Origin of the sequence: Streptomyces sp. NPDC006544 (genome assembly GCF_040611715.1) — a bacterium.
GTDB lineage: Bacteria > Actinomycetota > Actinomycetes > Streptomycetales > Streptomycetaceae > Streptomyces.
Window position 1 is genome coordinate 55,883 of the sequence record NZ_JBEXOV010000004.1, and the last position, 44,993, is coordinate 100,875.

The following is a 44,993-nucleotide window of genomic DNA, read 5'->3' on the forward strand; positions in this document are numbered from 1 at the left end:
CACCTTCCCCAACCGTGCTGACGGGACGCGGTCCTGGCCGTGTGTCAGTGGGGTGCCGGAGGGGGTGCGGCGCGCGCATGCACGATCTTGCGGCCGATTCAAGGCCGGCCCCGGAACTCCCGGGCGTCTTCGCCAAGGCGCCTTGCCAGGCCCTCGCCCGGCTTCTAAGAATGGCGGCTCCTCCGGCGCCCTCGCGGTCCGGCGCCGGAAGCTTTGCGATCACCGAGTGAGGTCACGCATGAGGAAGCACCGTAAGAAGACACACAGGAAAATAGCCGTCGCCGTCGGTGCCCTGGCGATCGTGGGCGTGCCCACCGCCGCCATGGCGTGCCTGGGCCCGCAGGACAGCGGCCCCGCCCGAGCCGCCGAAACCCGGCACGAGGGCCGGTACTGGCAGGGCGCGCCCACCGGCGGCCCCGGCTCGCAATCGCCGGTGGAGACCCCGGCGCAGACCGACGACGCCCCCGACGCGGCCCCGGTCGAACCCGCGGAACCGCCCGCGCAGCCGGTCGCCGGGACCACGCCGCCGGCGATGCCCCAAGAGCCCCAGGAGCCTCAGGAGCCGCAGCCGGCGGAGCCGCCCGCCGGGCCTGCCGCCTCGACCGGGCCTGCCGCTCCGGAGGCCTCCCAGGCGCCTACCGGAGCCCAGGCCGAGGTCCTCGCCCTCGTCAACACGGAGCGCGCCGCCGCCGGGTGCCCGGCGCTCACCGTCAACGCGAAGCTGACGAAGGCCGCCCAGGACCACAGCGCGGACATGGCCGCTCACAGCAACATGTCCCACACCGGCTCCGACGGCTCCGACCCGGGCCAGCGCATCACCCGCGCCGGGTACGAGTGGCGGACGTACGGCGAGAACGTCGCCTACGGCTACAGCACGCCCGCGAAGGTCATGGAGGGCTGGATGAACAGTCCCGGCCACAAGCGGAACATACTCGACTGCTCCTACAAGGAGATCGGCATCGGCCTCGCGCAACCGGGCCAGTACTGGACGCAGGACTTCGGCGCGACGGGCTGACCCCGCCGCACCGGCAGAGGGCGTACGACGGGGCGGGGCGGCCGGTTTCCGGTCGTCCCGCCCCGTCGTCCGTACGTCGCCTGCCCGCCTGCCCGCCTGCCCGCCTGCCCGCCTGCCCGCCTGCCCTCCCGCCTGCCCGGCCGACGCGCCGTCCGGCGGCGCCGCACCCCCGGGCGGGGCGGTCCCGCGCGTCCGTCTCAGGGTGCCAGGAACGCCGTGAGCGCTGCCGCGACCGCCTCGGGATCCTCCAGCTGGGGGCAGTGACCGACGGCCGGGGGGCCCGTGAGCTCCACGACCTGGGCCCGCGGCACCCGCTCCCGGATGCGGGGAAGGACATGGGCCCCGCTGATCGGGTCGGCGGGCCCCCACACGAACAGCGCGGGCCCGCCGAAGTCCTCCAGGGCCGAGGTCCAGCGCGCGGCGTGCCGACGGCGCTCGTCGATGTAGCGCAGCAGGCGCGGGGCGAGGAGGTGGCCGCCGGCGCGTGACGCGGCCGCCCACAGGTCGCGCACGTCCTCGTCGTGGACCGGCCGTCCGCATACGGCGCGCAGGGACGCCGCGAACCGCCGCTCCGTGGTGAGGGGCGCCAGCAGCGGCCCCAGCGGGCCGTGCAGCAGCCGCTGGATCCGCACGGGACGGTGCAGATCGGGGTAGAGGCCGCCGTTGAGCCACCCCATGCGCGTGATCCGCGCCGGGTTCCGGGCCAGCAGCTCCTGTCCCACGCTCACCCCGTAGTCGTGCGCTACCAGGGCGGTGTCGCCGGTCCCGTGCCGGCGCCACACCTCCTCGACCAGCGAGGCCTGTTCGAGCACCGAGTAGCGGTGGCGGCGGGGCTTGTCGCTCTCCCCGAAGCCGAGCAGGTCCAGCGTGGTGACCCGCAGGCCGGCCGCGCCGAGCGCCGGCACGACGGCGGCCCAGTCGTGGGAGGAGGTCGGGAAGCCGTGGAGGAGGGTGACGGGCGCGCCGCCGGCGGGCCCGTCCCGGCGGACGAAGACCGAGTGACCGCCGATCCGCAGGGCCGTGCCGCCCTCGGTCCAGTGCCGCAGCGGCGGCAGGACGCGCCCGCCGCTCATGCCGGTTCCTCCTCGGCGTGCAGATGACCCAGCCCGTACAGGAGCGTGCGCAGGCCGAATTCGAACTCGGCCTCGGAGTCGAGCGAGTTGAGCAACCCGGCATGGCGGTGGACCACCGGGTGGGTGCGGGGGGAGAGGGAGGTGAACAGCTCGGCCATCGCGGCCCGCTGACCGGCGGTCCGTGCCGCGCCACCGGAGTCGAGCACGGCGGCGCCGATCACGAAGTGGGTGACCGTCAGGTAGACGTGGACGGCCGATCGCGGCGACCACCCGTGGGCGAGGAGCTGGGCGAGGGCGTGCTCGCGCGCTCGCAGGGCGTTGGGCCCCAGCAACTGGCCGGTGGTGAGCAGGGGTACGACCGCCGGGTGCGCCGCGAGGACGCGGCGGAACTCCCGGGCCCCGCCGTCCAGGCCGGCCCGCCAGTCCCCGTCGAGCTCGGGCAGGCGGATCTCACCCAGCATGTGGTCGACGGTGGCGATCAGCAGCTCCTCCCGGCTGGCGACGTGCCGGTAGAGCGACGTGTGGCGCACGCGGAGGTGGTCGCCGAGCCGGCGCATCGTGAGCGCGTCCAGGCCCTCGCCGTCGGCGAGTTCGAGCGCGCCCGCCGTGATCCGGCCGAGCGTCAGGCCGCCCTGACGTGGCCTGCGCCGGTCCCGTTCGGCGTACCGGGCCTGCCACCAGGCGGGCGACCCGGGCTCGGCGGCTTCGACTTCCGCGCCGGCCGCGGCTTCGGTGCCGGCTTCCGTGTGGGGGTGGGGTGTCATGAGTTCCGCCTACTCGAAGAGGTCGGGTTCCGTGCGGACGATCTCGTCCCAGAGGGGCTGGAAGGAGAACCAGCCGGCGAGGGCGAAGCCCGTCTGGTCGCGGGTGTGCCGTGCGGCCTCGGGATCGATCAGGTGCGGAGTGCCCGCCGCCTCCGCCATCAGCTGTGCCTGGGCGCTGCGTTCCATGGAGAGGAACCACCAGGCCGCCTCGTCGACCGATTCGCCGACGGTGAAGATGCCGTGGTTCTGGTGGATGACGGCCTTGTGGGGCCCCAGCCCCGCGGCGAGCTGCCGGCCGGCCTCCTCGTCGACCACCACGGCGCCGGCGCCGTCCCGGTGGACGGCGTGCTGCTCGTACAGGGCGCACGCGTCCTGTGTGATCGGGTCCAGCAGGCGCCCCAGGCTCGAGAAGGCCTTCCCGTGCACCGCGTGGGCGTGGCAGGCGGCGACCACGTCGGGGCGGGCGGCGTGGATGGCCGAATGGATCACGAATCCGGCCCGGTTGACCGGCCGCCTGCCGTGGCGTACGTGTCCTTCGTGGTCGACGAGGATCAGGTCGGAGACCCGGACGTGCCGGAAGGACATGCCGAAGGGATTGACCCAGAACATGTCCGGGTGCTCGGGGTCCCGCACGGTGATGTGTCCCGCGACCCCTTCGGAGAAGCCGAGCCGGCCGAAGAGGCGGCAGGCGCCGGCGAGGCGCTGCTTGCGGTGCTCGCGCTCCTGCGCGCCGTCGGTGAAGACGGGCGGCAGGGGCAGCTCGAGGTTCTCCTGCCGCGGAAGGAAAGCGCTGCCCCGCAGCCCTTCGCCGTGCGCGCCCCCGGAAGCGGCTCCCGTCGCCGGATCCGTCCTCGGGTCCGTCCTCGGGTCCGTCCTCGGGTCCGTCCCGTGGTGCCCCTGCGTACTCGTGTCCATGCCCCCGCCTCACTCCCCTATGCGTCCGATGGACTCATATGATGGGTCCATCGGACGCATAGGGCAAGGACCCGGTCGTCCGGAGCTCTGGGCCCGGGGTGCCGGATCGGCCGAGGGCGCGCAGAGTGAGTCCGAGGACGCACGGCCGCCGCCGCCGGGGTCGCGGTGACACACGCGGAGCCGGGGCCGTGCCGGTACAGCGCTCAGGCGCGCGGACGAGTGAGGATGCCCGATGGCCCAGCCCGCCCAGTCTCCCGAGCCACCCGCCGACCACGTCATCGTCCTGTTCGGAGCCACCGGAGACCTGGCCCGGCGCAAGCTGCTGCCCGGGCTCTTCCACCTGGCCCGGGCGGGGCTGATGCCGTCGCGCTACCGCATCGTCGGGACCGCGCCGGCCACGGAGGCCCTCACCGACGAGCAGTTCCGGACCCACGCCCGGCAGGCCGTGGCCGAGTTCGGCTGCTCGCCACCGGAGGGCCCGGCCTGGGAGGCGTTCGCGGCCGGCCTTTCCTTCGGCGCGGCCGACACGGGGGCGGCGGACCCCCTGATCGCAGCGGTGGGCGAGGCGGAGACGGCTCTCGGGGGCCGGCCGCGCCGGCTCTTCCACCTCGCGGTGCCCCCCGTCGCCTTCACCTCGATGATCGAGCTGCTCGGCGCAACGGGACTCGCGGGCGACGGCCGGGTCATCGTCGAGAAGCCCTTCGGCACCGACCTCGCGTCCGCTCGCCAGCTCAACGCCGCCATCCACGCCGTCTTCGACGAGTCCCGGGTGTTCAGGATCGACCATTTCCTCGGGAAGGAATCCGTCGACAACGTCCTGGCGCTCCGCTTCGCCAACGGGTTCTTCGAGCCGCTGTGGAACCGCGATCACATCACCCACGTACAGATCGACGTGCCCGAGCACATCGACATCCAGGGCCGCGCCCGCTTCTTCGAAGGCACCGGAACCTTCCGCGACATGGTCGTCACGCACCTGTTCCAACTGCTCGGGTTCATCGCGATGGAACCGCCGGTCGCGCTGGAGGCGGGCTCGCTCCGCGACGAGCAGGTCAAGGTGTTCCACAGCATGCGCGCGCTCGACCCGGCGCACGTCGTTCGCGGCCAGTACACCGGCTACCGCGAGGAGCAGGGGGTGGATCCGGCGTCGGACACCGAGACGTTCGTGGCGCTACGGGTCGAGATCGACAACTGGCGCTGGGCGGGCGTGCCGTTCCACCTGCGCACGGGCAAGGCCCTGGCCGAGGGCCGGCACGTGGTCACGCTCGGCCTGCGCGAGCCGGCCCTGCGGATGTTCCCGCTGGACGCGCGGGCCGCCGCGGACGGCCGGAGCAACGAGCTCGTCATCGACTTCGACGACCCCGGCTCCGTCAGTGCCCGCTTCCTGGTCAAGGAGCCGGGGCCGTCGATGAGGTTGGCCGAAGGCGACATGGTCTTCAACTACCGCACCTCGTTCGCCGCACAGAACTTCCTGGAGGGGTACGAGCACCTCCTGCTGGAGGCCATGCGAGGCAACCAGTCCCTCTTCACGCGCTCCGACGGCGTCGAACGGCTCTGGGAGGTGGCGGCCCCGCTGCTCGACGCCCCACCACCGGTGCGGCCGTACGCCCCCGGCAGCTGGGGACCGGACGCCGTCGACGCCCTCGTCGCGCCGTACCGCTGGCATCTGCCCGACGGGGGGCCGGCCCCTTCATAGGCCGGTTCTCACGGTTCTGCGCGGGGGCCCGCCCCTTCACGGCCCGGCCGCCCGACGGGAGCCGCATCGGTCACGGCAGAAGGGCCCGTTCCGTGAACGGGCCCTTCTGTCGCGCGGTTCTACGGCTCAGTGCTCGTCGCGCTTCTTGCGGAGCGACTCCGAGGCGTCGGACACGGCTTCCTTCGCCTTGCCCTTGGCCTGGTCCATCTTGCCTTCGGCCTTCATCCGGTCGTTGCCGGTCGCCTTGCCGACCGCTTCCTTCGCCTTGCCCTTGATCTTGTCCATGCCACCCTGGTCAGCCATGTCTGCCTCTCACGTGGGGGAACCAACGACCCTGCCAATCTAGGAGGCAACGGGAGATTCCGCCCGTCGGGACGGGAGCGCGACCGTCCGAGCCGGTGGGCATACGGGTCGGTCCCGTTGTCCCGCTCCGGCTCGCGCCGTACCGGTCACCCGTTCGGATGCGGGCCGTGCGGGCGCCTCCGGCACACGGCCGCCGACCGGACCCGGGCCGGCGTGGCGGGGGTGGGCGCCGCCCGGGTTAGTCTGTGCGGGTGGAGGCGAGCGACCGGCGAGGAAACGACGAAACCAGCGCCGAGCGGCCCGCGGCCGCCGACGCGCGCCTCATGGAAATGGCCCGCCACCTGCGGCGGGTCAACGGAGAGATGAACGCGCTGGTCCATCGCTTCGCCGGTGAGCACGGCCTGCACGCCACCGACGTCCAGGCCCTCGGCGCCATCCTCGACGCTCAGGCCCCCCTGACCCCGGGACGGCTCGGCCAGCACCTCGGCCTCACCTCCGGGTCCGTCACCGCGTGCCTGGACCGGCTGGAGAAGGCGGGACACGTACGCCGCGTCCGCGACTCCGCGGACCGGCGCGTCGTGCACCTCTACTACGAGCCCACCGCCCGCAAGGTCGCCTCCGAGCACTTCCGTTTCCTGGCCCGGGCCACCCAGCGCGCCCTGGAAGGGGCCGGCGAGGACGACGCGGCAGCCGCGCTGCGTTTCCTGGCCCTGCTCGGCAAGGAGTTCTCCGCGGACGGATGACCGGCGCCGCCCCGGCCGGCCGGGGGAGCGCCGTCAGCGCGCCGTCTGCGCCGTCCGGCTCAGCCGCCCCGGCCACCAGGCCTTCGGTCCGATGTCCAGGACCAGCGCCGGCACCAGCAGGGAGCGCACCAGCAGCGTGTCCATCAGGACGCCGAAGGCCACGATGAAGGCGATCTGCACCAGGAACGCCAACGGAATGACGCCGAGGGCCGCGAAGGTGGCCGCGAGCACGACACCCGCCGAGGTGATGACGCCGCCGGTCGCCGTCAGACCCCGCGTCACCCCTTCCCGGACGCCGTGGCGCAGCGACTCCTCCCGTACCCGCGACATCAGGAAGATGTTGTAGTCGACGCCCAGGGCCACCAGGAACACGAATCCGTAGAGCGGGACCGAGGAGTCCGTACCGCTGAACCCGAAGACGTGCCGGAACACCAGCGCCGAAACCCCCAGCGTCGCGAAGAAGTTGAGGGCGACCGTGGCGACCAGCAGCAGTGGCATCACGAGCGAGCGCAGCAGCCCGACGAGGATGATCAGGATGATGGCCAGGACGACCGGCACGATGAGCGCACGGTCCCGCTCGGCGGTCCGCTGCGTGTCGTAGGCCTGGGCGGTGTAGCCGCCCACCAAGGCCTCGGCCTCCGGCACCGCGTGGACCGCCGTGCGCAGCCGTGCCACGGTCGCCTTGGCCGCCGCCGTGTCGGCCGGATCCTTCAGGGTGGCGTCGATCCGCACCCGCCCGTCCACGACCAGGGGGGTGCCGGGGGCCGAGCCCCTCGCGCCGGCCACCGAGACGGAGGCGACGCCCTCGGTCCTGCCGACGGCCGCGCGGACGCGCTCCAGCCGGTCCGCGTCCGCGATGACCACGGCGGGGTTGCCCGAGCCGCCGGGGAAGTGGCGGCTCAGCTCCTTCTGCCCCGCCACCGAAGGGGCCTCGTTGACGAAGATCTCGTCGAGGGGCACACCGCCCGAGTGGAGGGTGGGCGCGAAGGCCGAGCAGGCGAGCAGCGCGGCCAGCGCCAGTCCCCACACCTTGCGCGGGGCCCGCTCGACGAGCGCGGCGGTCCGCGCCCAGACTCCCCGCGAGACGTCCTTCGTACGTACCTTGGCCGGCCAGTAGGCCGCCCGGCCCAGCAGGACCAGCGCGGCGGGCAGGAAGGTCAGCGCGCTGACGAGGGCGCAGACGATGCCGATCGCGCCGACCGGACCCAGCGCGCGGTTGTTGGTCAGGTCGCTGAGGAAGAGGGCCAGCAGTCCCAGCGCCACGGTTCCGGCGCTGGCGGTGATCGGTCCCGCCGACCGGCGCAGCGCGGCCCGCATCGCCCGGAACCGGTCGCCTCCGTGGGCTTCCCCCGCGCGACCCAGCTCCTCGCGGAAGCGCGCGGTCAGGAGCAGGGCGTAGTCGGTCGCGGCCCCGATCACCAGGATCGAGAGGATCCCCTGCACCTGCCCGTCCACGCGGACGAGGCCGGCGTCCGCCAGCGCGTAGACGACGGCGCAGGCCGCCCCGAGGGCGAACACCGAACCGAGGATGATCAACAGGGGAAGCAGCACGCTCCGGTAGACGAGCAGCAGGATGACGAGCACGGTGGCCAGCGCCACCCCGACGAGCAGGCCGTCGATCCCGGCGAACGCGTCGGACAGGTCCGCCTGCGTGGCGGCCGGCCCGGTCACCTGGACCCGGGTCCCGTCGGCTCCGGAGGCCGCGTCGCGGATCCGGTCCAGCGCCGCCGGCAGTTCGTCCGCGAGGTCCGGGCGCAGCGGCACGACGGCCTGCAGCGCCCTGCCGTCCTCGGACCGCAGCACGGGAGAAGCGGCGCCGGCGGATTCGGGCCGTTCCTTCAGCGGGACGAGGGACGCTGCCGCCCCTTCCTCCTGCGCCGCGGTGAGCGGACCGGATCCGACGCCCGTCCAGACCACGATCGCGGGGAGGATCTCCTCCCCGCGGAAGGCCTTCTGCGCCTGGGCCACCTTCGTGGACTCGGCGCTCCTCGGCAGGAAGGAGGCCTGGTCGTTGGTCGCGACCTCGCCGAGCTTGCCGGCGTAGGGGCCCAGTACGCCGCCGACGCCGAGCCAGGCGACGAGCAGGAGGACCGGCACGAGCCAACGGGCGAGCCGGGGTGTGGGGGACATGGTGCTCCTGGTGCTGAATATATCGATGGGCAAGTATCTCGATGGTCAAGATATGTGGGGCCGGGCCGTCCGTCACCACCGTCTTTCCGCACCTGCCGTTTCCACCCCTTCCCCCGCAGGGACCCTCGGTGTCTCTTCAGGGCGCGGGCAGCCCTCGGATGCACGGCGCTCCGGGCCGGATCACGGCCGTGGCGCGGGGCGACCGGGGGCGGCGCGCCCCACCGGGAGTCGGCGGAGCCCGACGTAACGTGGAACGTCCGAGCACGACCCGGCCCGGCGAGGAGTGGACGGCAGCCATGCGGACGACGGGCAGGCGCGACGAGGTCGCGGGCGGGAGCGGTCCCGGGGCGGACGGGGGTGCGCAAGCCGACGTCGTGGTCGTCGGCGCGGGCGTCGCCGGCCTCGCCTGCACCAAGGACCTCGTCGCCGCCGGACTGAGGGTCCGACTGCTGGAGTCCGATGACACCGTGGGCGGCCGGATGCGGACCGACCACGTCGCGGGGTTCACCACCGACCGGGGCTTCCAGGTGTTCAACACCTCCTACCCCCAGGTCAAACGCCGTATCGACCTCCGCGCGCTGCGACTGCGGGCCTTCACCCCCGGTCTGCTGGTGCACACCGACGGCAGGCTGCGCCGGATCACCGATCCCACGCGCCGCCCCGGCCCGAGCCGCGACATGCTGCCCGGCGGGCTGTTCTCGGCCCGCGACCTCGCGGCCCTGGGCCTGCTCTCCGCCCGTGACATGTTCGGGCCGGCCGTCCGCCCGCGCACCCGGCCCGACACCACCACCCGGACCGCCCTGGCCGCCGCGGGCTTCTCGACCCGGGCCGTGGAGACCTTCTTCCGGCCCTTCCTGTCGGGGATCTTCCTGGAGGACCAACTCGACACCTCGGCGCGCTACTTCCACCTGATCTGGCGCAGCATGCTGCGCGGCACGCTGTGCCTGCCCGCGCACGGGATCGGCGCCGTCCCCGAGCAGCTCGCCTCGGGCCTTCCCCGCGGCGTCCTCAGCACCGGCAGCCCGGTCACCTCGCTGACCACCGGCGGCGTGGCGCTCAAGGGCGCCGGGGAGCTGACCGCGCGCGCGGTCGTCGTGGCCACCGGGTCGGCGGCCGCGGCACGGCTCCTCCCCGGGCTCGACCCCGATCGCTCCATGCGTACCGTCACCACCCTCTACCACGCGGTGGAGCGCTCGCCCCTCACGGAACCGACACTCGTGATCGACGCCCGGCGCCGCTTCCTGAACACCTGCGTGCTCACCGAACTCCACCGCGGGTACGCCGCGGACGGCCGCTCGCTCGTGTCGACCTCCGTACTCGGCGCGCCCGGCCCGGCGGAGGAGGCAGCGGTCCTCGCCGCGCTCGGCGAGGTGTACGGCGCGGACACCTCGAACTGGCAGCCCGTCCACCGCGTCACCGTCCGCGACGCGCTTCCCGCCATGCTCCCGTCGCGGGCGCTGTCCCGGACCACCCGGTTCGCCCCGGGCCGCTACGTCTGCGGGGACCACCGGGCGACGGGCTCGCTGCAGGGCGCCCTCGCCTCCGGGACCCGGGCGGCGCGAGAGGTACTCGCCGATCTGCGGCCCGAGGAGGCCCGGGTGCCGGGGGCGACCCGGGCGCAAGGCCCTCCGATGTGACGAGTGACGAGTGGCTGATCGCGCACGAGGCCGCCCGAAGGCAGGCGCGCAGGCACGGCTGGGGATGACCGTGCGGACGCCGACCGGCCCGGAACCGCGGACGGACGGTCCGCGGGGTAGCGGTCGGACCACGCGTGGCACCGGGTGGTGGCCCGTGCGGCGGGCGGCGTGCGGCCCGCGCCATGCACGCACCCCGCCCGGCAGGGGGCCTCGTGCGGGGCCCGGCGGACCCCCGTTGATCTTTAGGCTTGGAACTCGCTATCTGAAACCGAGCGGCGACCCGTAGTAATGGCTTCGCGGCCTGACCGGCCGTACACGACCACAAGGAGCCGTCACATGACTCGCTTTCGCACCACGTGCATGGCCCTCGCCGGCGCAGCGGCGATGTTCGCCCTGACCGCCGCGCCCGCGCACGCCGCTCCCGGCGACGTGACCACCTCGTGCGCGAGCGTCGTCACCCCGACCGGCTTCGTCGACGTCAGCTGGGGCAACAGCATCAGCTGCGGCACACAGAGCTTCAGCCCGAACATCAAGCAGATAAAGCAGCTCACGGGGCTGCCCGTCGGCACCGTGGTCCAGGCCTGCGGTTCCACGTACCAGCCCTTCGGCTGGGTCCAGACCGCCTCGTACTACAGCAGCAGCTGCGTCTACACGTCCAACCCCAGCTTCAACAACAACGCCTGGACGCTCAAGCGCGTTTCCTGATCCGTCCGCTCGGCCGCCCCTCCGGGTGGCCGAGCGGGTCGACGGGGTCGACCGGGTGGGACCGGGGCGGGCCGGATGTCGACGACGGGGCGTCGCTGCCGCCGCGTCGGGCGAGCGGTGATACTGGGGTTCGCGTACGGGAGGCCCCGGGCCGCCCGCAGCGGCAGCGCGCTTTTCCGATGACTGCGAGGGGAGCCGTCCATGACCACGGCGAAGGACCTGTTCATCATCGCCATGGACCCGCAGGCCGCCCGTTCCGTCGGGCAGGGGGACCTGTCGCTCGCCCTCGCGGGCGCCGAGCTGATCGACCTGCTCGGTACGCGGGCCGTCGCCCTGGACGGCGACCGCATCGTGCCGGGCACGCAGCCGGCGCAGGACGACCACCTCCTCGACGAGGCGGCGGCGGCGCTCACCCGCCAGCCGCCGTACGAGCGGGTGGAGGACTGGCTGTGGCGCCGGGGCCGCGACCTCTCGGCCGCCTACCAGCGCGCCCTCGAGGAGGACGGCCAGCTGACGAGCGAACGACGCGGCCGGCTGCCCTTCGGGGCCTCACGCATGGAACTGGTCGACTCGCCCGCCCGCCGACAGGCGCTCAGCCGCCTGGAAGCGGACGAGCCCGTGATCGGCGCGCTCACCGCCGCCGTGGGCATCGAACGCGGCCGGCCCGCGGACGCGCCGGACCCCGACGGCGACCCGTCCCCGGACGACAAGGCGGTGACGACGGTGCTGGCCGTGGTCAACGACGCCGTGATGGAACTGGAAGCCGTACGCCAGAGGCGGTCCATCGAGAAGGCCGCGTTCTCCAACGTCTGGCGCGGGCCGTGACCCGCCGGCCCCGACCCGCGCTGCCGTAACGGCCCCGCCCCGCCGCGCGCGAGCACCCCGTACCCGCCCGAAAGGGTGAATCAGCCCTGAAAAAGGGCGCGGAGCGGCGCCGCACACCGCACTGTGCAGCGAGGCGGATACCGCGCAGGGGGATGCGGCAGGGGCGGGAAGCGGGGTGGGGTCGGATGGACGCGGGTCGACCTGAGGGGCGGCGGCGGGCTTCGTTGCGGGACCGGGCCGGCTATCGGTTCGACCGGACGCTGGCCCGCAGCACCGGGACCCTGATGGGCTGGCTGGTGATCACCTGCCTGGCCGTCGTCGTCCCCGTGAGCACCGTGCTCGTCTGGACGGACCCCGGCTCGCCGCGGTCGCTGTCGGGCCGGCTCACGGCCGCCTGGCGGACCAGCGCCGAGACGCTGCGCCTGGGCGCCGTGACCGGAACGCCGCTGCGCATGGCGCTCGCGGCACTGCTCGGGCTGGTGGCCCTGCTGTGCGTGTCGACGCTGGTCGGGGTGATCACCACGGGACTGGCCGACCGGATGGCCGAGTTGAGCCGCGGTCGGTCGACCGTCCTGGAGCAGGGGCACGTCGTGGTGCTCGGCTGGTCGGACCAGGCGGGCACGGTGGTGAGCGAGCTGGCCGCGGCCCAGGCCCCTGACCGGCCCCGGGCCATCGTGCTGCTCGCCGATCAGGACAAGACCGAGATGGAGCGGGCACTCACCGCGCGGATGGGTCCGCGCACCGGACGTGGCGGACGGACCCGTGTCATCTGCCGGAGCGGGCCCGCGAGTGATCCCGGTGTACTCGCCCTGGTCAGCCCGCAGACGGCGAGCACGGTACTGGTGCTGTCCTCGGGGGAACCGGACGCGGACGCGGAGGTGCTGCGGATCCTGCTGGCGCTGCGCGCGGTCCTCGGCACGGGCGCGGACGGGCCGCCGGTGCTGGCCGCGGTCCGCGAGGACCGGTACCACGCACCGGCGCGGATCGCCGCCGGCCCGCGCGGTACGGTCCTGCGGACCGACACCGTCACGGCCCGCCTGATCGCCCAGTGCGTGGGCCGCCCCGGCCTCTCCCTCGTCCTGCGGGACCTGCTCGACTTCGCCGGGGACGAGTTCCACGTCGTCGACGCGACCCGGTTCCACGGCGGCCCCTTCGGCGCGGCGTTGCTGGGCTACGCGGACTCCTGCGTGGTCGGGCTGCTCACCCCGGAGGGCCGTACGGTGCTGAGCCCGTCGGCCGGGGCCCTCGTCGAGCCGGGGAGCCGCCTGATCGTCCTGTCCCGTGACGAGGACTCGGCGCGGCCGGAGGACTGCGAACACCTCGTCGATCCGTCGGCGGTCAGCACGGCCCCGCCGCCGCCCGAGGAGGCGTCGCGGCTGCTGCTGCTCGGATGGAACCGGCGTGCTCCCCTCGTGGTCGGGCAGCTGCGCCGGACGGCCCGGCCGGGTTCGGTGCTCGACGTGGTCACGGATCTCACCGTGCCCGGCCCCAGGGCGCCGGAGCCGCCGCCGTCCCCGGAGCGGGAGCCGGGTCACGCGACGGCGCGGGAACCGGGACACGAAACGACGCGGGAACCGGGACACGAAACGACGCGGGAACCGGGACACGAAACGACGCGGGAACCGGGACACGAAACGACGTGGGAGCCGGGACATGAAACGACGTGGGAGCCGGGTCACGGCCCGGCGGCCGGTGCGACGGCTGCGCCGCCCCTGGCCGTGCGCTTCCGGTCCGCGCCCCTGTCACGCCCCGAGACGCTGCTGGGCCTCGACCTCTCCCGGTACGACGGCCTGGTCGTCCTCGGCCCCGAACCGGGCGCGGGTCCCGACCGCCCCGACGACTGGACGCTCGTCACCCTGCTGGGACTGCGCCTGCTGGAAGAGCGCACCGCCCGGAAGCTGCGCGTGGTCACCGAACTCACCGACGACCGCAACCGGCCCCTGGCGCCCGTGGACCCCGGCTCCGACGTCATCGTCAGCGGCAACCTGACCGGACTGCTCATGGCGCAGATCGCCCAGAACCGGCACCTCGCGCCCGTGTTCGACGAGCTGTTCTCCGCCGAGGGCAGCACGGTGCGGCTGTGTCCGGCGGGGGCGTACGTACGCCCGGGCAGCGAGGCGAGCTTCGCCACCGTCGTCGCCGCGGCCCGCGCGCGCGGGGAATGCGCCATCGGGTACCGGCTGCACGAGCGGCGCACCGTGTCACCGGACCACGGTCTGCGGCTCAACCCCCACAAGGCCGACCGTCACCTCTGGAGTTCCGAGGACGAGGTGATCGTGGTGTCGGCCGACCCCGCCGGGCACGGCGACCCCGTACGGGGCCGTTCCCGACCGGTCTCGGCGGGTTAGGGCCCTTGGGGGGCACACGGGGACACCGGACGGGTCGCCTGGACGGTGTCGATCTGCCCCCTGCACGCCCACCGGAGCGACTGCGAACACGCGCCCCCGTCACGCCATTTCGGGGATCGGGCGATGCGCCCACGGACCGCTCTGTACGGTGATTCCGGCTGCACAGCGGAGCGGTGCGAGCACCCTGCGCTCCCAAGAGCCCTCCCGTCCTGGTGAGTTCGTCTGAGTTCGTCTGAGTCCGGCCGAGTCCGACCAAGGAGACGACATGAGCACCCACACTCCTCCCGCTCCCTATCCGAGCCTGCTGCGCTGGTTCGGTGGAGACGCGCCGGATACGGACAAGATCGTCGTCGAGCTCGTGGCGATGACGAGGAACGACCACTACGCGCGTCTGCTGTCGGTCCTGGAACTCCTCGACGAGCAGGCGGCCTTCGGCGCGGCCCTGCAGGTGTCCTTCCCGCAGCTCGACGTCCGCTCGCCCGTGTTCCCGGCGCCCGCGCAGCCCTTGCCGAAGCTGGTCCGCCAGACGCTGCGGTCGGCGGGCGCGCACTGCCTCACGTCCATCGCCCTCGGCGAGCCCCGGGACGCCTTCAGTCCCCTCTTCTTCGCGGAGCAGGCCGGCGAACTCCGGTACAAGAAGGCAGTCGTCCACGGGACGGTCCAGGGGCAAGGCGCCCGGTTCCGCGTCGGCGCCCACGGGCGGCTCTACGTCGCGAGTGCCGACCACCCCCTGAAGTGCTGGATACAGAAGGGGGGCGTCGACGCGACGGCCCAGCACATCGTCGGCGTCGTGCCCGGCGGGCAGGCCGGCGGATACACCGCTCTGAGCGCGCTGGGCAGCAGCACCTGGGAGCACACCTTCGACGGAGACCTCACCCGGCCGGAGGGCCTGATCAACGTGATCGCGGCCAGCCAGGCCTTCGGGGCCGTCACGTGGGACGCCTCGTACTGCACCGCCGGCTGGGTCGACTCGCTGATGCCGACCCTCAGCACGCGCGGCACCATCCCCGTTCCCGGAGGGTCGACCAAGATCGGCCAGAACGTCCACTCGTCGACCGTGGTCGGCAGCGCGTGGCTGCCCGGCCTCGACGACGTCGACTGCAAGCAGGACGCGTTCCCCGCCGGCTGGACGGCCGGAGTGAGGGCCTCGCTCTGCCCCAGGGCCGCGGGCCACGCCGACCTCGCGACCATCACGAGGTTCTGCGGGATCTTGAAGCTCGCCGGATTCCGGCAGGAGAAGGACGCGGACCTGGAGGCGCGGATCCGCTACCTCCTCACCCACCACCCCGCCGACAAGGCGACCCTGCGCAAACTCCCCAACATCAACAAGTACTACGGGAAGCTCTTCTGATCCCTCGGCGAGGACCGGCGCTCAGTCGACCTGGAGTTCGCCCATCCGGCTCCAGCCGGCCGCGCCTTCGATGGTCGTGCTGACGATCTCGGGCGTACGGGTGACCAGTGGGCGCATGGTGTCCAGGGCGGCGCGGAAGTGCGCGGAGGTGACGTGCGCCTCCGCGGCGTCGTCCTGGAACGCCTCGACCAGGACGTAGGTGTCCGGCTCCTCCAGGCTGCGGGACCACTCGAACCACAGGTTGCCGGGTTCGGCCCGGGTGGCGCGGGTGAAGGCCGCGACCTTCTCGGGCCACTGGTCGACGTACTCGCGCTTGACGGGGAACTTCACCACAATGAAGATCATTCACTCATTGTAGACACGGGCCGCGGACACGAGCTCCCGGTCCTCGGCGAGGACACCGGCGATGCCCCGCGCGAGACAGGGGATCCGGTGCGCCGGGATCCCGGCGACGTTGAACCGCCCCGAGGCGGTCCCGTAGACGGCGAACCGGCTGCGCAGCCCGTGCATCTGTTCCGGCGTGAGCGGCAGCATCGAGAACATCCCCTTCTGCCGTGCCAGGACGTCCGCCTGAGCGCCCCAGCCCAGGGCGTTCAGGTGCGCGCTCAGCTCGCTCCGGTTGGCAGTGATCCGCTCCCGCATGACGTCCAGCTCGGCCCGCCAGGCGGCCCGCAGCCCGTCGTCCTCGAGGATGGCGGTCACCACCGCGGCGCCGTGCTCCGGCGGCATCGAGTACAGCGTCCGGGCGGCGTTCTGCAGTGCCGTCTCGGCGTGCCGCAGTGACCGGCGGGACGCGCCGAGCACCACGGCGCAGCCCGTCCGGTCGCTGTAGAGGCCGAAGTTCTTCGAGCAGCTGATGGCGAGGAGCATCTCCGGTACCCGCTCCGCGAGCATCCGCGTCGCCGCCAGGTCCGCTTCCAGGCCGTCGCCGAGCCCGTGGTAGGCGAGGTCGACGAACGGAACCCAGCCGGCCCGCCCGGCGAGCGCGGCCAGCGCCTCCCAGGTCGCCGTGTCCGGATCGACTCCGGTGGGGTTGTGGCAGCACCCCTGGAGCAGCACGACGTCGTCACGGCCGGCGGCCCCGAGGTCGTGCAGCATGCCCGCGGTGTCGGCCCGGCCGTGCCCGTCGATCCACCGGTACGTGCGCACCTTCAGGCCGGCGGCCTCCAGGATGGGCTGGTGGTTGACGTAGGCGGGGTCGCTGATCCACACCGTGGTGCCGGGGCGGGTCCGGCAGATCAGATCGGCCAGCAGTCGCAGCGCGCCGCTGCCCGCGACGGTCTGGACCGCCACGGCCCGGTCCGCCGCGCCGCCGGAGCCCAGGACCATCGACAGCATCGCGCGGTTGAAGGCGGTGTTGCCGGAGAGCCCGCGGTACTCCTTGGACTCGGAGCGTTCCGCCAGGCGTATCTCGGCCTCGCGGACGGCGGCCATGACCGGAGTGCCGCCCGTGTGGTCGCGGTAGACGCCGAGGACGAGGTTCAGGCGTTCGGCCCGGCCGTCGGCCTCGAACGCGGCGGTCAGGTCCCAGAGCGGGTCCACGGGCGGCGGAAGGAGGAGCTCAAGCATGTGCGGGACCCTTGGGGAGCGGAGGGGCGTGGTGGCCGGCCCGGGGACCGGAGAGGGGCCGGGAGGACCGCGGCCGGGGGCGCCGGTTGGCGAGGACGACGCCGGCGGTGATGAGGGGCACGCCGACGAGCACGCCGAGCGTCGGGGACTCGTCGAGCAGGGGGACGGCGAGCAGGACGACGGCGACGGGGCTGAGGCTCCCGATCACGGAGCTGCGTTCCGCACCGAGCCTGCGGATGGCGAACGCGTACAGCAGTCCGGCGCACAGGCCCACCCCGAGGCCCTGCACCAGCAGGAACAACAGGATGTCGGAGCCGGCGGCGGACGCCAGGCCGGTGGGGAGCACGCCGGTCAGCACCAGGAGCGCAATCACCGCGAAGGAGGGCAGGCACAGCAGCCCGATCGATCCGACCGGGTCCAGGTCGACCTCCTTCAGGCCGACGGTGTAGAGGGCCCACAGCCCGCTGGCGACGAGGAGGATGCCGGCGCCGGCCAGGGCGTCCGTGTCCAGCGGGACGACGTGGTGCCACACCAGTGCGACCACGCCCACGGCGATCAGACCGAGCCCGGCCGCCTGCGTCCCCCGGGGCGCGCCGCGGCCGCCGGCGATCATGAGCGCGCAGACGAAGAGCGGGACCATCCCGGGGATGAGCGATCCGACGAACGCCGCCGAGGTCAGGGAGCCGCCGTACATCGCGGCGAGGAAGAACGGGATGCCCGCGCCGCAGACGATCTTGGCGGCGGTGGCCGGGCGCACTGCGGCGATGCGCCGGCGGCGGCGCCACAGTGCGGGCGCGAGGACCAGGACCGGGACCCCGAAGCGCAGCAGGGCGGCGTCGGCGGGCCGGAGGGAGGAGGCGCTCAAGGCCCGGGCGCTGAGCGCGAAGGCCGCCCAGATGGCCACGGTCACGAGCAGCGCCGGCATCCCCAGCGCCTGGGGGGAGAGCCGGCCGAGGCCTGCCGCCCCGGTCCGCGGGGGGCTCGCCGGGGCCCCGTCCCGCGGGGGGCTCGTCGCGGGCCCGGTGTTCGTCGTGACCAAGAGGTCCTCCAGCTCAGGGGCCGGATCCGGCCAGGGGCAACGCTAGGGCTTCGTCCGGGGCAGGCGATTGCCAGTTCTGCCCTTCAGGCATAGCTTTGAGGCAGAATCTGCCAAGAATGACCGTCAAGCGGTCGCCGACCGCCGAGGAGTGACCGTGGACGCGGTCGATCTGCACATCATCCGGGCCCTGCAGGCCGACGGAAGGCTGTCCAACCAGGACCTCGCCGACCGGGTCAGGCTCTCCCCGTCGCCCTGCCTGCGCCGGGTGAGGCGGCTGGAGGAAGCGGGTCTCATCCGCGGCTACACGGCGATGGTCGACCAGGTCGGCTTCGGACTCCCCATCACCGTCTTCGTACGGATCCGCCTGGAGCGCCACACGGGGGAGGCGGTCAGGGTGTTCGAGGAGCACGTCGCGCTCATCGAGCACATCCAGGACTGCTACCTGATGGCGGGAAGCAGCGACTACCTCCTCCGGGTCGTCATCGAAAGCCTCCAGGCGTACGAGGCCCTGGTGCGCGACCGGATCCACGCCATTCCCGGGATCGCCTCGATCGAATCGAGTTTCGCGTACGGCAGCGTGAAGCAGTCCAGGATCTACCCGGCTCCCGCTTAAGCCGTCTCTTCCGGGTCCCGCCGTGTCTCGCCGGGTCTCGCCGGGTCTCGCCGGGCCCGCAAGATCCGCAAGAGACGACCCGAGGCCCCGTTCAGTGTTCCGCCGGGTCCGGCAGCGGCTGCTCGGACCAGATGATCTTCCCGTCGGCCGTGTAACGGGTGCCCCACCGGCGGCTGAGCTGAGCCACCAGGAAGAGCCCGCGCCCTCCCTCGTCCGTGGTCGCGGCGTACCGAAGGTGGGGCGAGGTGCTGCTCCCGTCGGAGACCTCGCAGGTCAGCAGCTTGTCGTCGTTCAGCAGCCGGACGCGCACCGGTGCGCTGCCGTGCCGGATGGCGTTCGTGACCAGCTCGCTGAGGACGAGCTCCGTGCCGAAGGCGAGCTCGGACAGGCCCCACTCCTCCAGTTTCGCCACGGCGCGGGCCCGCACCTGCCCGACGGCGCTCGGCTCGAACGGCACGTCCCAGTCGGCGATGCGGTCCGCGCCCAGCGCCCGCGTCCGCGCGACGAGGACGGCCACGTCGTCCCGGGGGTGCACCGGCAGCAGCCCTTTCAGGATCGCCCGACAGGTCTCCTGCGGCCCCCGGTCGGCGTGGGAGAGGGCCGAACGGAGCAGCTCGAGGCCCTCGTCGATGTCCCGGCCCGGGTCCTCGATCAGGCCGTCGGTGTACAGCACCAGCTGCGAGCCCTCGCTCAGGTCCAGCTCGGCCGACTCGAAGGGGAAGCCGCCCAGCCCCAGTGGCGCACCGGGAGGCAGGTCGGGGATCTCGGTCGAGCCGTCCGGGCGCACCACGAAGGGGGGCACGTGCCCCGCGCGGGCCACCGTGCACCGCTGGGTCACCGCGTCGTACACGGCGTACAGGCAGGTCGCTCCGAGCAGTCCGCCGCCGTCGGCGCCGCTCTCCCTGCTCTGGTCGATGTACTGGACGAGGTCGTCGAGACGGGCCAGAAGCTCGTCGGGGGGCAGGTCCAGGGACGAGAAGTTGAGCACGGCCGTGCGCAGCTGGCCCATGGTGGCCGCGGCGTGCAGTCCGTGGCCCACGACGTCGCCCACGACCAGCGCGACACGGCTGCCGGGCAGCGGGATCACGTCGAACCAGTCGCCGCCGACCCCGGCATGGGCGGGCAGGTAGTAGTGAGCCACCTCCACCGCGCTCTGCTCGGGCAGGTCGCGCGGCAGCAGGCTGTGCTGGAGCGCCACGGCCAGGGCGTGCTCGCGGGTGTAGCGGCGGGCGTTGTCGATCGTGACGCCCGCCCGGGCCACGAGCTCCTCGGCGAGCGAGAGGTCCTCCTCGTTGAAGGGCTCCGGTTTCTCCGAGCGCCAGAAGTTGGCCACGCCGAGGACGACGCCACGGGCCGTGAGGGGAGCGGTGATCAGGGAGTGGATCCCGAAGTCGATGATCTCCTGAGCCCGCGGCGGGTCCTGGGCGTGCCAGCCGGGTGCGTCGGTGAGGGCGGCGACCACCTCGGCCCGCCCGCTGCTGAGGCCGCGCGCCTGCGGGGTGGACGGCACGAAGTCGATCAGACGGCCGCGCGGGTAGAGCGGCGCTCCGTCGCGGATGCCGCTGACCCCGGTACGGCGCAGCTCCGCGTCCGGGGTGGGCTCGTCCCCGTGGAGCACGGGCTCGGCCAGGTCCACGGTCACGAAGTCCGCGAAGCGCGGTACGGCGACGTCGGCGAGCTCCTGGGCCGTCCGCTCCACGTCGAGGGTGGTGCCGACGCCGACGCCGGCGTCGTACAGCAGCTTCAGTCGCCTGCGGGCCGCGTCGGCGCGGGTACTGAGGACGCGCATGTCGGTGGTGTCGCGGATGGTGACGGCAGCCCCCTCGGGACCGCCGCCGGCCCGCGTGGGCCGCTGGTTGAACACCAGCAGCCGGTCCCCGGCCTCGTGCACCTCGTCGGTGGCCTCCCGGCCGGACATCAGGAGGTCGCTCACGTGCTGGTCGAGGCCGGGCAGCTCCCGTACGAGGGCCCCTTCGGCATCCGTGGGAAGCCGGAGCAGCCGCTTCGCCTCGTCGTTCGCCAGCAGCAGCCGGCCCGCGCCGTCGGTGATCAGCACCCCCTCGCGGACGGCGTGCAGCACCGCGTCGTGGTGCTCGTACATCCGTGTCATCTCGAGCGGGCCGAGCCCGTGCGTCTGGCGCCGCAGGCGCCTGCTGATCAGTGCCGCGCCGGCTGTGGCCAGTGCGAGGCCGGCCGCGCTCACCCCGAGGATCACCGGGAGCTGCCGGTCGACCACCCCGGCGACGTTCTTCACGGTGAGGCCGGCGGACACCAGTCCCACGACCCGGCCGTCGTCGGAGAAGACCGGCACCACGGCCTGGATCTCGTTGCCGAGCGGACCGTGCACGCTCTCCGTGTACACCTGGCCGGCCAGGGAGGGCGCGATCGTGCCGACGAACCGTTTCCCGATGCGGTCGGGCAGGGGATGGGTGTAGCGGATCCCCTCGGTGTCCATCACCACGATGAAGTCCACCCCGGCGGCCTTGCGGGTCGCCTCGGTGACCGGCTGGAGGAGCGCGGAGGGATCGGGGGAACGGAGGGCCGCGGGCAGCCCGATCGAGTGCGCGAAGGTCTGGGCGACCGCCACGGACCGGGTACGGGCCTCGCGGTCGACGTCGTGGCGGGACTGGAGCACGAGCGCCAGCACCGCTCCGGCGGCGAGCAGCACCACGATCGCCACCTGGAGGACGAATACCTGCCGGGCGACGCTTCGCGGGCGGTTCCCGTTCAGTGACCGCACCGACGTCCCCGGTACGGGTTGCAAGGATGGGTCACGAAATCAGTTGTAGCACTGTCGGCCGCTCGCGGTATGCCGGAAGGACCTCCCACGCCGCCGAACTGGAGCGTCACCCACGTGGCGGAGGCCGTGAACGGCATGGCGCGCACGGCCTCCATGGCGGTGGGCGACCGCCGAGAACGCTGCGGGTGCCGCCGGGGGCCGGCCCCTCGGGTGCCCGCCTGCGAGCCGCCCGGCGCCTCAGCCGACGGAGCCGCCGGACGTGTCGCCGCGGGCCTGATCCAGCACCGGCCGGAGGCCCTTGCCGGTTCGCGTCCGGCGACCGGTGGGGAGGGCGACGTCCTGGCCCGCCCCGGCCCGCCCCGGCCCGCCCCGCCCCGCCCCGGCCGCGGCCGCGGCCCTGGCCCTGGCCCTGGCCCGGTTCTGCCCCGGTTCTGGTTCTGGGCCCCGGTCCCGGCCCGGCCCTGGTCCTGGCCGGGACCGGGGTGGGCGCGGTGACCTCCCGGCTGTCGCCCGCCTCCGCTCGGGCGGCGCGGGCCCGGGCGGGGGGCCGACTCGGGCCTGGTCGCCGGGGCGGTGAGCCGGTCCGTCGCGTGCACGCGGTCACGGCGGTACTGGCGTGACCACGGCGACCTTCGGACCGCTGGGCGCCGTGGGCCTTTGCTCGGCTCGCCGAGATGGCGGGCGCAGGCACCGCACCGCCACCCGGTGGATCTGCCGCACGGGCGGAGTGGTCGTGCTGCTCGCCGTACCGGCGGCCGCGCGCCGCGCCGGAGCGCGCACGCCGAAGCTCAGCCCCCCTCGACGGCCGCGCGCGGCTGGCGGCCGCCCGGGCGGTCATCTCGAGGTGCCCGCTCGCGACGGTGGCCGCCCCGCTGCCGGACCCGCCCGTCCGGTCCGGCCCCACGGGCTACCCGCTGCCTACCGACGTCCCGGGCGCGCACCCGCGTCCGTACGGCCCGCTCGGATCGTTTACGGTCCCCAGGTGCTGCGGGACCGAACGGACCCACCGACGTGGTCGCCCCGGGACCGTCGGCCGGGCACCGCTCGCGGCCTCCGCCGGACCGTTGGCGCCCCGTCGCCCCCCGTCACACGCCTCACGCCTCACGCTCACGCGATCGGGCCGAGCAACCCCTGATGTCAGCTGGGGCGCCTCCGGACCGGCGATCCCCGTCATGGTCATGCCGGGCGGCTGGTACCAGGCGTGCCGGTCGCGGTCTCCCACACGAAGCCGTCGGGGTCGGTGAAGGGGGCTGTGCGGCCGCCGATCACGAGCCGGTGCGAGCCGGTGCCGTCGGGGGAGACGCCGACGTCCTTGGCGAGCGCGCGGTGCCCGTAGAGCGCCAACTTGACGGGGCTCGAACCAGTGTCGAACTCGGTGTACTTGCGGCCGAAGCTCTTCGCCACGGTGAGACCGGCGTCGACGTAGAACCGCTTGCTCGCCGCCATGTCCGCGACTCCGAGCAGGAGCACGATCTCGTCGATCTGCCGGGTGTCCGGGCCGGTGTCCTTCTTCGCCGAGGTCGCCACCTTCCAGATGGTGCCGTCCGGGGACCTCACGACGCCTCCGTAGCCCCAGAACGACTTGGTGACCGGCTTCAGGGCCGTGGCGCCCGCGGCGACGGCGGCCTCGACGAAGCCCTTGACGGTGGCCGGCTGGGAGACCGTGAGGGACAGTGTGAATCCGCGGAACCCGGTCGTGGGTGCGTCCGAGGTGCGCAAACCGATGCGGGTGCCCAGGCCGAAGGCGGCGTTGTGGAAGCTGTCGACGGCGGTGGGATCGGCCACCTCGAGGGTGACGGATGCGAGGGAAGTCATGCCCGTCACGCTAGGCGTGGCCCGGGGCACGGCGCTTCTCGAATCCTGACCGATCCGCCGATCCGCCGATCCGCCGGCCCCGTCTCCGTACGTGTCCTCGTCGTGAACGGGCGCGTCGAGGGCCGCCCGGCCGGCGTCGACGCGCAGGGGAGTCAGCGTTCCGACAGCTCCGACGGGGCTTCCTGCACCACCCAGCCGTTGCCGTCCGGGTCGGTGAAGGTCATGAAGGAGTTCCATGTGTCGCCCTTGCCGTCCTCCCAGCCCTTCTCGCCGACGTGCCGCACCGGCGAGACGTCCACACCCCGTTCCGCCAACTCCTCGCGCGCCGCCCCGATGTCCGTCACGCAGAGCTGCAGGCCGTGCAGTGTGCCGGGGGACATCTGGCGGGCACCGGGTGACGGGGGCATCCCGTGCTCCAGTACGACCGAGCAGCGGGAGCCGGGCGGTGTCAGCTGGATGATGCGGATGCCCGGGGCGACCTCGCTGTCGAGGTCGACCGTGAAGCCGACCTTGTCGGCGTAGAACTCTTTCGCCCGGTCCATGTCGGCGACAGGGATCGGGACCACTTCGAGCGTCCAGTTCATGACGGGCTCCTCGGAACGCGGATCGTGCGGGGACGGTCCACCGTCGCCCACGGGGCGGCGCCGCGCACGCCGAAACGCGGCATGCGAGCGGAGAAGTTGGCGGCGCCGCACCGGTCGTGCCGGTGCGACGCGGTTCCCGTCGGCGTCGGCCGGGCGGGGCATCGGGGGTGTCTTCTCATTCCTCGACGGCTCCGCCGACGGACCGCAGATACCCGCGGAACGTCATGCCGTTCCGCTCGCGTGCGGCGAGGTACTTGTCGAAGCGGACCTGGTCCCGGAGGCTGGTGCCCAGGCGCATCCGGGCGGCTTGATGGCGTTCGGTGTCGCGGATCGTGACGGCCATCTCGGCGATGTCAGCGGCACGGTCGAGGGGCAGGAAGAGCACGCCGTCGTCGTCGCCGAGCACGAAGTCCTCACCGGTGACGGTCGACCCGTCGAACCGTGCGGCGGTGAGCGCGTCGGGATCCTGAGGATCGAGACGCTGGGGGCCGACGGGGAGGGCGCCTTGGCTGAAGACGGGCAGGCCGATGCCGCGCAGCTCGCGGCTGTCGCGATGCAGACCCCAGATAACGATGCCGCCGAGTCCGGCCATCTCGCTCTCGAGCGCGATGAGATCCCCGACGCAAGCCTCGTCCTGGCGCCCGGCGTTGTCGACCACCAGGACGTCACCCGGGTCGGCCTCGTCGATCGCTTCGAGAAAGACGTCCACGCTGCCGTAGTGGCGTGCGGGTCGGGCTCGGCCGACGATGTGCGTGTCCTGCCGGAGCGGGCCGACGCTTGCGGGTGCCTGACGGACGGGAAGCCCCAGACGCACCAGTGCGTCGGCGACATGCGGGGTCGTGAGGTCCACGTAGGTCAGCTGGAGTTTGAGTGCGTCCATCAGTCTCGTTCTCCTCTGGTTCCCGCAGCACGAGGGCATGGGTCCGCCACCGGGAAGTATCGCGCTTCGCGGCGGGCGGGGATAGTCCGCACGGCGTCACCCCTACTGGGCGGGCCTGCGCGTGAGGGGCGGCGCTGTTTTCGGCATCTGCTCGCCGTCGTTCGACTCCGCTCAGCGGGTGATGAGTTCCTGAGTATCTTCTCGGGGAAGTCCCTCCTGGAAAGCGCGCGGTGCATACGGTGAATCGCGCTCAAGATCAATTCCGTAGGGGGACTCCGTGACTGCGCAGCAGGGTCCGGCCTGCCAGGCTCCCGCGGCCGGCTATCCCTCCACGTCAGAGGCCGAGGCGGAGTCAGAGGCCGAGGCTGGTCCGGAGGGGCAGCCCGTCCTGGACCTCCGACACCTCAAGGAATCGGTCGGGGAGGTCCTGTACCAGTTCCTGGCCGGAAAGGCGGGCTCCTCGACCAACGGGGGCCGCCTGCCGAAACCTGGTTCAGCCGCTGCAGGAGTTCATGGCGTCCAGCGGGAAACGCATCCGTCCGGTCCTCGCCATGGTCGGGTGGCACGCGGCCGGAGCCGCTGGCAACCCTGCCACCGCGTACTGCTTGGCCGCTTCACTGGATCGCATGAAATCTGAAATGGCACCGAGAGATCAGCCGGGGTTCGGTGATCGACCTGACCGGTCACCCTCCTGACCGGTCACCGGTCACCGGTCACTGCCGAGGCGCTGATCCTGGATGCGGACGGTCAGGTCGGGCCAGTGTGCGGACCATCGCGCCACATCGCCCGAGGTGCACGGCCACTGCGCACGCAGGATTCCGTCGGGCAGGAAGCGGACGCAGGTCCCCGTGGTCCCGTCGGCCTCGGTGGGCTCCAGATCCGTCACCGGGACGCCGTGCTCATAGCGCTGGGTCCAGGATCCGTTCCGACGGCGGTTGGTATGGATCAGCCACTCGCTCAGCGCTGCGACGACGGACATGCCGCGACGCGGATGTCCGTCCGGAAGCCGTTCCGCCTCCGGGACGTCGAAGAACCGAAGGTCCTTCGTGGCCATGACCGGCTTCTTCACCACCCGGCCGTGCTCGTCGACCCGAGTGTCGGTGCCCCGTCCGTCGTCCTGCACCGACACGGAGCCGTCGCCATGCAGTCTGATCACGCACCGTCCGCCGTCCCGGCTCGCTGCCTCGTCGGCGGCATAGGCAACGACCTCGAGAAGAAGGTGTCCCGGCTCGCCCGGAGCGAACTCCGAAGGTTCCCGGCGGATGTGATCGAGATGGTCCACGTCCACGGTGCCGGCCCAGTCGTGCGTGGTGTTGACCCAAGAAGTGCGTGATCCGTCCATCCGGCAAGTATCCGCTCGGGCTCGCAGGGCGTACTCGCTCGGAGCCGCTGGTCACGGTGATGACCCGGGGTGAAACCGTGTAGCCGGTGCGCTCCCCGCGCCGGTATCGTCCGGTCCCGGTCCCGGACCAGACGAACCGACGAGCTTCCCCCTCCAGAGAGCGATTCACATGACCAGCCAGCGCGCAACGACGACCCTGTGGCGCCCGACCGGCCCCGAGGAGCTGGACCTGGTCCGCGAGCTGAACTGGCGTGCCTGGCCGCCGCGGCTGCCCGAGCAGCCGATCTTCTACCCCGTGCTCAACGAGGACTACGCGATCAAGATCGCGCGGGACTGGAACGTGAAGCACAGCGGTATCGGCTTCGTCACCCGATTCGAGGTCGAGTCGGAGTTCCTGAGTCGCTATCCCGTCCAGCAGGCCGGCGGCCGGACGATCCTCGAGCTGTGGGTTCCGGCTGAGGAACTGGACGAGTTCAACGCGCACTTGGTCGGCGAGATCCAGGTGGTTCACGCCTTCCGCTGAGCCAGGGCGACGTGACGACGGTCAAGCTCGTTCAGGGGACGGGGGTGGTTCCTCGTCCTGACCCATGGGGACAGGACGAGGGCACCTTCGCCGGATCTCAGTCGAGGCAGAACTCGTTGCCCTCGATGTCCTGCATCGGGATGCACGACTCGTTTTCGTCATCGGCGTACAGCGTTTGCACGTGTACGGCGCCGAGCGCGACCAGTCGTGCGCATTCGGCCTCCAGAGTGGCGAGGCGCTCCGCACCCACGAGTCCGGTGCCGACCCGCACGTCGAGGTGCACCCGGTTCTTGACGGCCTTCCCTTCGGGGACACGCTGGAAGTACAGTCGCGGGCCCACCCCTGAGGGATCACTGCAGGCGAACCACGCATCCCGCTCCTCAGGTGACTGCGAGCGCTGGTAATCGTCCCAAGTGGCGAAACCCTCCGGCACTGCCGGTACGACATATCCCAACACCTCGCACCAGAAGCGAGCGAGGCGCTCAGGTTCCGCGCAGTCGAAGGTGACTTGGAACTTCTTGATCGACGTCATCGGCCCACCATAGTGGCGGGTGCTGTTCACCGGGACCCCTTGCCTCCCGGGCTGTCCTGTGACGGCGAGCTCGGTTCGACCGCGGGCGAAGGCGAGCCGCCGGCCACCTCCGCGTCCCGGCGTACGCCCCGGCACACTTCGCGGCTCGCGTCCCGGTCCCGTTCCGCCAGCAACGCGGCGTACTGCGTCAGCCGGGACCGATCGGCGGGGAAGTAGCCGTGCCACGGCTCGGCCAGGGGCAGCCAGGCCGCAGGTTGACCGACTTCCGGCGCCAGTGGGGTGCGTCGGTCGACGACTGCCGCGAAGGTCACGCCCAAGGTGGCCGACCAGCCGGCACGGTAGGAGCGGACGGTCACAGCCGCCGGCTGGGCGAGGAGTTCCGCTTCGATGCCCGTCTCCTCGAGCAGCTCACGGGAGGCCGCTTCGCGAGGTGTCTCGCCCCTGTCGACCTTGCCCCCGGGCGAGACCCATCCTCGCCAACGATGGCTGACCAACAAGACGTGCGTGAGCTCGGTGTCGAAGACCCAGACCTCGGCCGCCAGAGGCCCGAGCGTGGTGACATCGGCCCGGCGCAGCCACTCGCCGGCGTTGTCGTACTCCGTGACGGCCCGGCGAACATCCGAAGCGGCAGCTTCCAGGGTGCGTCGTGCGGTGATGTGGTGAGACCGAGTCATCCCAGGAAGGTACGCCGAGCCACCGACAGTCGATCACGCGCGAAGCCCGCCGCTGACGGCCCCGCTCGGCCTTCGGTGCTCCCCGCACACCCGCTGGGGCCGGAGCAACGGCCGGGAGGGTGTAGGGAACCCGGTGTGTTGAACGTGTTCAAACGCTCTGGCAGTATGGCGGCACGAGACCGCTCAGCGGGAACCGTGAATCCACGGGTGCTCCTCTTTCCGGTTGCCGTCAGACGCGGAGGTCAGTACGACATGGTCCTAGCCCTTCTCCTCTTCGTAGCTGTGGGTTTTCTGGTGGCCGTCACGCCGGGCGCGGTCCTCGGGTACTTCGTCGTCGCCGTGAGCAGGAGGCGTCCTCTGGGCGTCAGAGTCGCTCTGCTGCTGGGCTGCGGGGTGGCCTTGTCGCTGGCGTGGCTGGTCCGGACAAGCGCGACGGGCGTCGTGGAGTTGGATATTCCTGTCGCGGTGCTCCCGTTCGTTGCGACACTCGTGTCGGGGTTCTCGTTCCTTTCGCACCAAACCCACCAGCGACGCGCACTCCAGGCCCCGCCCGTGGTGTGGCCCGGCTGGGCCCCAGCCGCGGACGCCAAGTAGCCGAGCGCCGCGCGACGAATCGAGCCGCGGGCCGGGCCTGCCGCGGCCGGGTGCGGCGCTTCCGGCCGCACGAGGCGCGTGACGCGGAGGGTGTTCGAGCGGGGCGTCATGACACGGTGGCGGGCGGCGGCGTCCAGGGGCGGATGCGGGGAGCCGCACTGGAGATGCCGTAGTCCTTCTTCAGCGTGTCGGGGATGGCGTAGTGCATGACCCGTCCACGGGTGAGGGAGGACAGCTCGAGAGTGGCGGTGAGGTGGCCGAGGCGGTCCAGGGCCCAGGCCCCGAGCGGGGAGCGGTCCTCGATGGTCTCCAGGACGTTGAGGAGGTGGGGAACGGCCTTGACGACGGTGTCCCACGGGGTGCGGGGCACGTGGAGCCACGTGGCGCACGTGTCCCCGATGAGGTGACGGATGAGGGCGGAGACGAGCGGATCGAAGAGGGTGCCGGGCACCACTTCCTCGTAGAGGTCGATCAGCTGACGGGTCAGGTGCGCGCCCTCCTCGGAAGGGCCCATGTGCCGGACCATGTACAGGTCGAGGAACCGGCGGGCCTCCTCGAGGGTCGCGGGTACGGCCTCCTGGTCGACGCCGAGCATGGCGCCGACGACGCGCCATGCGTAGTAGTAGGCCTCCGCGCCTTCCGTCGACATGTGGATTCCGAGGCGGTGCAGGCTGTCCAGGACGAGGAGGGAGAAGAACATCTGGCCGCCGATCATGTCCTCCTGGCAGATCGGCGTCCCGAGGGCTTCGACGTCCCAGCGGTTCTCTTCCCGGAGGTGATGGCGGATGGAAGCGTGCAGCAGGCGGACCTTCTGGACGGCGGGGACGAAGCGGCTGCCGGCCTCGAAGGCGTCGGGCCGCATCAGGTAGAGGGTGAACTGGCCGGTCTCCGCCATCCGTTTGGAGGGGTACTTCAGCCCGTGAGCGGCCGACAGCAGCTTTGCCACGTGCGGAACGAGGTAGCACGCGGGCATGGAGGCGAAGGACAGCGCGGTGGAGATGTGCACGTTGTTGTCGATGAAGAACAGACGGGCCCTCTCCATCTCCTCCCAGTCGACCCACGCCGGCGGAACGCTGGTGGCCTCGAGGTACGCGCGCGCGACGTCGGGCAGCCCCTCCGGCAGAGGAGCTCCGGCGGTGGAGACGTAGCGCATCAGGGCGTTGAACTTCCCCACCTCCCCGCGCTCGAAGAGCGTGGCGACGGTGGCGTCGGCCAGTTCGTCACCGGCTCGCCGCAGCGCGGCCATCGATGCCTCGGTGTAGTTCATGGCGGGGCTCCCTCGTCCAACGGGTCGTCTGCGGCAGGCGTGCGGTGGCGGGCCGGGCCGCCCTGGGGCGGCTGCTGGTCACCCCCGTGCGCGGGTCAGGACAGCCGGACCGCGGCCGACCGGGTCAGCGCGGTCAGGGCGCGGGTGGCGTGCGCCGGCAGGTCCATCTCGTGCAGGGCCCCGAGCGCTTCCTCGACGCGCGCGCCGATCATGTCCTCGACGCGGTCGGGTGCCCTCAGGCGTCGCATCACCTCGCGGACCGCCTCCACACCCCGTCCGTCCAGGTCCTGCCGGCCCAGCAAGGTGCCCAGCAACTCTCGTTCGCCCTCGTCGGCCAGACGCCACGTCTCGGCCAGCAGGGCCGTGGGCCGCCGGCCGCGCAGGTCATCGGCGCTGTCCTTTCCGGTGCGTCCCGGGTCCCCGAAGAGGCCGAGCAGGTCGTCCCTGAGCTGGAACGCCTCGCCCAGTGGCAGCCCGTACCGGGAGTAGCCCTCGCGCAGCCGCGCGCCTGCCCCGGCCAGGGCTCCGCCTATCAACAGGGGCTGCTCGACGGTGTACTTGGCGGTCTTGTAGCGGATCACCTTCAACGACACCGCGATGTCCGGACGCTCGCCGGTACTCAGGAGCTCCAGACATTCGCCCGCGATCAACTCCCGCGCCATCACCGCCCATAAGGGCCGCGCCCGGGCCACGTACGCGGCGGGGAGACCGCTGTTGGTGAACAGCTGCCCGGCCAGTGACATCAGCAGGTCGCCGACCAGGAGGGCGAGGGAACGTGCGGTGGCGTCCGCCCCCGGGCGCCGCTCCACGGCACCGCGCAGGACGGTGTGGGCCGTGGGGCGGCCGTGCCTCAGCGGGCTGTCGTCGATGAGGTCGTCGTGCACGATCGCGGCGGCGTGCACCAGTTCCATGGAGGCCGCCGCCCGCACCAACGCGTCACTGTCCGGCTGTCCCACCGCGCGCCAACCCCAGTAGCAGAACGCCGCACGCATCCGCTTGCCCTCCGCGACCGCTGCCTCCAACTGGTCGGCCACCGGCCCGAGAACGGGATCGATCGCGGTGAACTCGTCGGCCTCCCGCGCGACGAACCGGTGGAGGACCTCGTCGATGCGGGCCTTGAACGCCGCCGGTTCCCACCGGTCAGACGTCATCGCGGGTCTTCCGGGCGAGGGTGTGCCGAGCGAGGGTCTCCAAGTAGGCCGGCTGCACGGTCGCGTACCGGTCCAGGACCAGGCGTCCCCGCGCCACGAGGTCGTGCTCGGCCTCCGCCGCCAGCTCCGCGGCATCCGAACGGCGCAGCAGCCCGCGCACCGTCCCCAGGGCCGAACCGATCGCACTCACCGTCAGATCGGCGAGCCCGGCCGCGAGCAGCAGCACCTGATCGTCCGAACCGTCACGCCGTCCCGCTTCCCGCGCCATTCCGTCCCCCGCCCCCGCATGTCCGGCCGGCGTCGGTCACACGCCGTCCTTGCGAGCATCGCGGTCCGGCGGGCGGGGGAGCGGAAGAACTCACGATCGAGTGATCACCTCGCTCAACCGTACGCATCGCCCGCCGCGGCGGTTCCTGGTCGGTGCGCTTTGGGGGCGGGGGTGGGGTCTTGCTACGGAACCGACGTCAGCGGCCGGCCGGGCGGCCGATCGCGAGGGCCGTGCGGCCGCGATCGCGCGGGTCTCCCGCCGCCGGCCACGTGCCGGCGCGCCGGCCGGGCCCGGGACTTCCGGGTCCGGCCGGCGCGCGTTCGAGCTCACATGCCCACGCCCGTCGTGCGCGCGTGCCGGTCGTACCGACGTGCCGGGCACACGGTCACGGTCGGACTTCGGCACCCGCGGGGTGGTCAGCGGCGCAGCTTCAGGCGGTGTACCCCGCCGTCGACCGCGCCGACGTAGAGCGTGCGGCCGTCGGGGGCGGCGGCCAGTTTGGTGGTGTCGGTGTTCTGCAGACCGCTCGAGATGTTCTCCCACGTGAGGCCGTTGTCGGTGCTGCGCAGTACCCCCCGGCCGCCCTGGACGAGTCCGGAGGCCTTCGAGCTGGCGGTGGCCGCGTACAGCGCTCCGCCGACCCGCAGGAGGTCCGAGACGTGGACCGCGAGCGGGCCGGTGTCCGCGGTGCGGAAGGTCCGGCCGTCATCGGTGCTGACCCGGACGGACGAACCGCCGACGACCAGGCGTCGGCCGTCCATCACGATGGCGGAGACGGGGCCCTCGGCGACCTTGGTCTTGGTGACGCCGCCGTCGTCCGAGCGGTAGAGGCCCGAGGCGTTGCCGAGCCAGATGCGCCGCGGGTCGCGCGGGTCACCGGCCATGACGTCGAAGGACTTCTCGTGGAAGAGGTTCTTCCACGTCGTGCCGCCGTCGGACGTCGTGAACAGCCCGTCGCCGAGGATGCTCCTGAAGCTGATCGTCACCCGGTCCGGGTCGGCCGGGTGGACGAGCATCGAGGTCGGAACCTCCGACGACGTGCCCTTCACCTGCCAGGTCCGGCCGGCGTCACCGCTGCGGGATACCTCGAAGAGGCCGGTCGCGGTGCGCCGGACCTGCCACACCACCTTGGTGTCCTTGGGCGAGACGGCGATGTGCGAGGTGAGGCGACCGGTCCTGCCCTCCGCGCCGGACTGGCCCCACTCGGGGCCGGCGACGGGGATCGCGGTGCGGTAGGTGCCGCTGACCGTTCCGGCGAGGAGCTGGTCGCCGCTGGCCGCGAGGGCGAGGGTGGTGAGGCCCTGGACGCCGATCCTGCGGTAACCGGTGCCGTCGGCCGAGCCGCGGTACAGGCCGTCCTGTTCGCTGGACACGGTCACCGAGCCGTCGGCCCAGCGGTCGTAGTCCATCGCGATGGCGGCCTTCGAGGGGGCGGGCACGGGCTTCCAGGTCCTGCCGTGGTCACGGCTCACCTGCCCGGCGCCGAACAGCGCGCGCAGGTACAGGTCGCCGCCGGAGGCGGACAGTCCGTTGCCGCCCTCCGGCAGGGGCAGCACGGTGGACCAGGTGCGGCCCTTGTCGTAGGAGCCGCGGATGCCCGTACCGGGGACGTAGGCCACCACGACGGTGGAGTCGGCCGCGAGGCCGCGGATGGTGTTCACCGGCTCGTCGAGGACGAGGTGCGCCGAACCGGGGTCACCCTTGCCGACGCCGTCGATCCGCCAGACGCCGTCGAAGGTCGCCAGGTACAGGGTGTCGCCGACGAGGGTGGCGTCGCGGACGTCACCGTTCACGCCGGTGGGGTACGTCGCCCAGCTGTCGCCGGCGTCCGTGCTGACCAGCAGCGTGCCGTCGACCACCGCGGCGAGGGTACGGGTCTGCTCGTCCGCGACGAACTCGTCGATGTGCGCGTCGGGCACGTCGAGCTTGCGCCAGGTACGGCCGTTGTCGTCGGTGCGCAGGATCGTGCCCCGGCGGGTGGGGTCGGCGTCCGTGTTCACGGCGTACCACCAGCGGTCGGGGCGGCGGGCGTCGACCACGACCGCTCCGGTGCCGTTGCCGTCGGCGATCGGCAGCCGGCCCACCTGGCGCCAGTTGGCGCCGCCGTCGGTGGTCAGCCAGGGGGCGGCCTTGCGGAACTGCGTCACGACGGCCTGCTTCGGCCGGGCGGGTGAGAGTGCGACGTGACCGGCCTCGCTGTTCGGGCCGATGGGCTCCCAGCGGTCGCCGCGGCTGCCGACGGGGGTGACCTCGAAGGCGCCGTTCCCGGTGATCCGCCGGCCGTCGGTGGTCGTGGCCCGCACGGCCAGCTGGTAGGCGCCGGCCGCCTTCCCGGTCACGTCGGCCTGGTAGTAGCCGGCCCCGTTCATGGTGGTGCGCAGCGTGAAGGCCTTGCCGCGCGGCGGCGTGACGGTGATCTCCGGCGGCGCGTTCAGGGCGGCCGGGGCGGCGACGTGCACGGTGGAGCGGCCGTCGCTGGGGTCGGGGGACGCCTGGACGACCAGGTGCCGGACGACGAGCAGGTACGGCACGCGCAGGGCCGGGCCGCGCGCGGGGGTGGCCGTGATCTGGCCGCTGATCTCCGTGTCGGTGGCCGGGCGGTCGGCGCGCAGGGTGACGGAGACGGACGTGGACCCGCCGGCGGGCACGGTGACCAGCGCCGGGGACACGGTGGCGGGCCCGGTGCTGCCGAGGTTGACGGTCAGCGGTTCCTTGCCGGGGTTGGCCAGGCGCACCTGGGCGCTCCCGCGGACGGTCCTGTCCGCCAGGTCGGCGAGGCCGAACGACACGGTCGTCGGGGAGGCGCTGAGGGTGGCCGACGCCGCGGCGGCCACGTCGAGCCGTCCGCCGCCCTGGACGGTGGGGGAGGAGCCGGCGAGCTGCTTCGCGGTGCCGACCAGTGCGGATCTGATCCCCTCGGGGTCCTGGTCCGGGCGCAGTTGGCGCAGCAGCGCGGCGGCTCCGGCGACGTGCGGGCTCGCCATCGAGGTGCCCGACATGCGGTAGACGCCGGGCTCGTACATCGAGGTGGGGATCGCGGAGCGGATCTCCACGCCGGGTGCGACCAGGTCGGGCTTGAGGCCGAAGCCGGTGCCCGGTCCGCGCGACGAGAACGAGGCGATCTCGTCGGTGGAGTCGGTACCGCGCAGGGTGACGGACACGCTGCCGGCGGCCAGTTCACGGCTCAGCTGGGCGTACTGGGTCGCGTCGATGCCCATGACGACCAGGCGGTCCATGCGCAGCGAGTCGCCGGAGGCGGCGGTCCGGCTGAGGTCGGGGTGGGCGGGGGTCGCCGTGGCCTCGACCGTCCCGGGGGTGGCGGCGAGCACGGGCCCGTCGTGGGCCGGGAGGCCGCCGAGCACGGCCAGCGCGCCGCGCTTCTCGGCCTCGCGCGCCCAGTCGACGTCGCCCTGGCTCAGGACCTCCGCACTGGGCGGGACGAGGATGTCGGCCCGCAGGATCTTGCCCCGTACGTCACCGACCCGGTTCCAGTCCTCGGCGGTGCCCGCGCCGACGTCCACGAGCGGGGCGGTGACCGGTTCCCGGGGCGGGTTCGCGGACAGGATGCCCCGGTACGTCTGGATCAGCTCGGGGTCCTTGCGGCCCGCCAGGTACGCGCTGGGCACCCGCAGCCCGCTGGTGGAGGCGCCGACCGCGATGACGCCCTCGGCCGACGCCGGCGAGTTGACGGTGCCGCTGCCGGGCCCGTCGTTGCCCGCCGCCGCGACGACGACCACTCCGGCCCGCACGGCGGCGGTCGCCGCGCGGCCCAGCGGGTCGGTGCCGTCACCGGGGCCGCCGAGGCTCATGTTGATGACGTCGGCCGGGTAGGGGTTGGCCGGGTCGGCCGCCGCCTCGATGCCGGCGATGATGTCGGAGGTGTAGCCGCTGCCGTCAGCGCCGGTGACCTTGTAGGCCAGCAGGAGCGCGTCGGGCGCCATGCCGGTGACGCCTCCCTTCGTGGCCGCCCTGCCCGCGATGATGCCCGCGACGTGGGTGCCGTGACCGTTGTCGTCCATCGGGTCGTCGTCGCCGTTGGCGAAGTCGAATCCGCCCACGACCTTGTGGCCCTTGCCGAAACCGCCGCCGAGGTCGGGGTGGCTGTAGTCCACACCGCTGTCCAGGACCGCCACGACGGTGCCCTTGCCGGTGGCCTTCACCCCGGCCGGGTCCTCGCGCTTCCAGACCTCGGGTGCGCCGGTCAGCGGCACGCTGGTGTCCGTACGCACCTGGATCCGGGTGTCGGGGCGGACGGCGGTGACGCCCGGCAGCGCGGCCAGCCGCGCCGTCTCGGAGGCGGGCACCGTCATGGCCACGGCGTTGACGAGCAGGCCGAGTCGGCGGGGCGAGGCGGGGTGCAGTCCCGCTGTCCGCACCGCCCCGACGAAGGCGTCCTGACGTTCCGCCAGGGCCCGCCGGGCGTCGCCGACGGCGGAGGCGGTGCCGGCGGCCAGGGAGGTGAGCGAGCCGCCCGGGGCGGCTGCGACGGCGGCGTCCCCGGACAGTTCGACGATGACCCGCTGGTTCGGGTCGGGTGACTTCGCGGTCGCGGTGCCGGGTATCGCGGTGAGCGTTCCGGCGAGCGCGATGGTGGTGACCGTGACGGCCACCAGGCGTCGGATTCTTCGTGGGTTCTTGGCCATGGGTAGAAGTCCTAGTGCCGAAGTCACTCTCCGTACAACAGATCCTGACGGCCCATTGCTGCCGGTGGCACAAGTGGGCCAGTATCCGCATATGACGAACGAGCTCACCGCCGCAGGGATCGATCCGTTCGACGAGAGTGTCTACCGGGCCGTGCTGACCCGGCGTACGGCGGTCCCGGCCGAGCTCGCCGCCGACCTTGGCTGCACCCCTCTCCGTGCCGCCAGGGCGCTGGACCGGTTGCGCGACCACGGCCTGGTCGGGCGGCTCGCGGGCGTCCGCCGCCGGTACGCGGCGATCGAGCCGGGAGCCGCGGTCGAGTCCCTGGTACGGGCCAGGGCCGAGGAGTTGGACCGGGTCCGATCGGCGGCCGGCGAGCTGTCCCGCCTCTTCGCGGCCGCCCAGGCCGGCACCGCCGGGGAGGACGAGGTGGAGATCGCGACCGGCCGCGAGGCGCTCGGCCGCTGGTTCGTCCGCCTCCAGCAGGAGGCGCGCGAGGACGTCATGACCCTGGACCGGCCGCCGTACGCACTGACCACCTCCAACCCGGTGGAGAGCACGGCGCTGGGGCGCGGCGTGCGCTACCGCGCGGTCTACGCCCCCGAGGCGCTGGAGTGGCCGGGGGTGCTCGAGGACATCCGCGGACTCGTGCGGCGCGGCGAGCAGGCCCGGGTGATGCCGGGCCTGCGGATCAAACTGGCCATCGCGGACCGCCGGCTGGCGCTGATGCCGCTCTCCCTGGACCTCGACGGCGTGCGCGCCGCGGTCATCCGCCCTTCCGCCCTGCTGGACGCCCTCACCGACTACTGGGAGCTGTGCTGGAAACAGGCCCTGCCGCTCGACGTCCCCGCCGAGGACCCGCTCGGCGAGGAGGACCGCCTGGTGCTCACCCTGCTGGTCAGCGGCCTCAAGGACGAGGCCATAGCCCGCCAGCTCGGCTGGTCGGTCCGCACCATGCGCCGGCGCATGAGCCACCTCCACGAACTCCTGGGAGCGGTGAACCGTTTCCAGGCCGGCGTGGTCGCGGCCCGCCGCGGCTGGATCTGACCCGCCACCGGACGGCGCGGACCCGTCTGACGGCCCTCGCCGGCCTGGTGCCCTAACGCACCACGCGGTAGCGGAGGTGGACGACCTTCGAGCTGAAGGTGCGGGTTTCTAGGAGTTCGAGGTCCACCCGGCTCTCGCGCCGGGGAAAGAACGCAATGCCGCCGCCGACGAGCACCGGGTAGACCCTGGGCCGGTACTCGTCGATCAGACCCAGCGCGGCCGCCTCCGCGGCGAGCGTCGCACCGCCGATCGCGATGTCGCCCCTCCCCGGCTCGGCCCGCAACCGATCGATCTCCGCCGCAAGCCCGCCGGAAGCCAGGCGGGCACTGCCCTGAACCGTGGACAGCGTGGTCGAGAACACCACCTTCGGGAGCGGCTTCCAGATCGCGGCCCACTCGAGCATCGGCGCGTCGAGCGAGGGGCCTGGTCGGCGGTCTCCCAGTACAGCATCGTCTCGTAGAGCCGTCGGCCCATCAGATGGACGCCGACCTGACGGAACTCGTCGGTGACGAAGCGGAGGACCTCCTCGTCGGGAGGCGTCCAGTCGAAGCCGCCGTCCGGCCCGACGATGTAGCCGTCAAGTGAGACGCCCATCGAATAGGTCACCCTGCGCATCAGACGTCCTCCTCGGTAACGGCTTCGACGGTACGACCGCCGGACACCGCCGGACACCGCCGGACGCGTCACGGCCCGCGCGTTCGACTCATCGTCCCCCTGCTGCACCCCGCATCCGGCCACCGCCGCTTCCCGCGCGCCGATGGCCGGATGTGCCAGATCCTCGTCATTGCGGCCGTCCCGGCTGGGGCGTGATGATCAGCGCATGCCCGCAACGCACAGAGTCGTCATCGCCGCCTTCCCGGGGGTGGAACTGTTGGACGTCACCGGTCCGGCCGAGGTGTTCTCCGTCGCCTCCCGCGTCCTCGGCGGCGACCGGCCCGGCTACCAGGTGCGGATCGCGACAGCCGACGGCGGCGAACTGCCGACCGCCGGCGGTGTCCGGCTGCTCGCCGACCTGCTCTTGGACGAGGTGGACGACCACGTCGGCACCCTGCTCGTCGCCGGTGCCATCGACCTCGCCGACGGCGCGGTGGAGCCGGTGGTCGACGCCCGGGTCACCGCCTGGTTGCGGCGGGCCGCACCGCGCGCCCGCAGGACGGGTTCGATCTGCGCCGGCGCCCACCTGCTGGCCGCGGCCGGGCTGCTCGACGGCAGACGGGCCACGACGCACTGGCTGACCGCCGCCCGGCTGGCCGCCGAGCATCCGCGTGTCACCGTCGACCCGGACCCGATCTTCATCCGGTCCGGACCGGTGTGGACCTGCGCCGGCGTGACCTCGGGGATGGACATGGCGCTCGCCATGGTCGCCGAGGACCACGGCCGGGCCGTGGCCCTGGCCACCGCCCGCATGATGGTCATGTACGTCAAACGCTCCGGCGGGCAGAGCCAGTTCAGCGTGCCTCTCTCCGTCCAGGACGAGGCTCCCGCAGCCGACCGGATCGCCGAGCTGCGACGGTGGATCGCGGATCACCTCACCGATGACCTCTCCGCCGAAGTCCTCGCCGAGCGGCTGCACTTGAGCGTGCGGCACTTCACGCGCGTGTTCCGCCGGAGCACCGGCACCACGCCTGCCGCCTACGTGGAGGCCATCCGCCTCGAGACCGCCCGGCGGCTGCTGGAGGAGAGCGAGCACAGCCTGCAGGAGACCGCCGCGGTCAGCGGTCTGGGGTCGGTGGACACCCTGCACCGCTCCTTCCAGAGAAGGCTCGGAACCACCCCCGCGGAGTACCGCCGCCGCTTCCGGTAGCCGTCCCCGCCACCGCGCGCCGTCATCAACCGCCGTCCGGCGGTCATCAGGCGTGCCCGCACACGGGCCGCCACGACACCCTGGAGCACGCCATGTCCCGTACGAAGGTCCTCCCCGTCCCGGTCCTGGGACGGCACGCCGTCAACGCCTACGTGCTGCTGGGCCGCCGACCGGTGATCGTCGACTCCGGGACGCCCGGCAGCGGCCGGCGCATCATCGACCGGGTCACGGAGTACGGGGTGGACCCTGCCGACGTCTCCCTGATCGTCATCACCCACGGCCACATCGACCACTTCGGTTCCGCCGCCGAACTCCACCGCCTCACCGGCGCGCCCGTCGCCGCCCACGTCGCCGACCTCGGACCGTACCGCTCCGGCCGCGCCCGCGAACCGTACCGGCCGACCGGGCCGATGGGCCGCGTCATGGCCCGCCGCAAGGAACTCCACGTCCAGGCAGAACCGTTCGAACCCGACGTGCTCATCAGCGGTGAGACCAGCCTGGAGGACTTCGGTGTCGCGGGACGCATCATGCCCACCCCCGGGCACACGGCGGGCTCCGTCTGCGTCCTCACCGACGAGGGCGACCTCGTCGCCGGCGACCTGGTCGCCAACTCCTTCATGGGCCTCATCCCCGGAAAGCCCGCCAACCCGCCCTTCCACGACGACCCGGTCGGCAACCTCGCCAGCCTCCGGGCGATGCTCGACCTCGACCCCGCCACCCTGCACGTCGGCCACGGCACCCCCCTGCGACCCGGCCGGGTACGGCGATGGGCGCGACGCGAACACCGCCGCCTGGCCCGGCTCGAGGCAGCCGGCCGCCTCGCCGCGCCCGCGACGCGGGACCGGCCCTGAGCACGCGGCTCCAGCAGTGCGGCGGGCAACCCCGCGCCCATGGCCCGCACGCACCTGAAACCGCTGCTACAGAGGCGCCCCGCGCCACTTCCACGAGGTGACCCGGTCACGGCCCGGCAGGTCGGCGCGGCCGGTGGACCACAGCAGGACGGCCCATCGGTCCTCGTCGGCCGGAGCCTCGGGGAAGAGCCGGGCCAGCACCCGGTCGCACAGATCCGCCGGGGGCGCCCAGGACAGGGACAGGCCCTCCGCGACGTCGTGGGTGTGTACGAGGGTCTCCACGATGCCCATCGCGGCGAAGCCCTCCGGGTCGGAGATCCCGTACGAGTGGTAGGAGCGCAGGTCCGGAGCGGCCGTACGCACCATCGCCGCCAGCAGAGCGCCGCTCGCCTCCAGCGTCCGCAGCAGCCCGGCGGGGCCGGCCGCGGCGTCGGCGAAGATCGCGTTCGACGGGCCGCCCTCGCGCGCGGGAGCCCACCGGTAGGGCACCGGGCCGTCGAGCGGCGGCTTGCGCGGGCCCAGCTGGACCGCGTACGCGAAGAGGTCGTCGCTCAGATGCTCGACGGTCTCCCAGCAGTTCCACTCCAGGTTCCCGGCCGGCACCGCCCAGTCGCCGGTCGGGAACTCTCCGAGCGTGTCGACCGCCAGGCGTACGGCGGTGGTCACGTCGTCCGCGGTGACGGGGAGCCGGGTCCCGCTCAGCGCCGCACGCTCGGCGGCACTGCACTCCACACAGAACTCGTTGCCCTCGGGATCGGCCAATGTCACCCATCCCCGCCCATTGGGCTTGCGGTGGTCGGCGAAGAGGGTGGCGCCGAGGGCGAGCAGGCGCTCGACCTCCTCGTCGCGGGTGCGGCCGTCCGGCATCACGTCGAGGTGCAGGCGGTTCTTGACGCCCTTGGCCTCGGGCACCGTGACGAAGAGCAGGGCCGCGCGGGGTGTCTCGACGAGGGCCTCGGGATCACCGGGCGCGTCGTCGTCGGACAGGGAGGCGCCGAGTGCCTGGGCCCAGAAGCCGGCGAGCTTGTAGGCGTCGGCGCAGTCGATGGTCACATGGTGCACGAGAGAAGTCATGACCCTCACTGTCTCCGCCAAGTAGCCCTCGGGTCCAGCGGGTTATGACGGGGGGGCGAGGGGACTGGGAAGAAGGGCCCGCACCGACCCGAGGGCGTACGGAGCCGGAGGCTAGGCTCCGAGCATGACTGAGCAGTGGTACGTCCTCATCGAAGAGGACACCCGTGTGACGCGACAGGCCGACGGCGTCAAGCTGCAACTGCACCGCTGGACCCTGGTGGCCCGGCACTCCATCAGCGGCACGCAGGCACAGGCGCTTGCCGCGGCCGAGGACGCGGCCCTGCACTACGTGCCGGCCGTCCTGGCCCGCCATGCACGACCGGGTGACACGCCGGCCCGCGACGCCTTCCTCACCTCCGACGGTGCCTGGCTGGTCTGGCTCAAGCAACACCACCGCGAGTGCCACATACGCGTGACCGCCGCCCGTCTCGTGCACACGCGGGAGGAGGAGCAGAGCCCACCGAAGACCCTCAGGGAAAAGATCCGCCATGCTCTGGACGGCCCTGAGCCCGCCGAGGCCCAGTGGGCGCCCAAGGCCTGAACGGCGTCCTGGGCGCCAGTCGCTCGACACCGGGGGTGGCGTGTATCGCGAAGGTATCAACAAGCGCATACGCCACCTCCTCGGCAGGGCCCGGCTCCCCGCGCTGCCATGGACAGGACCTCGACCGGGGAACCTCACTCAGCAGAAGCTTTGCCGGCCCGGAACGCCGCCAGGTTCGCCGCGGAGTCCCCCGTCCAGGGATGGTCCGGTCCGAGGATCCGACCGCGTTGCTCCACGACCGCCTCCATGTGCGTGATCGCCTCGGGGAAGGCCCCGGTGCCCGCGAGGGCCAGCGCGAAGAGGGACCGGGAGGCAAGAGTGACCTGGTAGTCCGGCCCGTAGCGGCGCTCCGCCGTCGTGAACGCCCGGCGGGCGAAAGGAAGTGCCTCGGCCGGCCGGCCCGCGTAGTACAGGGCGTTCGCGTAGTTGACCTCCGCTCCCATGGTGATCGTGTGGTCCGGCCCCATGGTGTCGCTGCATTCGCGGATCAAGGTCGCCGCATCCTCGATCTCCCGGACCAGGGCCGGGCCGCGCAGGAACTCCAGCATGAGGTAGCGCGACCGCAGAGTCATCGGGTGCACCGGCCCCAGGACCTCGATCCGGGACTCGAGGGCTCGTCGCATCAGCACTGCGCCTTCCGCCTCTCGCCCGTCCACCAGGAGGACGAGCGACAGGACCACGCAGCTCTCGAGTGTGTCGGGGGCCGTCGGGCCGAAGAGGCGCTCGCAGTCGGCGAGGGTCCGCCGCGCGAGTGTCTCCGCTTCCCCGTAGCGGCCGAGCCTGCGCAGGGTTCGGGCCACGCGCTGACGCAACCGCAGGACCAGCGGATGTTCGTCGCCCAGCCGTGTCCGCGCGAGGTCCACCGCCTGCTCCCCGACAGCCAGTGCGGAGGCGGAATCCCCCGACCGGTGAAGGTTGACGGCGAGCCGCAGCGCGCACTCCGTCGCCGACTCGGCCACCGGGCGGTCCGTGTCGTCGCCTGTCGGTATCCGTCGGAGCAGCGCCAGCACGTGAGGGGCCAGCGGCCGGAACGGGGCTGCCTTGATGCCGCGCTCGGGTATCTCGGGCAGTAGGCCGAGCAACAACTCGGCAGCTTTCAAGGCCAGTTGCCGGCGCTGCCCCACAGGGGTGCCGCGGGCGACGCTGTCCAGGAGGACTCCGTGGGTCCGCAGGCTGCGCGGAGGGCCCGGCACGAGTTCCGTGAGGGAGTGGTCGAGCAAGCCGCGCAGCGCGGGTTCGATCCGCCCGGCCGGGAGGTCGGCTCCCAGTTCAAGGCCGGCCAGCAGGGAGAGCGGGAGCGGGTCGCTCGCCCAGCACGCCAGCAGGCGCAGCAGGGTCTCGGCCTCGGGCAGGCCCTGTTCGGCGACGGCGTCGAGGGAGAGCTCCCAGGTGCTGCTGACCAGGTGGCGCGAGTCGCCGACGGTCCCCAGGGCTCCCTGGTCGATCAGGTCGATGTCGAGGCGCTGCCCGTACTCGGTCAGGGTCCAGGGGCTGATCACCTGATGGGACAGAAAGGTGCCGGCGAGGGTGAGGGCGAGGGGTAGCCGGCCCAGCCGGTCGGCAATCTCCTCCGCCTCCTCGGCCGTCCCGGCGTCGGGGGCGAGGTCTCGGAGCACCTGGGCCGCGTCCGCACGGGGCAGTACTCCCACCTGGAGCAGCCGCGCGCCGGGCCACCATCGGCTCGAGGCCTGACGGCTCGTGACCAGTACGGTGCCGCGCGGGCTGCTGCGCAGCCAGCCGCCGTCCCGGAGTACGGAGGGGTCGTCGGCGTTGTCGATGACCAGCAGCCAAGGCCGGTCAGATCGGTCCAGGTGGTCCCAGACCAGGTCTGCCGCGGCGCGCAGCCCGCTGTGCGCGGCCGTCAACTCGCCGTCCGTGGCGCCGCGGTCGGCGGCGACGGCCAGCATGCCGGAGCGGAGGGACGTGGTGTCGGAGGCGTTCACCCACAGGCCGATGCGCTGTCCGTCGGCGGTCGCGTGCTCGAAGAGCGCGCAGGCGACGGCGGTCTTGCCGCAGCCGCCGAGGCCGTGAAGGACGTGTACCTGGCCACCCACGCCGGGGGCTACGGAGGCCCGGAGCGTGCCCATCAGCTCGATGCGGTCGCGGAGTACGAGCGGAGTGCGGCCCAGCGCGGGGCTGCGTACCGTGTCCGGGCCGGACCAAGCCGGTCCGTGGTGGTGGTGCTCGACGATGTGCTGGTCGCCGGACGCCTGGTAGACGCGGCCGTGGCCGCTGGCGCGGCCCTCGGTGCGGCCGTTCACCGGGGGTCGCCCAGGTGCAGGTCACGGCCGGCCTGGTAGACGCGGCTGTCGCCCGATGCGGTGGCGTGCTGGGTGATCGTGGGCGCGGCGGGTGCTTGCGCCTGCGGGGGGACCAACAGCTCGCGCAGCGCGTCGGCCGCTTCCGGGTGCGCGATCAGCAGACGTCGGATCCGGCCCTGCCACTCCGCCGCCAGTTCGGCCGGGGTCTCCTCGTCCTCCGCATGCCGCGCGTCGAGAAGATCGTGGCGCGTGGCATCGAGTTCGCTCTCCACGGCGTCCGCCCGCTCGGGAAGGACGCGCCGCCACAACGCGGCCACCCCGGCGCTCGCACTCTGCCAGGCCTCCGTGGTCAGTGCGGTGACCAATGCGGTGCCCGCGCCGGCCGCGAGCGCAGCCATGTCCGGCTCCATCAAACCCCCATGTCCCGACGGTATTTGCTACAGCATCACATACCGGACGCATGGCGGACGGAACGATCCGCGGCTCACTCCGCGGGGGGACGGGCGGCGTGGGAAGGAGGCCTCCACACCGCCACCTCCGCTTCCTTTTCACACCCCTCCACCCCGCTCCCGTCAGCCGAGGGCAGGGTGCGCCGTCGTGCGTCCGTGCCGACGTGTTCCGCGCATCCTCCGCGTCCCCGAGACGCCGAAGGTTCGTACGCCGGAGCAGAATGCGCATGCAGGTTCGAAGGAACGACCGGGGCGCCTGTTACAGAGGCCGGAACCCGTTCGGCGCACGCGCACGGCATGGCGTGAATGAACTGCTTATCTGGCCGAAACCTCTTCGACCCTTCGCCGGAAGGGGTGCCGCGACCTTCCGCCCCGTCCCGGTCAACTGGACTTTGACCCTTGCATCGTGCAAGGGAGAGTTGCGGACATGTCCGCATTGGGAAACATGAGTGCCGGGTTGTGGCGGTTGATGGCGGGTGCGGGCCAGAGTATGGCTCCTCGGCAGGACGCCGGGAACCGCACGGAGCCCGCCCGGCTCGCACGAGGCCGGGCCGGGCTGACAGTTCAAGGAGTCATCTGTATGTCTGCTTCTCTCGCCCCCCGTCGTCTTCTCGTCGCGGTCCTGGCCGCCGGCGCCCTGGTCGGCGCGGCAGCTCTCCCGGCCGCCGCCCACGACGACGGCCGCCGGCACTCTGAGATCGTCATCGGCGACGTCCAGCACGACAGCCGCGGTCGCGACAGTCGCGCCCTGAACCGCGAATGGGTCGAGGTGAAGAACACCGGCCGTCACTCCGTCGAACTGCGCGGATTCACCCTCACCGACCGCGACGGCAACCGCTACCGCTTCAACCACCTCCGCCTCGACGGCCGCTCCAGCGTCAAGGTCCACACCGGCCAGGGCCGCGACACCCACCGCGACGTCTACCAGGGCCGCCACCAGCAGATCTGGGACGAGCGCGACACCGCCACCCTGCGCGACGACCGTGGCCGCGTCATCGACACCGAGACCTGGGGCCGTCGCGGCCACCACGACCCCCGCTAGTCCGGTGCGGCAGCCACGCCATCGGGGGCCGTGAACTGCCGGCTGCCCTCAGCAACGGGCGTGGGGGGGGGGCCCGCCCCGGCCCCCCCCCCCCCCGCCCCCGCCCCGCCCCCCCCCCGGAGTGGGGCACGCGGGCGGGCGGCGCGCGGGAACGACCAGCAAAGCACAGCCATCGCCCAGGGTGGGTACT

The 44,993-nt window shown here is 72.7% G+C and carries 38 protein-coding genes and 1 pseudogene; 16 read left to right on the forward strand and 23 right to left on the reverse strand.

Annotated elements, in window-relative coordinates; all coding sequences use genetic code 11:
* Nucleotides 1–238 precede the first annotated feature (238 nt).
* On the forward strand, nucleotides 239–1,015 hold the full coding sequence (locus tag ABZY44_RS03005) for a CAP domain-containing protein (protein ID WP_356649799.1): 777 nt from the start codon (nucleotides 239–241) through the stop codon (nucleotides 1,013–1,015).
* Nucleotides 1,016–1,212: 197 nt separating this feature from the next.
* Here the strand turns inward: ABZY44_RS03005 and ABZY44_RS03010 are convergent, their stop codons facing one another.
* From ABZY44_RS03010 to ABZY44_RS03020, 3 genes are read right to left on the reverse strand one after another with little or no spacing between them, the layout of a single operon-like run.
* Nucleotides 1,213–2,088, reverse strand: coding sequence for an alpha/beta hydrolase (locus ABZY44_RS03010; RefSeq protein WP_356649800.1), 876 nt, complete (start codon nucleotides 2,086–2,088; stop codon nucleotides 1,213–1,215).
* On the reverse strand, nucleotides 2,085–2,852 hold the full coding sequence (locus ABZY44_RS03015; RefSeq protein ID WP_356649801.1) for a TetR/AcrR family transcriptional regulator: 768 nt from the start codon (nucleotides 2,850–2,852) through the stop codon (nucleotides 2,085–2,087). The genes ABZY44_RS03010 and ABZY44_RS03015 overlap by 4 nt, the downstream gene beginning before the upstream one ends.
* A gap of 9 nt (nucleotides 2,853–2,861) precedes the next feature.
* Nucleotides 2,862–3,767, reverse strand: a complete 906-nt coding sequence (locus tag ABZY44_RS03020) for a class II aldolase/adducin family protein (RefSeq protein ID WP_356649802.1) — start codon at nucleotides 3,765–3,767, stop codon at nucleotides 2,862–2,864.
* Nucleotides 3,768–3,999: 232 nt separating this feature from the next.
* Here ABZY44_RS03020 and zwf point away from each other — a divergent pair, with 232 nt between their 5' ends.
* Nucleotides 4,000–5,460, forward strand: a complete 1,461-nt coding sequence (gene zwf / locus ABZY44_RS03025; RefSeq protein WP_356649803.1) for a glucose-6-phosphate dehydrogenase — start codon at nucleotides 4,000–4,002, stop codon at nucleotides 5,458–5,460.
* Between the two features lie 126 nt (nucleotides 5,461–5,586).
* Here zwf and ABZY44_RS03030 read toward each other — a convergent pair whose 3' ends face one another.
* Nucleotides 5,587–5,763 carry a CsbD family protein gene (locus ABZY44_RS03030; RefSeq protein ID WP_356649804.1) on the reverse strand — a complete coding sequence of 59 codons (177 nt, stop codon included), beginning with the start codon at nucleotides 5,761–5,763 and terminating at the stop codon, nucleotides 5,587–5,589.
* A 251-nt stretch (nucleotides 5,764–6,014) separates the two neighbouring features.
* Between ABZY44_RS03030 and ABZY44_RS03035 the strand changes: the two genes are divergently transcribed.
* Nucleotides 6,015–6,506, forward strand: coding sequence for a MarR family transcriptional regulator (locus tag ABZY44_RS03035; RefSeq protein WP_356649805.1), 492 nt, complete (start codon nucleotides 6,015–6,017; stop codon nucleotides 6,504–6,506).
* A 33-nt stretch (nucleotides 6,507–6,539) separates the two neighbouring features.
* On the opposite strand, the gene ABZY44_RS03040 is transcribed toward ABZY44_RS03035, so the two are convergent.
* Entirely contained in the window at nucleotides 6,540–8,636 is a 2,097-nt protein-coding gene (locus tag ABZY44_RS03040) for an MMPL family transporter (protein ID WP_356649806.1), read from the reverse strand.
* Nucleotides 8,637–8,884: 248 nt separating this feature from the next.
* On the opposite strand from ABZY44_RS03040, the gene ABZY44_RS03045 reads away from it, so the two are divergent.
* The 5 genes from ABZY44_RS03045 to ABZY44_RS03065 all read left to right on the forward strand — a co-directional run bounded on the left by ABZY44_RS03045 (nucleotide 8,885) and on the right by ABZY44_RS03065 (nucleotide 15,502).
* Nucleotides 8,885–10,273, forward strand: coding sequence for an NAD(P)/FAD-dependent oxidoreductase (locus tag ABZY44_RS03045; RefSeq protein WP_356649807.1), 1,389 nt, complete (start codon nucleotides 8,885–8,887; stop codon nucleotides 10,271–10,273).
* 336 nt (nucleotides 10,274–10,609) lie between these two features.
* Entirely contained in the window at nucleotides 10,610–10,978 is a 369-nt protein-coding gene (locus ABZY44_RS03050) for a hypothetical protein (RefSeq protein ID WP_356649808.1), read from the forward strand.
* A gap of 201 nt (nucleotides 10,979–11,179) precedes the next feature.
* Nucleotides 11,180–11,803, forward strand: coding sequence for a GPP34 family phosphoprotein (locus ABZY44_RS03055; protein WP_356649809.1), 624 nt, complete (start codon nucleotides 11,180–11,182; stop codon nucleotides 11,801–11,803).
* Nucleotides 11,804–11,988: 185 nt separating this feature from the next.
* A complete protein-coding gene (locus tag ABZY44_RS03060) occupies nucleotides 11,989–14,151 on the forward strand; it encodes an NAD-binding lipoprotein (protein ID WP_356649810.1) in 2,163 nt (720 codons plus the stop codon).
* Nucleotides 14,152–14,416: 265 nt separating this feature from the next.
* The gene (locus tag ABZY44_RS03065) at nucleotides 14,417–15,502 is read left to right on the forward strand and encodes a hypothetical protein (protein WP_356649811.1); all 1,086 of its coding nucleotides are present in this window, start codon (nucleotides 14,417–14,419) and stop codon (nucleotides 15,500–15,502) included.
* A gap of 21 nt (nucleotides 15,503–15,523) precedes the next feature.
* On the opposite strand, the gene ABZY44_RS03070 is transcribed toward ABZY44_RS03065, so the two are convergent.
* From ABZY44_RS03070 to ABZY44_RS03080, 3 genes are read right to left on the reverse strand one after another with little or no spacing between them, the layout of a single operon-like run.
* Nucleotides 15,524–15,847: a putative quinol monooxygenase gene (locus ABZY44_RS03070; protein WP_356649812.1), complete on the reverse strand. Its 324-nt coding sequence runs from the start codon at nucleotides 15,845–15,847 to the stop codon at nucleotides 15,524–15,526.
* Nucleotides 15,848–17,071, reverse strand: coding sequence for an aromatic amino acid transaminase (locus ABZY44_RS03075; RefSeq protein ID WP_356649813.1), 1,224 nt, complete (start codon nucleotides 17,069–17,071; stop codon nucleotides 15,848–15,850).
* Nucleotides 17,064–17,996, reverse strand: coding sequence for a DMT family transporter (locus ABZY44_RS03080; RefSeq protein ID WP_356649814.1), 933 nt, complete (start codon nucleotides 17,994–17,996; stop codon nucleotides 17,064–17,066). The genes ABZY44_RS03075 and ABZY44_RS03080 overlap by 8 nt, the downstream gene beginning before the upstream one ends.
* 268 nt (nucleotides 17,997–18,264) lie before the next feature.
* Here ABZY44_RS03080 and ABZY44_RS03085 point away from each other — a divergent pair, with 268 nt between their 5' ends.
* Nucleotides 18,265–18,723, forward strand: a complete 459-nt coding sequence (locus tag ABZY44_RS03085; RefSeq protein WP_356649815.1) for an Lrp/AsnC family transcriptional regulator — start codon at nucleotides 18,265–18,267, stop codon at nucleotides 18,721–18,723.
* A 91-nt stretch (nucleotides 18,724–18,814) separates the two neighbouring features.
* On the opposite strand, the gene ABZY44_RS03090 is transcribed toward ABZY44_RS03085, so the two are convergent.
* From ABZY44_RS03090 to ABZY44_RS03110, 5 genes are all read right to left on the reverse strand, one after another.
* Entirely contained in the window at nucleotides 18,815–21,463 is a 2,649-nt protein-coding gene (locus ABZY44_RS03090; RefSeq protein ID WP_356649816.1) for a SpoIIE family protein phosphatase, read from the reverse strand.
* A gap of 1,176 nt (nucleotides 21,464–22,639) precedes the next feature.
* On the reverse strand, nucleotides 22,640–23,278 hold the full coding sequence (locus tag ABZY44_RS03095; RefSeq protein WP_356649817.1) for a glyoxalase: 639 nt from the start codon (nucleotides 23,276–23,278) through the stop codon (nucleotides 22,640–22,642).
* Between the two features lie 152 nt (nucleotides 23,279–23,430).
* Entirely contained in the window at nucleotides 23,431–23,862 is a 432-nt protein-coding gene (locus ABZY44_RS03100) for a VOC family protein (RefSeq protein ID WP_356649818.1), read from the reverse strand.
* Nucleotides 23,863–24,037: 175 nt separating this feature from the next.
* Nucleotides 24,038–24,742 carry an RraA family protein gene (locus tag ABZY44_RS03105; protein WP_356649819.1) on the reverse strand — a complete coding sequence of 235 codons (705 nt, stop codon included), beginning with the start codon at nucleotides 24,740–24,742 and terminating at the stop codon, nucleotides 24,038–24,040.
* 706 nt (nucleotides 24,743–25,448) lie between these two features.
* Complete coding sequence (locus tag ABZY44_RS03110) at nucleotides 25,449–26,084, reverse strand: ATP-binding protein (protein WP_356649820.1); 636 nt, start codon at nucleotides 26,082–26,084, stop codon at nucleotides 25,449–25,451.
* Nucleotides 26,085–26,253: 169 nt separating this feature from the next.
* Here ABZY44_RS03110 and ABZY44_RS03115 point away from each other — a divergent pair, with 169 nt between their 5' ends.
* Entirely contained in the window at nucleotides 26,254–26,607 is a 354-nt protein-coding gene (locus tag ABZY44_RS03115; RefSeq protein ID WP_356649821.1) for a hypothetical protein, read from the forward strand.
* Nucleotides 26,608–26,704: 97 nt separating this feature from the next.
* On the opposite strand, the gene ABZY44_RS03120 is transcribed toward ABZY44_RS03115, so the two are convergent.
* Both ABZY44_RS03120 and ABZY44_RS03125 read right to left on the reverse strand, forming a co-directional pair.
* Nucleotides 26,705–27,139 (reverse strand): VOC family protein, encoded by a 435-nt coding sequence (locus ABZY44_RS03120; protein WP_356649822.1) that lies wholly within the window; start codon nucleotides 27,137–27,139, stop codon nucleotides 26,705–26,707.
* Nucleotides 27,140–27,165: 26 nt separating this feature from the next.
* Nucleotides 27,166–27,813, reverse strand: coding sequence for an NUDIX hydrolase (locus tag ABZY44_RS03125; RefSeq protein WP_356649823.1), 648 nt, complete (start codon nucleotides 27,811–27,813; stop codon nucleotides 27,166–27,168).
* A 135-nt stretch (nucleotides 27,814–27,948) separates the two neighbouring features.
* On the opposite strand from ABZY44_RS03125, the gene ABZY44_RS03130 reads away from it, so the two are divergent.
* Nucleotides 27,949–28,407: a hypothetical protein gene (locus ABZY44_RS03130; RefSeq protein WP_356649824.1), complete on the forward strand. Its 459-nt coding sequence runs from the start codon at nucleotides 27,949–27,951 to the stop codon at nucleotides 28,405–28,407.
* Between the two features lie 106 nt (nucleotides 28,408–28,513).
* Here ABZY44_RS03130 and ABZY44_RS03135 read toward each other — a convergent pair whose 3' ends face one another.
* From ABZY44_RS03135 to ABZY44_RS03150, 4 genes are all read right to left on the reverse strand, one after another.
* The gene (locus ABZY44_RS03135; RefSeq protein WP_356649825.1) at nucleotides 28,514–29,674 is read right to left on the reverse strand and encodes an oxygenase MpaB family protein; all 1,161 of its coding nucleotides are present in this window, start codon (nucleotides 29,672–29,674) and stop codon (nucleotides 28,514–28,516) included.
* A 95-nt stretch (nucleotides 29,675–29,769) separates the two neighbouring features.
* Nucleotides 29,770–30,825, reverse strand: a complete 1,056-nt coding sequence (locus ABZY44_RS03140) for a polyprenyl synthetase family protein (protein WP_356649826.1) — start codon at nucleotides 30,823–30,825, stop codon at nucleotides 29,770–29,772.
* Complete coding sequence (locus tag ABZY44_RS03145; RefSeq protein WP_356649827.1) at nucleotides 30,815–31,093, reverse strand: polyprenyl synthetase; 279 nt, start codon at nucleotides 31,091–31,093, stop codon at nucleotides 30,815–30,817. The genes ABZY44_RS03140 and ABZY44_RS03145 overlap by 11 nt, the downstream gene beginning before the upstream one ends.
* A 416-nt stretch (nucleotides 31,094–31,509) precedes the next feature.
* On the reverse strand, nucleotides 31,510–35,736 hold the full coding sequence (locus ABZY44_RS03150; protein ID WP_356649828.1) for a S8 family serine peptidase: 4,227 nt from the start codon (nucleotides 35,734–35,736) through the stop codon (nucleotides 31,510–31,512).
* 91 nt (nucleotides 35,737–35,827) lie between these two features.
* Here ABZY44_RS03150 and ABZY44_RS03155 point away from each other — a divergent pair, with 91 nt between their 5' ends.
* Nucleotides 35,828–36,781, forward strand: a complete 954-nt coding sequence (locus ABZY44_RS03155) for a hypothetical protein (protein WP_356649829.1) — start codon at nucleotides 35,828–35,830, stop codon at nucleotides 36,779–36,781.
* A gap of 52 nt (nucleotides 36,782–36,833) precedes the next feature.
* Here ABZY44_RS03155 and ABZY44_RS03160 read toward each other — a convergent pair.
* A pseudogene (locus tag ABZY44_RS03160) lies at nucleotides 36,834–37,396 on the reverse strand (dihydrofolate reductase family protein).
* Between the two features lie 205 nt (nucleotides 37,397–37,601).
* Here ABZY44_RS03160 and ABZY44_RS03165 point away from each other — a divergent pair.
* On the forward strand, nucleotides 37,602–38,585 hold the full coding sequence (locus ABZY44_RS03165; RefSeq protein WP_356649830.1) for a helix-turn-helix domain-containing protein: 984 nt from the start codon (nucleotides 37,602–37,604) through the stop codon (nucleotides 38,583–38,585).
* 92 nt (nucleotides 38,586–38,677) lie between these two features.
* A complete protein-coding gene (locus ABZY44_RS03170; RefSeq protein ID WP_356649831.1) occupies nucleotides 38,678–39,436 on the forward strand; it encodes an MBL fold metallo-hydrolase in 759 nt (252 codons plus the stop codon).
* A gap of 66 nt (nucleotides 39,437–39,502) precedes the next feature.
* Here the strand turns inward: ABZY44_RS03170 and ABZY44_RS03175 are convergent, their stop codons facing one another.
* Nucleotides 39,503–40,510 carry a VOC family protein gene (locus tag ABZY44_RS03175; RefSeq protein ID WP_356649832.1) on the reverse strand — a complete coding sequence of 336 codons (1,008 nt, stop codon included), beginning with the start codon at nucleotides 40,508–40,510 and terminating at the stop codon, nucleotides 39,503–39,505.
* Between the two features lie 124 nt (nucleotides 40,511–40,634).
* On the opposite strand from ABZY44_RS03175, the gene ABZY44_RS03180 reads away from it, so the two are divergent.
* Complete coding sequence (locus ABZY44_RS03180; protein ID WP_356649833.1) at nucleotides 40,635–41,051, forward strand: hypothetical protein; 417 nt, start codon at nucleotides 40,635–40,637, stop codon at nucleotides 41,049–41,051.
* A 134-nt stretch (nucleotides 41,052–41,185) separates the two neighbouring features.
* Here the strand turns inward: ABZY44_RS03180 and ABZY44_RS03185 are convergent, their stop codons facing one another.
* Together ABZY44_RS03185 and ABZY44_RS03190 are read right to left on the reverse strand one after the other, a co-directional pair.
* On the reverse strand, nucleotides 41,186–43,312 hold the full coding sequence (locus tag ABZY44_RS03185) for a tetratricopeptide repeat protein (RefSeq protein ID WP_356649834.1): 2,127 nt from the start codon (nucleotides 43,310–43,312) through the stop codon (nucleotides 41,186–41,188).
* Entirely contained in the window at nucleotides 43,309–43,710 is a 402-nt protein-coding gene (locus tag ABZY44_RS03190) for a hypothetical protein (protein WP_356649835.1), read from the reverse strand. Before ABZY44_RS03190 ends, ABZY44_RS03185 begins: the two co-directional genes overlap by 4 nt.
* Nucleotides 43,711–44,341: 631 nt before the next feature.
* On the opposite strand from ABZY44_RS03190, the gene ABZY44_RS03195 reads away from it, so the two are divergent.
* Nucleotides 44,342–44,803 (forward strand): lamin tail domain-containing protein, encoded by a 462-nt coding sequence (locus tag ABZY44_RS03195; protein WP_356649837.1) that lies wholly within the window; start codon nucleotides 44,342–44,344, stop codon nucleotides 44,801–44,803.
* Nucleotides 44,804–44,993 lie beyond the last annotated feature (190 nt).

Bases quoted from the DNA above. Each gene is read 5' to 3' on its own strand.
- ABZY44_RS03005 (WP_356649799.1), top strand. From the start codon at position 239: ATGAGGAAGCACCGTAAGAAGACACACAGGAAAATAGCCGTCGCCGTC.
- ABZY44_RS03010 (WP_356649800.1), bottom strand. From the start codon at position 2,088: ATGAGCGGCGGGCGCGTCCTGCCGCCGCTGCGGCACTGGACCGAGGGC.
- ABZY44_RS03015 (WP_356649801.1), bottom strand. From the start codon at position 2,852: ATGACACCCCACCCCCACACGGAAGCCGGCACCGAAGCCGCGGCCGGC.
- ABZY44_RS03020 (WP_356649802.1), bottom strand. From the start codon at position 3,767: ATGGACACGAGTACGCAGGGGCACCACGGGACGGACCCGAGGACGGAC.
- zwf (WP_356649803.1), top strand. From the start codon at position 4,000: ATGGCCCAGCCCGCCCAGTCTCCCGAGCCACCCGCCGACCACGTCATC.
- ABZY44_RS03030 (WP_356649804.1), bottom strand. From the start codon at position 5,763: ATGGCTGACCAGGGTGGCATGGACAAGATCAAGGGCAAGGCGAAGGAA.
- ABZY44_RS03040 (WP_356649806.1), bottom strand. From the start codon at position 8,636: ATGTCCCCCACACCCCGGCTCGCCCGTTGGCTCGTGCCGGTCCTCCTG.
- ABZY44_RS03050 (WP_356649808.1), top strand. From the start codon at position 10,610: ATGACTCGCTTTCGCACCACGTGCATGGCCCTCGCCGGCGCAGCGGCG.
- ABZY44_RS03055 (WP_356649809.1), top strand. From the start codon at position 11,180: ATGACCACGGCGAAGGACCTGTTCATCATCGCCATGGACCCGCAGGCC.
- ABZY44_RS03060 (WP_356649810.1), top strand. From the start codon at position 11,989: ATGGACGCGGGTCGACCTGAGGGGCGGCGGCGGGCTTCGTTGCGGGAC.
- ABZY44_RS03065 (WP_356649811.1), top strand. From the start codon at position 14,417: ATGAGCACCCACACTCCTCCCGCTCCCTATCCGAGCCTGCTGCGCTGG.
- ABZY44_RS03070 (WP_356649812.1), bottom strand. From the start codon at position 15,847: ATGATCTTCATTGTGGTGAAGTTCCCCGTCAAGCGCGAGTACGTCGAC.
- ABZY44_RS03075 (WP_356649813.1), bottom strand. From the start codon at position 17,071: ATGCTTGAGCTCCTCCTTCCGCCGCCCGTGGACCCGCTCTGGGACCTG.
- ABZY44_RS03080 (WP_356649814.1), bottom strand. From the start codon at position 17,996: ATGCCGGCGCTGCTCGTGACCGTGGCCATCTGGGCGGCCTTCGCGCTC.
- ABZY44_RS03095 (WP_356649817.1), bottom strand. From the start codon at position 23,278: ATGACTTCCCTCGCATCCGTCACCCTCGAGGTGGCCGATCCCACCGCC.
- ABZY44_RS03100 (WP_356649818.1), bottom strand. From the start codon at position 23,862: ATGAACTGGACGCTCGAAGTGGTCCCGATCCCTGTCGCCGACATGGAC.
- ABZY44_RS03105 (WP_356649819.1), bottom strand. From the start codon at position 24,742: ATGGACGCACTCAAACTCCAGCTGACCTACGTGGACCTCACGACCCCG.
- ABZY44_RS03110 (WP_356649820.1), bottom strand. From the start codon at position 26,084: ATGGACGGATCACGCACTTCTTGGGTCAACACCACGCACGACTGGGCC.
- ABZY44_RS03115 (WP_356649821.1), top strand. From the start codon at position 26,254: ATGACCAGCCAGCGCGCAACGACGACCCTGTGGCGCCCGACCGGCCCC.
- ABZY44_RS03120 (WP_356649822.1), bottom strand. From the start codon at position 27,139: ATGACGTCGATCAAGAAGTTCCAAGTCACCTTCGACTGCGCGGAACCT.
- ABZY44_RS03125 (WP_356649823.1), bottom strand. From the start codon at position 27,813: ATGACTCGGTCTCACCACATCACCGCACGACGCACCCTGGAAGCTGCC.
- ABZY44_RS03135 (WP_356649825.1), bottom strand. From the start codon at position 29,674: ATGAACTACACCGAGGCATCGATGGCCGCGCTGCGGCGAGCCGGTGAC.
- ABZY44_RS03140 (WP_356649826.1), bottom strand. From the start codon at position 30,825: ATGACGTCTGACCGGTGGGAACCGGCGGCGTTCAAGGCCCGCATCGAC.
- ABZY44_RS03145 (WP_356649827.1), bottom strand. From the start codon at position 31,093: ATGGCGCGGGAAGCGGGACGGCGTGACGGTTCGGACGATCAGGTGCTG.
- ABZY44_RS03150 (WP_356649828.1), bottom strand. From the start codon at position 35,736: ATGGCCAAGAACCCACGAAGAATCCGACGCCTGGTGGCCGTCACGGTC.
- ABZY44_RS03155 (WP_356649829.1), top strand. From the start codon at position 35,828: ATGACGAACGAGCTCACCGCCGCAGGGATCGATCCGTTCGACGAGAGT.
- ABZY44_RS03165 (WP_356649830.1), top strand. From the start codon at position 37,602: ATGCCCGCAACGCACAGAGTCGTCATCGCCGCCTTCCCGGGGGTGGAA.
- ABZY44_RS03170 (WP_356649831.1), top strand. From the start codon at position 38,678: ATGTCCCGTACGAAGGTCCTCCCCGTCCCGGTCCTGGGACGGCACGCC.
- ABZY44_RS03175 (WP_356649832.1), bottom strand. From the start codon at position 40,510: ATGACTTCTCTCGTGCACCATGTGACCATCGACTGCGCCGACGCCTAC.
- ABZY44_RS03180 (WP_356649833.1), top strand. From the start codon at position 40,635: ATGACTGAGCAGTGGTACGTCCTCATCGAAGAGGACACCCGTGTGACG.
- ABZY44_RS03190 (WP_356649835.1), bottom strand. From the start codon at position 43,710: ATGGCTGCGCTCGCGGCCGGCGCGGGCACCGCATTGGTCACCGCACTG.
- ABZY44_RS03195 (WP_356649837.1), top strand. From the start codon at position 44,342: ATGTCTGCTTCTCTCGCCCCCCGTCGTCTTCTCGTCGCGGTCCTGGCC.